At 71.1% G+C, this 57,671-nt stretch carries 41 protein-coding genes (2 of these 41 only partly in view); 21 read left to right on the top strand and 20 right to left on the bottom strand.

Annotation, left to right across the window (positions count from 1 at the left end):
• The 4 genes in view from LK09_RS01245 to LK09_RS01230 are tightly spaced (at most 8 nt apart) and all read left to right on the top strand, a layout consistent with a single transcriptional unit that may run on beyond the window.
• Positions 1 to 865, top strand: the 3' portion of a protein-coding gene (locus tag LK09_RS01245) for an MFS transporter (protein ID WP_039394548.1). The gene continues 476 nt to the left of window position 1, outside the view; 865 of the gene's 1,341 nt are visible here — the last part of the coding sequence; the start codon falls outside the window, past its left edge; it ends in the stop codon at positions 863 to 865.
• A 6-nt stretch (positions 866 to 871) separates the two neighbouring features.
• A complete protein-coding gene (locus LK09_RS01240) occupies positions 872 to 3,520 on the top strand; it encodes a glycoside hydrolase family 3 protein (protein WP_052226268.1) in 2,649 nt (882 codons plus the stop codon).
• Between the two features lie 8 nt (positions 3,521 to 3,528).
• A complete protein-coding gene (locus tag LK09_RS01235) occupies positions 3,529 to 5,778 on the top strand; it encodes an exo-beta-d-1,3/1,6-glucosidase (protein WP_039394545.1) in 2,250 nt (749 codons plus the stop codon).
• Positions 5,779 to 5,782: 4 nt separating this feature from the next.
• The gene (locus tag LK09_RS01230) at positions 5,783 to 6,400 is read left to right on the top strand and encodes a TetR/AcrR family transcriptional regulator (protein ID WP_039394542.1); all 618 of its coding nucleotides are present in this window, start codon (positions 5,783 to 5,785) and stop codon (positions 6,398 to 6,400) included.
• 7 nt (positions 6,401 to 6,407) lie between these two features.
• On the opposite strand, the gene LK09_RS01225 is transcribed toward LK09_RS01230, so the two are convergent.
• Complete coding sequence (locus LK09_RS01225) at positions 6,408 to 7,916, bottom strand: glycosyltransferase family 39 protein (RefSeq protein ID WP_039394540.1); 1,509 nt, start codon at positions 7,914 to 7,916, stop codon at positions 6,408 to 6,410.
• Between LK09_RS01225 and LK09_RS01220 the strand changes: the two genes are divergently transcribed.
• Positions 7,915 to 9,249: a flavin monoamine oxidase family protein gene (locus LK09_RS01220; RefSeq protein ID WP_039394536.1), complete on the top strand. Its 1,335-nt coding sequence runs from the start codon at positions 7,915 to 7,917 to the stop codon at positions 9,247 to 9,249. The genes LK09_RS01225 and LK09_RS01220 overlap by 2 nt on opposite strands.
• A 3-nt stretch (positions 9,250 to 9,252) precedes the next feature.
• On the opposite strand, the gene LK09_RS01215 is transcribed toward LK09_RS01220, so the two are convergent.
• The gene (locus LK09_RS01215; RefSeq protein WP_039394531.1) at positions 9,253 to 9,954 is read right to left on the bottom strand and encodes a potassium channel family protein; all 702 of its coding nucleotides are present in this window, start codon (positions 9,952 to 9,954) and stop codon (positions 9,253 to 9,255) included.
• Between the two features lie 63 nt (positions 9,955 to 10,017).
• Here LK09_RS01215 and LK09_RS01210 point away from each other — a divergent pair, with 63 nt between their 5' ends.
• From LK09_RS01210 to LK09_RS01200, 3 genes are all read left to right on the top strand, one after another.
• Complete coding sequence (locus LK09_RS01210; RefSeq protein ID WP_039394527.1) at positions 10,018 to 11,067, top strand: LacI family DNA-binding transcriptional regulator; 1,050 nt, start codon at positions 10,018 to 10,020, stop codon at positions 11,065 to 11,067.
• Between the two features lie 126 nt (positions 11,068 to 11,193).
• On the top strand, positions 11,194 to 13,716 hold the full coding sequence (locus LK09_RS01205; RefSeq protein WP_039394524.1) for a glycoside hydrolase family 32 protein: 2,523 nt from the start codon (positions 11,194 to 11,196) through the stop codon (positions 13,714 to 13,716).
• A gap of 11 nt (positions 13,717 to 13,727) precedes the next feature.
• Positions 13,728 to 14,207, top strand: coding sequence for a MarR family winged helix-turn-helix transcriptional regulator (locus LK09_RS01200; RefSeq protein ID WP_039394521.1), 480 nt, complete (start codon positions 13,728 to 13,730; stop codon positions 14,205 to 14,207).
• Between the two features lie 18 nt (positions 14,208 to 14,225).
• Here LK09_RS01200 and LK09_RS01195 read toward each other — a convergent pair whose 3' ends face one another.
• Genes LK09_RS01195 through LK09_RS01185 form a run of 3 tightly spaced genes read right to left on the bottom strand, consistent with a single transcriptional unit; the run spans position 14,226 to position 17,725 of the window.
• Positions 14,226 to 14,654: a pyrimidine dimer DNA glycosylase/endonuclease V gene (locus LK09_RS01195; protein WP_039394961.1), complete on the bottom strand. Its 429-nt coding sequence runs from the start codon at positions 14,652 to 14,654 to the stop codon at positions 14,226 to 14,228.
• The gene (locus LK09_RS01190) at positions 14,651 to 16,849 is read right to left on the bottom strand and encodes an MMPL family transporter (RefSeq protein WP_039394518.1); all 2,199 of its coding nucleotides are present in this window, start codon (positions 16,847 to 16,849) and stop codon (positions 14,651 to 14,653) included. The genes LK09_RS01195 and LK09_RS01190 overlap by 4 nt, the downstream gene beginning before the upstream one ends.
• 54 nt (positions 16,850 to 16,903) lie before the next feature.
• On the bottom strand, positions 16,904 to 17,725 hold the full coding sequence (locus tag LK09_RS01185) for an SDR family NAD(P)-dependent oxidoreductase (RefSeq protein ID WP_039394515.1): 822 nt from the start codon (positions 17,723 to 17,725) through the stop codon (positions 16,904 to 16,906).
• A gap of 85 nt (positions 17,726 to 17,810) precedes the next feature.
• On the opposite strand from LK09_RS01185, the gene LK09_RS01180 reads away from it, so the two are divergent.
• On the top strand, positions 17,811 to 18,845 hold the full coding sequence (locus tag LK09_RS01180) for a nitronate monooxygenase (RefSeq protein WP_039394512.1): 1,035 nt from the start codon (positions 17,811 to 17,813) through the stop codon (positions 18,843 to 18,845).
• 27 nt (positions 18,846 to 18,872) lie between these two features.
• Here the strand turns inward: LK09_RS01180 and LK09_RS01175 are convergent, their stop codons facing one another.
• Complete coding sequence (locus tag LK09_RS01175) at positions 18,873 to 19,349, bottom strand: SRPBCC domain-containing protein (protein ID WP_039394509.1); 477 nt, start codon at positions 19,347 to 19,349, stop codon at positions 18,873 to 18,875.
• A gap of 16 nt (positions 19,350 to 19,365) precedes the next feature.
• Here LK09_RS01175 and LK09_RS01170 point away from each other — a divergent pair, with 16 nt between their 5' ends.
• Positions 19,366 to 19,743 carry an ArsR/SmtB family transcription factor gene (locus LK09_RS01170; RefSeq protein ID WP_039394507.1) on the top strand — a complete coding sequence of 126 codons (378 nt, stop codon included), beginning with the start codon at positions 19,366 to 19,368 and terminating at the stop codon, positions 19,741 to 19,743.
• Positions 19,744 to 19,801: 58 nt separating this feature from the next.
• Here the strand turns inward: LK09_RS01170 and LK09_RS01165 are convergent, their stop codons facing one another.
• Positions 19,802 to 21,094, bottom strand: a complete 1,293-nt coding sequence (locus LK09_RS01165) for an HNH endonuclease signature motif containing protein (RefSeq protein ID WP_052226265.1) — start codon at positions 21,092 to 21,094, stop codon at positions 19,802 to 19,804.
• Positions 21,095 to 21,299: 205 nt separating this feature from the next.
• Between LK09_RS01165 and LK09_RS01160 the strand changes: the two genes are divergently transcribed.
• A complete protein-coding gene (locus LK09_RS01160) occupies positions 21,300 to 22,472 on the top strand; it encodes an APC family permease (RefSeq protein WP_156138608.1) in 1,173 nt (390 codons plus the stop codon).
• Here LK09_RS01160 and LK09_RS01155 read toward each other — a convergent pair.
• Entirely contained in the window at positions 22,447 to 22,872 is a 426-nt protein-coding gene (locus LK09_RS01155; protein ID WP_039394502.1) for an NUDIX hydrolase, read from the bottom strand. The genes LK09_RS01160 and LK09_RS01155 overlap by 26 nt on opposite strands.
• Positions 22,873 to 22,982: 110 nt before the next feature.
• Here LK09_RS01155 and LK09_RS01150 point away from each other — a divergent pair, with 110 nt between their 5' ends.
• Entirely contained in the window at positions 22,983 to 23,414 is a 432-nt protein-coding gene (locus LK09_RS01150) for a hypothetical protein (RefSeq protein ID WP_039394499.1), read from the top strand.
• A gap of 36 nt (positions 23,415 to 23,450) precedes the next feature.
• Entirely contained in the window at positions 23,451 to 24,401 is a 951-nt protein-coding gene (locus LK09_RS01145) for an L-lactate dehydrogenase (RefSeq protein WP_039394495.1), read from the top strand.
• Between the two features lie 477 nt (positions 24,402 to 24,878).
• On the opposite strand, the gene LK09_RS01140 is transcribed toward LK09_RS01145, so the two are convergent.
• Together LK09_RS01140 and LK09_RS01135 are read right to left on the bottom strand one after the other, a co-directional pair.
• On the bottom strand, positions 24,879 to 25,670 hold the full coding sequence (locus LK09_RS01140; protein WP_039394955.1) for an isocitrate lyase/PEP mutase family protein: 792 nt from the start codon (positions 25,668 to 25,670) through the stop codon (positions 24,879 to 24,881).
• 78 nt (positions 25,671 to 25,748) lie between these two features.
• Entirely contained in the window at positions 25,749 to 27,281 is a 1,533-nt protein-coding gene (locus LK09_RS01135; protein ID WP_039394493.1) for a coiled-coil domain-containing protein, read from the bottom strand.
• 276 nt (positions 27,282 to 27,557) lie between these two features.
• Here LK09_RS01135 and LK09_RS01130 point away from each other — a divergent pair, with 276 nt between their 5' ends.
• A complete protein-coding gene (locus tag LK09_RS01130; protein ID WP_052226262.1) occupies positions 27,558 to 28,643 on the top strand; it encodes a DUF998 domain-containing protein in 1,086 nt (361 codons plus the stop codon).
• 298 nt (positions 28,644 to 28,941) lie between these two features.
• Complete coding sequence (locus LK09_RS01125) at positions 28,942 to 30,141, top strand: Ig-like domain-containing protein (protein WP_039394490.1); 1,200 nt, start codon at positions 28,942 to 28,944, stop codon at positions 30,139 to 30,141.
• A gap of 144 nt (positions 30,142 to 30,285) precedes the next feature.
• Here LK09_RS01125 and LK09_RS01120 read toward each other — a convergent pair whose 3' ends face one another.
• Positions 30,286 to 33,492, bottom strand: a complete 3,207-nt coding sequence (locus tag LK09_RS01120) for an MDR family MFS transporter/patatin-like phospholipase family protein (RefSeq protein ID WP_052226261.1) — start codon at positions 33,490 to 33,492, stop codon at positions 30,286 to 30,288.
• A gap of 113 nt (positions 33,493 to 33,605) precedes the next feature.
• Between LK09_RS01120 and LK09_RS01115 the strand changes: the two genes are divergently transcribed.
• The gene (locus tag LK09_RS01115; protein WP_039394483.1) at positions 33,606 to 34,574 is read left to right on the top strand and encodes a hypothetical protein; all 969 of its coding nucleotides are present in this window, start codon (positions 33,606 to 33,608) and stop codon (positions 34,572 to 34,574) included.
• A 13-nt stretch (positions 34,575 to 34,587) separates the two neighbouring features.
• Here LK09_RS01115 and LK09_RS01110 read toward each other — a convergent pair whose 3' ends face one another.
• The gene (locus tag LK09_RS01110) at positions 34,588 to 38,379 is read right to left on the bottom strand and encodes an adenylate/guanylate cyclase domain-containing protein (protein ID WP_039394480.1); all 3,792 of its coding nucleotides are present in this window, start codon (positions 38,377 to 38,379) and stop codon (positions 34,588 to 34,590) included.
• Between the two features lie 73 nt (positions 38,380 to 38,452).
• On the opposite strand from LK09_RS01110, the gene LK09_RS01105 reads away from it, so the two are divergent.
• Positions 38,453 to 41,353, top strand: coding sequence for a helix-turn-helix transcriptional regulator (locus tag LK09_RS01105; RefSeq protein ID WP_039394477.1), 2,901 nt, complete (start codon positions 38,453 to 38,455; stop codon positions 41,351 to 41,353).
• Positions 41,354 to 41,568: 215 nt separating this feature from the next.
• On the opposite strand, the gene LK09_RS01100 is transcribed toward LK09_RS01105, so the two are convergent.
• A complete protein-coding gene (locus LK09_RS01100) occupies positions 41,569 to 42,279 on the bottom strand; it encodes an SDR family NAD(P)-dependent oxidoreductase (protein WP_039394472.1) in 711 nt (236 codons plus the stop codon).
• Between the two features lie 101 nt (positions 42,280 to 42,380).
• Between LK09_RS01100 and LK09_RS01095 the strand changes: the two genes are divergently transcribed.
• Positions 42,381 to 43,241, top strand: a complete 861-nt coding sequence (locus LK09_RS01095) for a helix-turn-helix transcriptional regulator (RefSeq protein ID WP_197060941.1) — start codon at positions 42,381 to 42,383, stop codon at positions 43,239 to 43,241.
• A gap of 27 nt (positions 43,242 to 43,268) precedes the next feature.
• Here LK09_RS01095 and LK09_RS20455 read toward each other — a convergent pair whose 3' ends face one another.
• Positions 43,269 to 44,036, bottom strand: a complete 768-nt coding sequence (locus LK09_RS20455) for a DUF4232 domain-containing protein (protein WP_197060940.1) — start codon at positions 44,034 to 44,036, stop codon at positions 43,269 to 43,271.
• A 76-nt stretch (positions 44,037 to 44,112) separates the two neighbouring features.
• Here LK09_RS20455 and LK09_RS01085 point away from each other — a divergent pair, with 76 nt between their 5' ends.
• A complete protein-coding gene (locus LK09_RS01085) occupies positions 44,113 to 44,925 on the top strand; it encodes a shikimate 5-dehydrogenase (protein ID WP_039394465.1) in 813 nt (270 codons plus the stop codon).
• Between the two features lie 107 nt (positions 44,926 to 45,032).
• On the opposite strand, the gene LK09_RS01080 is transcribed toward LK09_RS01085, so the two are convergent.
• Both LK09_RS01080 and LK09_RS20450 read right to left on the bottom strand, forming a co-directional pair.
• Complete coding sequence (locus LK09_RS01080; RefSeq protein WP_052226259.1) at positions 45,033 to 46,967, bottom strand: potassium transporter Kup; 1,935 nt, start codon at positions 46,965 to 46,967, stop codon at positions 45,033 to 45,035.
• A gap of 162 nt (positions 46,968 to 47,129) precedes the next feature.
• Positions 47,130 to 47,741 (bottom strand): TetR/AcrR family transcriptional regulator, encoded by a 612-nt coding sequence (locus tag LK09_RS20450; protein ID WP_197060939.1) that lies wholly within the window; start codon positions 47,739 to 47,741, stop codon positions 47,130 to 47,132.
• 70 nt (positions 47,742 to 47,811) lie between these two features.
• Between LK09_RS20450 and LK09_RS01070 the strand changes: the two genes are divergently transcribed.
• The gene (locus tag LK09_RS01070; RefSeq protein WP_039394461.1) at positions 47,812 to 49,200 is read left to right on the top strand and encodes an amidase; all 1,389 of its coding nucleotides are present in this window, start codon (positions 47,812 to 47,814) and stop codon (positions 49,198 to 49,200) included.
• Positions 49,201 to 49,302: 102 nt separating this feature from the next.
• Positions 49,303 to 50,745 (top strand): APC family permease, encoded by a 1,443-nt coding sequence (locus LK09_RS01065; protein ID WP_039394460.1) that lies wholly within the window; start codon positions 49,303 to 49,305, stop codon positions 50,743 to 50,745.
• Between the two features lie 56 nt (positions 50,746 to 50,801).
• On the opposite strand, the gene LK09_RS01060 is transcribed toward LK09_RS01065, so the two are convergent.
• The 4 genes from LK09_RS01060 to LK09_RS20445 form a co-directional block, all read right to left on the bottom strand.
• On the bottom strand, positions 50,802 to 52,202 hold the full coding sequence (locus LK09_RS01060; RefSeq protein WP_039394457.1) for a VaFE repeat-containing surface-anchored protein: 1,401 nt from the start codon (positions 52,200 to 52,202) through the stop codon (positions 50,802 to 50,804).
• A 412-nt stretch (positions 52,203 to 52,614) separates the two neighbouring features.
• Positions 52,615 to 55,716: a VaFE repeat-containing surface-anchored protein gene (locus LK09_RS01055; RefSeq protein ID WP_052226257.1), complete on the bottom strand. Its 3,102-nt coding sequence runs from the start codon at positions 55,714 to 55,716 to the stop codon at positions 52,615 to 52,617.
• Between the two features lie 305 nt (positions 55,717 to 56,021).
• Complete coding sequence (locus LK09_RS01050) at positions 56,022 to 56,933, bottom strand: LacI family DNA-binding transcriptional regulator (protein WP_052226256.1); 912 nt, start codon at positions 56,931 to 56,933, stop codon at positions 56,022 to 56,024.
• Between the two features lie 136 nt (positions 56,934 to 57,069).
• Positions 57,070 to 57,671, bottom strand: the 3' portion of a protein-coding gene (locus LK09_RS20445; protein WP_197060938.1) for a VaFE repeat-containing surface-anchored protein. Its footprint extends 2,254 nt past the window's final position; only the last 602 of its 2,856 coding nucleotides appear in the window; its start codon lies off the right edge, out of view; its stop codon occupies positions 57,070 to 57,072.

Raw genomic sequence — 57,671 nt, 5'->3', positions numbered from 1 at the left:
CGCCCCGTTCGTCGCGACGATCGCGGACCAGGTGCCGAAGGGCTCGCACGGATCGGTCACCGCCGGTCTCGGCATCGCGCAGCAGGTCGGCATCGTGCTCGGCATCTACGTCGCCGGGTGGTTCGCCCCGAACCTGTTCGTCGTCTTCGTGATCCCGTCCGTCCTCGCGATCGTCGCGATGCTGATCTTCGCCCTCGTGCTGCCCGACAAGGTGCTCCCCGAGAAGCCTGCGCGCATGAGCTTCGTCGAGGTCCTCCAGACCTTCTGGGTGAGCCCCGTCAAGAACCCGGACTACGCACTGGCCTGGTGGTCCCGGTTCCTCATCACGTTCGCCGCGTTCGGCTTCTCGACGTTCCGCTTCGCCTACATGCAGTTCCACCTCGGCGTCCCGGCGGCGGAGGTGCCCCTGCTCATCGCCAACACGACCCTGGTCTACACGGCCGCCCTCGTGCTGACCGCGTGGATCAGCGGGAAGATCTCCGACAAGATCGGCCGGCGCAAGATCTTCGTCTGGACCTCGACCGCGATCTACGCGGTGGGCACCCTGTCGCTCATCTTCATCACCAGCGTTCCGCAGTACTACGTGCTCGAACTCATCCTCGGTCTCGCCTACGGCATCTACGTCGGCGTCGACTACGCGCTCGTCATGGATGTCCTGCCGAACCCGGACGATTCGGGCAAGGACCTCGGCGTGTTCAACATCGCCAACGCGCTGCCGCAGACGTTCGCGCCGCTCATCGGCGGCCTCGTGCTGGCCGCCACCGGTGGCGCGAGCGGAGCGGACTACGGCGTCTGGTTCACCGTCTGCGCGGTCGCCTGCCTCATCGGCGCCATCGTGATCTTCCCGATCAAGAAGGTCAAGTAGGACGCCATGACCGACATCCGCACCACGGTCGCACAGGCGCCGTGGGATGCCTGCCCCGAGGTCGACGCGCGCGTCGAGGAGCTCGTCGCGCAGATGACCCTCGACGAGAAGATCGCCTTCGTCACCGGCGAGGTGAACTGGAACTACGGCTTCTACGCCCGTCCGCTGGAGCGGCTCGGCCTGCCCGCGATCCAGATGGCCGACGGGCCCGCCGGAGTGCGCATCAACAAGGGCGACGTGCACGACGGGACCGCGACCGCCCTGCCCGCACCGATCGCCCTCGCCGCCACCTGGGACACCGAGCGGGCCCGCGAGTACGGCTCGGTGATCGGCGTCGAGTGCCGGGCGACCGACCACAACGTCTCGCTCGGGCCGGCCGTGGACATCGCCCGGGTGCCGCTGGGCGGACGCACCTTCGAGTCCTACGGCGAGGACCCCCTGCTGGCCTCGCGGATGGGCGTCGCGTTCGTCCGCGGCGTGCAGGACCAGGGCGTGCAGGCCTGCGCCAAGCACTATGCGATCAACAACCAGGAGGACCACCGCTCCACCATCGACGCCGTCATCGACGAGCGCACGATGCACGAGCTGTACCTGCCGCCGTTCGAGGCGCTCATCCGCGAGGCGAAGGTCGCCTCGATGATGGCGTCGTTCAACCGCATCAACGGCGAGTTCGCGTGCGATGACCACACGCTGCTGACGACCGACCTGAGGGACCGCTTCGGGTTCCGCGGCTGGATCATGAGCGACTACGGCGCGAACCACTCCACCGCGGCATCCGCCAACGCGGGCCTGGACCAGGAACAGCCCGGCGAGGGATTCTGGGGCGCGCAGCTGTGGCACGCGGTGCAGGCGGGCGAGGTGTCCGAGACCACCCTCGACGAGAAGGTGCGCCGCATCCTGCGTCCCCTCATCGGGCTCGGCCAGATCGAGAACCCGGTCGGCGTCGCGGAGTTCCCGGCCTCCGAGCATCACGACCTCGCGCAGGCGATCGCCGAGGACGCCATGGTGCTGCTGCACAACAACGGCGTCCTGCCGCTGTCGGGCGTGCGCCGGGTGGCGCTCATCGGCCCCGACGTGGATGCCGTCGGTGCGCGCGGAGGCGGCAGCTCGATGGTGCGGGGGACGAGGGGTGTGAGCCCCGTCGACGGACTGCGCCGCGCGCTCGGCGACGACGTCGAGGTCGTGACGACGCCCGGCTCCGACCCGGTGACGCCGGGCGCCCTCCTGCCGGGACCGGATGCCGTGCCGTCCGGCTTCTTCGCGACGCCCGACGGCGAGCGCGGCCTGCGCGCCGAGTTCTTCGCGAACACGTCGTTCGACGGCGAGCCGCTGCTGGTGCGGACGGAGGGGCAGATCGAGCTCAACCTCGGGTTCCACAACTTCCCGGGTTTCAACGCCGGCTCCCCGAGCTACGAGACGCTGCCCACCGAGCTGAACGGGCAGAGCTCTGTGCGCTACACGGGCACCCTGACGGTCCCCGCGACCGGCACGTACCGGTTCTCGGTCACCGCGCTCGGGCGCTTCTCGTTCTCCCTCGACGGCGTGGTCGTCGCCGGCGGCCGCGGCGACGACACCTCCGTCGCCCTCGCCGCGGAGGCCTCCGAACCCGCGCCCGACGCCGGCGCGCAGCCCTACGACTGGGGGTCGGGAGGGGAGGCATCCGCCGCGGTCTCCACGATCGACCTGCGCCTCGAAGGCGGCCGGCCGTACGCCCTCGTGTTCGAGTACGCCGCCGATGACCCCGCCCAGGGGTTCCTGCTCGGCGCCCGGGTGCGTCTGGGCTGGATCCCACCGGAGGGCGTCGTCTCCCCGAACGCGGCCGAGGCCGCCGACCTCGCTCGGCGCGCGGACGTCGCCGTCGTCGTGGTGCGCACCTACGAGGCCGAGGCCGACGACCGCCCGCACCTGCGGCTGCCCAGCGGGCAGGACGACACGATCCGGGCGGTCCTCGCCACCGGCACGCCGACCGTGGTCGTGCTGATGACCGGCAGCCCGGTCGACACGATGCACTGGGGCGCGCGTCCCGCCGCCCTGCTGCAGGCCTGGTTCCCCGGGCAGGCGCAGGGCGACGCCCTGGCCCGGGTGCTCACCGGCGCCGCCGAGCCGGGCGGCCGGCTGCCGCTGACGTTCCCGGCATCCCTCGCGGACACCCCCGCGGCCTCGCCCGAGACCTACCCGGGCGTGGACGGTCGCGTGCACTACAGCGAGGGCGTGTTCGTCGGGTACCGCGGGCAGGATGCCCGGGCCCTCGTGCCGGCGTACCCGTTCGGACACGGACTGTCGTACACGACCTTCACGTACTCCGACCTCGAGATCGAGGATGCCGGGTCGGATGCCGCGGCGTGCACCGTCGCGGTGACGGTGCGCAATGTCGGCGGGCGTGCCGGCAGCGAGGTCGTGCAGGTCTACGCCGGCCCGATCGCAGCCCCCGTCCCGGTGCCGCCGCAGCAGCTCGCCGGCTTCGCGAAGGTGCACCTGGCGCCGCGCGAGTCGGTGCGGGTGCGGGTGGCCGTTTCGCGCCGTGCCGTGTCGTATTACGATGTGGGCACCCACGGCTGGGTGACCCCGGGCGGAGAGGTCGGCATCCACGTCGGCGCGTCGAGCCGTGACATCCGGCTGACGGCGACCGCCGACGTCAGCCCTCCCGCCCGCTGAGGAGAACTGTGACGCATCCGCTCCACCTCGACCCGTCGGCGTCGGTCGACGAACGCATCGCCGACCTCCTCGGTCGCATGACGACCGCGGAGAAGGTGGGGCAGATGCTCCAGCTCGACGCCCGCGACGACCTGGCCGACCAGGTGCTGCGGATGCACGCGGGATCGCTCCTGCACGCCTCGCCGGAACGGCTGCTGCAGGCCCACGACCTCACGGCGCAGACGCGGCTCGGCATCCCGCTCCTGGTCGGCGAGGACTGCATCCACGGGCACTCGTTCTGGGAGGGCGCGACGATCTACCCGACGCAGCTCGGCATGGCGGCGTCGTGGAACCCGGAGCTTGTCGAGCGGGTGGCGCGCGCCACCGCGGTCGAGGTCGCCGCGACCGGCGTCCACTGGACGTTCTCGCCCGTGCTGTGCATCGCGCGGGATCTCCGGTGGGGCCGGGTGGACGAGACGTTCGGCGAGGATCCCTTCCTCATCGGCGAGCTGGCCTCCGCGATGGTGCGCGGCTACCAGGGCGACGGGCTGGCGGACGAGACCGCGATCCTGGCGACGGCGAAGCACTTCGCCGGGTACTCCGAGACGCAGGGCGGGCGGGACGCCTCCGAGGCCGACATCTCGCGGCGCAAGCTCCGGGCCTGGTTCCTGCCGCCGTTCGAGCGCGTGGCCCGCGAGGGATGCCGCACCTTCATGCTCGGCTACCAGACCATCGACGGCGTGCCCATCACCACGAACCGGTGGCTCCTGGACGAGGTGCTGCGCGGCGAGTGGGGCTACACCGGAACCCTCGTCACCGACTGGGACAACGTCGGCCGGATGGTGTGGGAGCAGCGGCTGCAGCCGGACTATGCGCACGCCGCCGCGGCCGCGGTGAAGGCCGGAAACGACCTGATCATGACCACGCCGGGCTTCTTCGACGGGTGCCTGGAGGCGATCGAGCGCGGGATGCTGGCCGCATCGGACCTGGACCCTGCGGTGTCCCGCATCCTGCGCGTGAAGTTCGAGCTGGGGCTGTTCGAGAACCCGCGGCGGCCCGACCGGGACCGCATCGCATCGGTCATCGGCACCCCGGCGCACGCCGAGCTCAACCTGGAGACGGCGCGGCGCAGCGTCGTGCTGCTGCACAACGACGGCGTGCTGCCGCTCGGTGTCTCTCGCGGTGGCGAGCGCACGCGGATCGCCGTGGTGGGGCCCCTGGCCGACGACGCGCAGACGCAGCTCGGCGACTGGGCGGGCGGATCCGGCCAGGCGGGCTGGCTCGACGGTCAGCCGCGCGACATGATCACCACCGTGCTCGACGGGCTGCGCGCGCACACCCCGTCGGACTGGACGATCACCCATGCGCCGGGCGCCGGCATCCTGACCCTGGAACCCGACCCGGCGGGCGAGTTCTTCCCCGACGGGCAGCCCCGCCCGCCGATCGTCGTGCCCGCGCCGGCGGACGAGCAGCTCATCGCGGATGCCGTCGCCGACGCGAGGCGCGCCGACGTCGTGGTGGCCGTGGTCGGCGACCGCATCGAACTGGTCGGCGAGGGCCGGTCGACGGCGACCCTCGACCTCATCGGCGGGCAGATCGCGCTGCTGGAGGCGCTGGCCGCGACCGGCACCCCGCTCGTGGTGGTGCTGATGGCGTCGAAGCCGCTCGTGCTGCCGCCGGCGGTGCAGGATGCCGCAGCCCTCGTCTGGGTCGCGAACCCGGGCATGCAGGGCGGGCGGGCGATCGCCGAGGTGCTGCTCGGGATCGTGGAGCCGTCCGGTCGCCTGCCGATCTCGTTTCCGCGGCACGTCGGCCAGCAGCCGACGTACTACAACCAGATCCGCGGGCAGCACGGCGACCGGTACGCCGACCTCACCCAGGAGCCCGCGTTCGTGTTCGGCGAGGGCTACGCGTACTCGTGGGCGGAGTACTCCGACCTGCGGATCGCCGACGACCGCGTGCCCCGCGACGGCACCGTCCGGGCCTCCGTCACGGTGCGCAACGTCGGCGACCGTCCGATGCGCGAGACCGTGCAGGTGTACGTCAGCGACCGGGTCACGTCGGCCAGCTGGGCCGAGCAGGAACTGAAGGCGTTCCGGCAGGTCGACCTCGCCCCCGGCGAGGAGCAGCGGGTGGAGTTCGCACTTTCGGCAGGAGACCTTACGATTGTGGGTGCGGATGGCCACCGTGTCGTGGAGCCTGGGGAATTCGAGCTGCGCGTGGGTCGTTCCAGCCGTGCCCGCGATCTGATCGGGGCATCCTTCGTCATCACGGAATGAGCACATGGCACGAGCCGGCACCTACGCGAAAGGCGTCGCACGGCGTGAGGAGATCCTCACCAAAGCGCTCGAGGTCGTGGCCCAGTCCGGTCCGAGCGCGGCCTACGTGAAGGACATCGCGGATGCCGTGGGTCTCACCCCCGCGGGCCTGCTGCACTACTTCGACAGCAAGGACGAGCTCTTCGCCGAGATCCTGCGCCGCCGCAACGAAGTGGACGTCGAGAACTACTGGCCGCGGGCGTCCGAGGCCGAGCACCTGGAGAGCCTCCGCCGCGGCTACCTCGACATCATCGAGCACAACGCGACGGTGCCGGGCGTGGTGCAGCTGTACATGCGGGTCGCCGCCGACTCTCCCTCTCCCGACCATCCCGCGCACGCGTTCTTCCGCGAGCACGGGGAGGAGCTCCGCGCCGCCCTGATGCGCGGCATCGTGCGGCTCCAGGCCGAGGGCGAACTCGACCCGGGCACCGACCCGGAGATGCTGGCGCGCGTGCTGCAGGCGGTCGCGGACGGACTTCAGATGCAGTGGATGCTCGAACCCGACGTCGACATGGCCGCCGGCGTGGACACGCTGTTCTCGCTGCTGGTGCCCGCCCGGCGCGCGGGCGATCAGCGCTCGTAGAGGGCGATCAGCGCTCGTAGAGGGAGATCGCGCTGGAGTGCTCGCGGAGCGTGCGCGTGCGGTGGAAGCCGAGGTCGGCGAGCTCGCGGACGCCCCAGGCATCCACCCGGGCCCCCGTCGCGTACTCGACCAGCCACACCCGCCGCACCCCGTCGAAGCGTCCGATCGCGGCGGCGTGGTGCACCGAGTAGACCGTGTCTGTCCAGAGCGTGTTCTCGGCGTACGGCAGATGAAGCGCCAGGTTGGTGACGTTGCGGAAGGATGCCGGATCGGTGTCCATCGCGAGCTCCGGGCGCCGCGAGGGCTTCGCGGAATGGTCGAAGAGGATGCCGTCGCCGGGCCGGGCCTCGGCGGCGATCCTGGCGGAGATCTGGTTCCAGTCCGAGTGGTTCATCGCGTACGGGCTGCGCTGCGACGCCCAGACGGGCACGGCGAGCGCCACCACGACCGCCGTCGCCGTCACCGGCAGCCAGTTCCTGGCCACCCGTCCCCGGGCGCTCCACCGACTCGCGGTCCACCGGGCGAGCCGGCGGATGCCGTACGCCATGAGCAGGGCGGCCGCCGGCGCGGACATCGTCGCGTAGCGGGCCGTGAAGCCGGCCATGACGGGCGTCGCTGCGATCAGGATGCCCATCGGCAGCACCAGCCAGGCGACCGCGAACAGCTCGAAGTGCGGACCGAGCGGGCGGGCATCCGACCGCGCCCGGCGGAGGTCCCGCACCCAGCCGATCACCGCGACGGCGATCAGAACCCACGCCGCCAGCGCGAAGGAGACGTGCCCGAACCACATCGAGACGCCGACCTCGTGGAGCGTGATCGTGCGGGTGCTGAGAAAGGCGATCTGGTTGCGCTCGATGACGGCGAACACGATCACGGGGAGGGCGCACGCGACCGCGATCGCCGACGATTTCAGCCACGGCCGCCACTGGTCGCGCAGCGGCGGGGTGAGCCACAGCGCCACGCCCACCACGCCGAACATCAGGCCGAGATACAGGAACGTGTAGATCCCGGCGCACAGCACGATCCCGTACGCGATCCACCACCGCCGGGCGGATTCCGGATGCCGCAGGATCTCCGCGAAGATCACGGCGATCGCGGTGGCCAGCAGCGCATCGAACGCGTAGGCCCGCACCTCCTCGCCGGCGAAGGTCAGCTGCGGGATCACCGCCGTCACCACGCCCGCGCACGCCGCGAACCGCAGCGACCCGAACCGCGACGCCAGCCAGGTCACGCCGGCGACGGTCGCACCGATCGCGATCGCCGACGGGAACCGCTCGGCGAACGGCGTCGTGCCGAAGATCCGGATCCAGAAGTGCAGGGCGAAGTAGGACAGCCCATGCACCGCATCCACGTGGGCGAGCATCACGAACAGCGATCCGAGCGGGCGGCGCGCCGACAGGACGCTGGCCGCCTCGTCGCCCCACAGCGACGGGATCCACGACCCGATCACGCTCACCGCGGCGCCGAAGACTCCCAGCACGACTGCGAGACGTATCGCGCGAGAGGATGGTGCCATGACGGATGCTCCCCTCGACACGATCATCGTCGGCGCCGGCGTCGCCGGCCTTACGGCGGGGAGGATACTCCAGCGAAACGGCGTGCAGGTGACAGTGCTCGAAGCCCGGGGCCGCGTGGGCGGCCGCCTCCACTCCGACCGCACCGGCGCTTCGGTCACCGACCTCGGGGCGTCGTGGATCCACGGCATCGACGAGAACCCGCTCACCGACGCGGTGCGCGCTTTCGGGATGCGCGAGGTCGAGTTCACCGTCGGCAGCTACCAGCCCGGCGGTCGCCCGATCGCCTACTACGGGCCGGATGCCGCCCGCCTCACCGCCGCGGAGGCGCAGGCGTTCGCCGACGACGTCCACGCGTTCGACGGGCAGCTGGCGAGGACGATCTCCGAGTCCGCCCGCGGCGCGTCGTATCTGCAGGCGGTGGACACGGCGCTGACCGCCCTCGCGTGGGAGCCGCACCGTGCGGCGCGGGTCCGCGAGTTCCTGCTGCACCGGTCCGAGGAGCAGTACGGCGTGCACGCGCGTCTGCTCGACGCGCACGGACTCGACGACGACCAGGTCGACGGCGACGAGGTGGTGTTCCCGGACGGCTACGACGCGCTCGCGACGCACCTCGCCGAGGGTCTCGACGTGCGCCTGCGCCACGAGGTGTCACGCGTGGAGTGGTCGGATGCCGGCGCCTCGGTCGTCACGGGCGACAACACCCTGTCGGCATCCCGCGTGGTCGTCACCGTGCCGGTCGGGGTGCTGCGATCCGACGCGTTCACGATCGATCCGCCGCTGCCCGCGCCGGTCGCGGACGCCCTCGCCGGCCTCGAGATGAACGCCTTCGAGAAGGTGTTCCTGCGGTTCGACGAGAAGTTCTGGGACGACGACGTCTACGCGATCCGGCGCCAGGGCGACAGCGCCCTGTGGTGGCACTCCTGGTACGACCTCACGGCGCTGCACGGCATCCCGACGCTGCTGACGTTCGCCGCGGGACCGGCCGCGATCGAGACACGCACGTGGGACGACGCGGCGATCGCGGCATCCGTGCTCGCCGCGCTCAGCGAGATCTACGGAGATCGCGTTCCGGCGCCGGCCTCGGTGACGGTCACCCGCTGGCAGGATGACCCGTATACGCGCGGCTCGTACGCCTACATGAAGCCCGGGGCGTCCACCGCCGACCACGACCTGATCGCGACGCCCATCGCGGGCGGGGTGCTGCAGCTCGCCGGCGAGGCGACCTGGACCGAGGATCCGGCCACCGTGACCGCGGCCCTGCGGTCCGGACACCGCGCGGCCGAGCGGGTGCTGGGGCGGGAGGTGCCGTTCAGCGACATCTGGGCGGCGTGACCCTCAGCGCCCGAGTGCGTCGGTGAGCGCCTCGATCTTCGCCTCGAGCGCCTGGATGTGCGCGACGGTGGCGGCATCCTGCGACTCGTCGCGCTCCGCGACGCGCTCGACGATCCACGACGCCAGGGTCGCCGTGATGAGACCGATGAGCGACACCCCGCCGATCATCAGCCCGACGGCGATGAAGCGTCCCTCCAACGTGATGGGGGTGAAGTCGCCATAGCCGACGGTGGTGACCGTCTCGAACGCCCACCACAGGGCGTCGCCGAACGTGGTGATGTGCGCGCCGGGCGCGGGTCTCTCCACGTCGAGCACGGCGAGCGACGCGACGAACACCAGCAGCGACGCCGCGCAGGCGACGTACAGCAGCAGGCGTCCGCGGATCGCGTTGCCGGCGGTGCGCTGCAGGATCGCGAGGATCGTCACCAGCCGCAGCACCCGCAGCGGGCGCAGCATCGGCAGGACGACGATCGCCAGGTCGAACAGGTGCGTCCAGAACCAGCGGCCGCGCTGGGGCGCGAGGACGAGGTTGACGATGTAGTCGAGCACGAACACCGACCAGGTGACGGCGATGAGGGTTTCGCAGGCCGCGAGGGCGGGCCCGTGCAGGTCGGCGATGACCTCCCACGCGTAGGCGAGGAGGAAGAGGACGGAGGCCGCGATGAGCGGCCATTCGGTGAGGCGCTGCCAGCGTTCCTGTGTCATGGCGCCGATCGTAGTGTCGCGGCTGACCACCGTAGGCTGAAGCACGGAACTTCAGGAGGCGATGTGGGCGACCAGCAGCAGGATGCCGCACCCCGCCGCCCGACGATGCGGGATGTCGCCCAGGCGGCGGGAGTGTCCGCGACCGCGGTATCGCTGGTGCTCAACGACCGTGAGGGCGCCCGCATCGCGCCCGAGACGCGGGCGCGCATCGTGGCGACCGCGCGCGAGCTCGGCTTCCGCCCCAACCTCACCGCGCGCCAGCTGCGCCTGCAGCAGACGCAGTCGATCGGGATGCTCACCGACGGGATCGCCGCGTCGCCGTTCGCGGGCCAGATCATCCGCGCGGTGCAGGATGCCGCCTGGAAGTCGGGCCGGCTGCTGCTGCTCGTGAACACCGACGGCGATCCCGATCTGGAGCGCTCCGCCGCCCGCGAGCTGCTCGACCGCCGCGTCGACGGCCTGCTTTTCGCGTCGATGATCACGCGAGAGCTCGACCCGCTTCCCGAGCTGGCGTCGGTGCCGTCCGTGCTGGTCAACTGCTTCCCCGCCCCCGACGCCGCGCAGATCCCGGCGGTGTATCCCGCCGAGCGGTACGGCGGCGCCCTGGCCGCGCAGCGGTTGATCGACGCCGGCCATCACGACATCGTCGCGCTCACCGGCGACGACGACTGGCCCGCGCGCGAGCGAACGGCGGCGTTCCGTGACCGGATGCGGGATGCCGGCCTCCCCGTCGGCGCGCACACCGTGGTCCCGGGCCGGTACACGACTGCGTCCGGGTACGAGCGAGCACGCGGCATCCTGCAGGCGCCGGACCGTCCCACGGCGCTGCTGTGCGGCAACGATCGCATCGCGCTCGGCGCGCTGCTGGCGGCCCAGTCGCTCGGGCTCACCGTGCCCGGGGATGTGTCGCTCGTCGGCTACGACGACCAGGAAGAGCTGGCGGACGAGGTCCGCCCGCGCCTGACGACGGTGAGCCTGCCGTTCTACGAACTCGGCCGGCGCGCGACCGAGACGCTGCTGGGCCTGATCGCGGGCGACGAGGCGCCCGCCCGCGCCGAGGTGCGGGGCGAACTCGTCGAGCGCGACTCCGTGGCCGCTCCGCGGCATCCCTGACCGGGTTCGCACCGATCCGCTCTTGCGCTCGGGCGCGAACCCCAGCAGACTGTGCGTTGCGTGATGCTAAATCGAATTATCACGCCCCGGGCGACGGTCGCCCGGACGCGAACGAGGAGGTTCCCGATGGTCCATTCACGATGGCGACGCAGAACGGTGACGGTGGTCTCGGCCCTCGCCGCCGCCGCCCTGAGCATCCCGGCCCTGAGCACTCCGACCCTGAGCGCTGCAGCGGCGACTCCCGCCACCGGCTCGACCGGGTCGACGGGGTACGACGAGCCCTTCCGGCCGCAGTTCCACTACAGCCTGCCGTCCGGCTGGATCGGCGACCCCAACGGCCTCGTCTTCGACGACGGGAAGTACTACCTGTTCAGCTTCGGCACCTGGCAGGGCGCGACCAGCACCGACCTCGTGCACTGGACGGACATCCCGGTCACGGGCCCCGCGCACGACGCGGGCAGCAGCACGTTCTTCTCGGGCAGCGCGGTGGTCGACACGAACAACACGAGCGGGTTCGGCACCCGGAAGAACCCGCCGATGGTCGCGATGTACACGAGTGTGCAGGACGGCACGAACATCGAGAAGCAGTCGATCGCGTACAGCACCGACAAGGGGCGCACCTGGACCCGCTACGCCGGCAACCCGGTGCTCGACGCCTCCTCGGTGAACTTCCGCGACCCGAAGGTCTTCTGGTACGCCCCGACGCAGAGCTGGCGGATGGTCATCACCCTCTCCGACCAGCACAAGGTCGCGGTGTACTCCTCGCCCGATCTGAAGAGCTGGACCCACCTCAGCGACTTCGGCGCGGCAGGATCCACCAGCGGCGTCTGGGAGATGCCCGACCTCTACGAGATGCCGGTCGACGGCGACGCCCGCAAGACCAAGTGGGTGCTGAGCGTGAGCGTCGGCAGCACCGGCGTGCAGTACTTCGTCGGCGACTTCGACGGCACGACCTTCACCTCGGACGACCCGTCCACCTACACCCCGCCCGCCGGCGACGCGCTGGACGCGTTCGAGTCCGGCAGCTACGGCGACTGGACGACCACGGGGACCGCGTTCGGGGATGGCCCCGCGACGGGCGCCCTGCCCGACCAGCAGGAGGTCACCGGCTTCGACGGCACCCGGCTCGTCGACAGCTTCCACGGCGGCGACGGGTCCACCGGTACCCTCACCTCCCCCGCGTTCACGATCGACAAGCAGCACCTGAACTTCCAGGTCGGCGGCGGAAACCACCCACGCATCGACGGAGCCGTGCCGGCGGGCACGCTGCCGGCACACACCGTGTTCGCCGACTTCTCCGGCGACACGTACGGCGACGGCTGGACGGCGACCGGCGCGTTCGCGAACTCCGGGCCGTCGACCGAGCAGCTGCCCGGGCAGCTCGGCCCCAAGGCCCTGGACACCTGGGCTCCGGACGGGGACGCCGGGCAGGGCACCATCAGCTCGCCGCAGTTCACGATCGACAGCACGTACATCGACCTGCAGATCGCCGGCGGGGAGCATCCCTGGGGGCAGGCGAACCCGACCGCGGTGAACCTCGTCATCGACGGCGCTGTCGTCGCGACCGCCACCGGCACAGGCAGCCCCACCCTCACGTGGACCAGCTGGGATGTCTCCCGCTATCACGGGCAGACCGCGCAGATCCAGGTCGTCGACCAGAACGACGGCACCCTGGGGTGGGGGCACCTGATGGTCGGCGACATCCTCTTCGCGGATGCCCCGGTGCAGCCGTGGGACGTGCAGACCAGCGTGAACCTGCTCGTCGACGGACAGGTGGTCCGCTCCGCCACGGGCTCCGGCAGCGAAGCCCTGGACTGGACGTCGTGGAACCTCGCCGACCTCCAAGGACGCCAGGCCCGCATCCAGATCGTCGATGCGAACACCGGCGGCTGGGGGCACATCCTCGCCGACGATTTCCGCCTCAGCGACCAGCCTGCGCTGAGCACGAACCAGCGCGCGCACTGGATCGACTTCGGGTCGGACTTCTACGCCTTCAACACCTGGAACGGCACCAAGCAGAACGAACGGATCGGCGTCGCCTGGATGAGCAACTGGGATTACGCGGGTCAGGTGCCGACGAGCCCCTGGCAGGGGGCGGAGACCCTCCCGCGCACCATGAAGCTGGCGACGCTCGACGGCCGCGCACAGCTGGTGCAGCAGCCCGTCGCCGCCCTGTCGTCGCTGCGCACCGGTCCGCCGGTGAAGCTCGCCGGGGTCACGGCATCCGACGCGGCCGTCCCGCTGAACGTCGCCGGGACGACGCTCGACCTCACGACCCGCCTCACCGCCGGCTCGGCGAAGACGTTCGGGCTGGACGTGCGGACGGGCAGCGGCCAGTACACGCGGATCGGCTACGACGCCGTGAACGGGCAGGTCTTCGTCGACCGGACGCATTCCGGTGACGTCGGCTTCAGCTCCGCGTTCCCGGGCGTCACGTCGGCGCCGCTCGCGCTCGACCACGGCGCGGTCACCCTCCGCATCCTCGTCGACCGCGACTCGGTCGAGGTGTACGCCGGCGACGGCCGGGTCACCCTCACCGACCAGGTGTTCCCGGATGCGACGAGCGGCGGGGTGCGGCTCTTCGCGACCGGCGGCACCGCGACGCTGCAGAGCCTGAACGGCTGGCACCTGAAGTCCAGCTGGCGGTAGATGATGGAGGGATGACCCCCGAGGATGCCGCTGCGAGCACCGCGTCGTCGCGAGACGACGCGGTGCTCGCGCTGCTGCGCGCCGTGCGCGACTTCGGCGACGCCCACGACCGCATGAACGGTGCGCTCAAGCACGGCATGGACATGAACATCACCGACCTCGCGGCGCTGCGGCTGCTCATCATGCGCGAGGAGCGGGGCGTCGCCGTGACGCCGGCGGACATGTCCCGGCACCTGCGCATCTCGACCGCGTCGACCACCAAGCTCCTGGACCGCCTGAGCGCGGCCGGGCACGTGGTCCGGGTGCCGCATCCCACCGACCGCCGCGCCCTCGTGGTGGAGCTGACCGATCACGCCCGGTCCGAGTTCTTCCGCCTGTTCGGGCAGCGGCTGGCCGCGATGCGCGAGGCGTTCGCGCCGTTCAGCGACGACGAGCTGCGCGCCGCGGCCCGGGTGCTGGATGCCACGGCCGGAGCGATCGACACCGAGTAGGCGCCGGACCCGGCATCCTCATCCGCGCTCCCACGACGCCACGGGTCCCGCGACGACGTGGAACAGCGGATGCGGCCGCGGGACGGCTTCCGCCCAGCGGCGCGCGTCGTCCGGGCTGCGTGCGGCGAGCTTGCGACCCAGGTGCGCCCACTCGTGGGCGAGCTGCCCGTCGGTGACCGCGATCACCGGGTGCGGCGCGGCCGGCGACACGACGCGGGTGCGGTCGAACCGGTACCCGCGCCGGTCGGCCTCGTCGGCGAGACCGGTGAGGTATGCGCCGACCGCGGCGACCGGGTCCGGTTCGGCCCGGAAGCGCTCCAGCTGCGGGTGGTGCCGGTATCCGGCCGTGGCGCCGGTGAGCACGGCCTGGGCCAGCAGGCTCTCCCGCCAGCAGGCGACGAGGCCGGCGCGGTCGAGACTGCCCGGATGCAGCGACCAGAGCCTCACCGGGCGGCGCTCCGGCTCAGCCGGGACGGCCACCAGATCGCGCGACCGATGTCGTACGACAGGGCGGGCACGAGCAGCGAGCGCACCAGGAAGGTGTCCAGCAGCACGCCGAAGGCGACGATGAACGCGATCTGCACGAGGAACAGGATAGGGATGACGGCGAGCGCCGCGAACGTCGACGCCAGCACGATGCCCGCCGACGTGATGACCCCGCCGGTGATGACGAGGCCGCGCAGGATGCCGTCGCGGGTGCCGTGCTCCCGGGACTCCTCGCGGACGCGCGTCATGAGGAAGATGTTGTAGTCGACCCCGAGGGCGACGAGGAACACGAAGGCGAACAGCGGCACGGCCGGGTCGGCGCCCGGGAACCGGAACCCGTGGTCGAACACGAGCGCGGAGACGCCCAGCGCACTCGCGAACGAGAGCAGCGTCGTGAGCACGAGCAGGAGGGGCGCGACGATCGCCCGCAGCAGCAGCATGAGGATCAGCAGGATCACCAGCAGCACGATCGGGATGATGAGCGTGCGGTCGTGGATGGAGGCGGCATCCGTGTCGATCGCCGTCGCGGTCACGCCGCCGACCTTCGCGCCGGTGGAGGCCAGATCGGAGCGGATGCTGCGCACGGTGTCGGCGGCGGCCGCCGAGTCGGCCGGGTCGGTGAGCGTCGCCTGCAGCAGGACGCGTCCGCCCACGACGGTGAGCGCCGGCGCCGGGGTTCCGGGCGGCCCGAACGCCTCGGGGCCGTTCGTGCCGATGCCGACCGCGCCGCTCGGGCTGTCCTTCGAGGTTCCCGACACGCTGCCGATGCCGTCGGCGTTCAGCAGTGAGTCGGCGGCATCCTGCATCCGGCTCTCGTCGACGAGGACGAAGACGGGACTGCCGGAGCCGGCCGGGAAATGATCGCCGAGCACGGTCTGCCCCGCGCGAGCGTCGGAGTGCCCGAGCACCAGGTCGGACTGCGCGACGCCGTCGGCCTGCAGCTGGGTGGCCCCGGCGGCGGCCGCGAGCAGCACGACGGTCGCCGCGATCCAGGTGAGGCGGGGGCGGCTCCGGATGCCGGCGGCGACGCGCGGCCAGGGGCCGCGGCGATGGAGGATCTCGTCCGGGGCGGCATCCGGCTCGAAGGGCGGGCGGCGCGGCCAGAACACCGCGCGGCCGAACGCGAACAGGAGTGCCGGCAGCAGCGTGAGGGCGGCCAGCATGGCGAACACGATGCCGATCGCGGCGACCGGGCCCAGAGTGCTGTTCGACTTCAGGTCGCTGAACAGCAGGCAGAGGAGCCCGGCGATGACGGTGCCGCCGGCCGCCAGAATCGGTTCGAACGCGCCGACCCAGGCACGTCTGACGGCCGTCCAGCGGTCGCGGGTGGAACGAAGCTCCTCCCGGAAGCGGGCGACGAGCAGCAGCGAGTAGTCGGTCGCGGCGCCGATCACCAGGATGAACAGGATGCCCTGCGTCTGCCCGCTCAGCAGCAGCACGCCGTCCTTGGCGAGCCACCACACGACGAGCAGTGCGACGCACAGGGCGAACATGCTGGTCAGCAGCACGACGACCGGGAGCAGCAGCGAGCGGTAGACGGCGACGAGGATGATGAACACCGCGAGGAGCGCGGCGCCCAGCAGCAGACCGTCGATGCCGGAGAACGCTTTGACGAGGTCGGCCGTGAAGCCCGCGGGGCCGGTGACGAACACCTGGATGCCGGCCGGCACGTTCGCGCGCAGACCGTCGCCGACCTCCGCCACGATCGTGCCGACCTCCCCCGCGGCATCGATCGGGAGGAAGACCTCGGCCGCTCGCCCGTCTTTCGAGACGAGCACCGGGGATGCCGAATCGACGACGCCGTGGATCTTCGCCGCCTGGTCGACCGCGTCGCCGAGTGCCGTGCGGGTCGCGGCGTCGATGGTGCCGGAGGAGCGGAACACGACCACGGCGGGGATCGCATCGGACCCGAGGAATTTCGGGAGGCTGTTCTGCACCTTGGTCGCATCGGCCGACGACGGGAGGTAGGCGGTCGGCTCGTTGGAGGAGACCTCGTCGACCTTGCCGAACAGCGGGCCGCCGAGTCCCGCGGCGACGAACCACCCGAGGATGAGCGCGGCGGACAGGATCACCCGCAGCACGCGTCCGCGCCGGGGCGGCGGCGTGCTGCGGGTGCGAACCGGTGCGGCGACGTCGGTGGTGTCGTTGGTGCTCATCGTCGCTCCCGGAGAGAAGATCGCTAGAAAAGCTAGCGATCTGACGCTAGCACGTCACGACGTCCAGGGGCGCGTGAAGGCGCTCACCCGCGAGCCGTCGAGGTCTGCGAGCGAAACGCCGACGAAGGAGGACGCCGCCTCGGACGTCTGCCAGCGGAAACGGAACTCGGAGGCCGTCGCGGCATCCGCGATCGTCTGGGCGGCGCTCTCCGGCGTCTGGGCGTTCGCGAACGCGCCCGCCGTGCGCGCCTGATAGGCCTGCAGCAGCGGCTGATACGCCCCCGCGTCGGTCGGCCGGGAGACGTTCGCGACGAAGTCGCTGGCGACGGCCGCCGGCTCGATGACCGACACGTGCACGCCGAAGTGCTCGGCGGTCGCGGCGAGGGACTGCATGAATCCTTCGACGGCGAATTTCGCGCCGCAGTAGGCGTCCGCGAACGGCTGCCCGACCACCCCGCCGACGCTCGTCACGGTGACGATGTGGCCGCGACCGCGCTCGCGCATCGCCGGCAGCACCAGCTTGGTCAGGTGCACCGGCGCGAGATAGTTGACGTCCAGCTGCGCGTGGATCTGCTCCATCGACAGCTGCTCGGCCGAGCCGACGCTCCCCCGGCCGGCGTTGTTGACGAGCACGTCGATTCCGCCGTGCTCGGCGACGATCTCTTCGACGACCCGTGCCGCGCCGGCATGGTCGACGACGTCGAGGGTGCGGATGTCGAGCTGCACGCCGGCCTCGGCGGCGGCATCCCGCAACCGGTCGGCGCGGCCGGTGTCGCGCATCGTGGCGACCACGTTCAGGCCGCGGCGGGCGAGCTCCACCGCGGCGTGCATTCCCATGCCGGAGGACGTTCCGGTGACGAGTGCGAGATCAGTCATGCGCCACACGTTAGCCTCCGTGGCCCGGCTGCGCCTACCGTGGAGGGAAGGCGAAAGGTCCTGTTCGCCGAGGGAGGAACCGCCGATGCGTGCACTGCCGGATTCGCTGGGTGTGCGTCTGCCGATCGTCGCCGCGCCGATGGCCGGCGGGCCGACGACGGTGGCGCTCGCGGCATCCGTCGCCGCGGCGGGCGGCCTGCCGTTCCTCGCCGCGGGATACAAGACGCCGGATGCCGTCGCCGACGAGATCCGGCGGCTCGAGGCGGTCGGTTCCCCGTTCGGAGTGAACGTGTTCGTGCCGTCCGGGCCGGATGCCGACGGTGCCGCCTTCCGCGCGTACGCCGCCGAGCTCCAGCCCGAGGCCGATGCCCACGGAGTGCCCCTGAATCCGGTGCCGGTCGCCGACGACGACTTCTGGCACGAGAAGCTCGACATGCTGACGCGGCATCCCGTCCCGGTGGTGTCGTTCACGTTCGGCCTGCCCCGTGCCGCAGAGATCGCCGCGCTGCGCCGGGCGGGATCCGTCGTGCTGGCGAGCGTCACGACGCCGTCCGAGGCCGTGGCGGCCCGCGAGGCGGGTGCCGACGGGCTGGTCGTGCAGGGTCCGGATGCCGGCGGGCACAGCGCGACCTTCGACGCGGAGCGGGCGCTCGACGAGATCGGTACGGCCGAGCTGGTCGGCCGGGTGCGCGCCGCGATCGATCTTCCCGTGATCGCCGCCGGCGGCGTGGACGGGCCCGCCGCGGTGGCGACGCTCCTGGCCGCCGGCGCCGAGGCCGTCGCCGTCGGGACGCTGCTGCTGCGCACCGACGAGGCGGGGACGTCGGCGACCCATCGCGCTGCGCTCGCCGACCCCCGCTTCGACCGGACGGTCATCACCCACGCCTTCACCGGTCGCCCCGCTCGGGGGCTGCACAACGGCTTCATCGCCCGGCACGAGGCCACCGCGCCGTTCGGCTACCCGGCGATCCACCATCTGACCCGGGACCTGCGGCGCGCGGCGGCCCAGGCCGGAGACCCGGACCGTGTGCACCTGTGGGCGGGCACCGGCTACCGCAGCGCACCGACCGGACCCGCGGGGGACGTGATCCGCTGGCTGGCGACCGATCTCGACCGCTGACGGGCTCCACCGCCCGGCGGGCGCCCGTCACTTGTAGAAGCCGTCGCGGAGGTTGATGCCGTGCTCGACCCACATCTTGAGGGCCGCGAGCATCCCGGTCCACCCTTCGCAGTTGCCGAACGCCGCCTTGGCGCCGTCGCCGCTCGCCAGCCAGGCGCCCTCGGTGATGGTGACGAGGGTGCGCGCTCCGTCGTCGATCGGCTCGAACTCGAAAGTGGTGACGGTGGTGGCGTCGCCGGACGCCGCACTGCGCGCACCCCATCGGACGACGATGCGGTGCGGGGCCTCGGCTTCGACGACCGTCACCGGGAATCGCCCCGGGAAGTCCGCGAAGTCCCAGGTGACGTCTTCGCCCGGCTCCAGCCGACCGCGCGCGCCTCCCGTCGCGAAGTAGTGCGACAGCTGCTCGGGATCGGCGACGGCTTCGTAGACTTCCGCGATCGGACGCGCGACGCGGCCCGACACCGAGAAGGAGAGTTGATTGAGTTCCGCTGACTCGTTCATGTTGTAGTTTTATAACATGTCAGATGTGGAGCGCAAGCCCCCCGACGCCGTGGAGCAGGGTCGCGCGGACCCCGATGACCGGGTGTTCAAGGCGCTCGCGGCGCCGGTGCGCCGGCGCATGCTCGACGCCCTGAAGGAGCAGCCCCTGACCACGGGGGCGCTGTGCGCGCGGTTCCCCGAGATCGACCGGACCACCGCGCTGCAGCATCTGCGGGTACTCGAGGCCGCGGAACTCGTGTCGGGCCGCAAGGTGGGCCGCGAGCGCGTGCTCACCCTGTCGCCCGTGCCGATCAAGCGCATCCACGACCGCTGGATCGGCGACTACGCCCGCGCCGCCGTCGACCTTCTCGCACGGCTGGATGCCCGGGGCGCGGAGGAGGTCGGACGCGAGTGAGGGCGCCATCCCGGTCCCGCACAAGGCCGCTCCCGTTCCGCGCGGGCGCGCATGGCGTTCAGAAGGGCGCAGATGTGGTGGTGAACGTGGGGAGGGTGCGTTCGGGTGGGACGGTGTAGACCCGCCCGAGCGGGCTGGTCCATTGCACGGACCCGTCGGGTTGCTGCCGGGTGCACCATGCGGTGCCGTGTTTGACGATGTGGTGGCCTTTGCAGAACGGATTCAGGTTGGTGAGCCTGGTTTCGCCACCCTTGGCCCAGTCCAGGCCGTGGTCGATGTCGCACCGGTCGGCGGGCACGTTGCAGCCGGGGGCGAGGCAGCGTCCGGCGCGCCATTTCACGAGCTGTCGGAGCTGTTTGGGTGGCCGATATTTCTTGCGGCCGACGGAGAGGATGATCCCGGTCTCGGGGTGGGTGAGCACCCGCATCCAGTCCCTGGACCCGCCGGCCAGCCGCCGGGCGACCTCGATCGGGACGGGGCCGACGCCTTCGACGTGGGCGGGTTCGGCCGCGGCGGCGTGCTCGTCGTCCAGGAGGGAGAGGGCCGGGACGGTGACGACCACCTCGGCGCGAATCCCGCGAGCCGCTTTCGGATGCGCCGGGGCGACGCCTTCGATGAGCAGGTCTCCGAGCACGTCCGCACGCACCTGATCCAGGGTCCGTTCGTCGCGCCCCGCGTCTTTCTCGGAGGACTGGTCGGGGTCGGGCTGGGCGTGCAGGATTGTCTTGCCGATGCGAGTGAGGCGTTCGAACCCGGCCTTCAACTCCACCGCCGGACCGTACAGGCCCAGCCACGCCATCCCGTCCGCACCGGCCTCGTACTGCACGCGCCGGTGCTGCAGGGCGGTGTCGTGCCGCTCGGTCAGCGTGGGCTGCTGGACCTTCTCGATGAGCGCCCGGAGCGTCCGACGGAACACACCCACCGGCTCGGTCTCCGCCAGCGCCACGGCCGGGTCGATCAGGGCGTCCCGCAGTTCGGGGTCGACACCGTCGAGCAGGGTCACCAGGATCTCGGAGTGCTTCACCGACATCCGACCGGCCTCCAGTGACGAGAACGCGACCGGGTACCGGTGCACCAGCGCCTCACCACGGGCCATCAGCATCCCCGCCGTATGCTCCGTCACCCCCATCGCCGCGGCCAGCTCCAACCGCACCGAGCGGTCCACCAGGTCGCGGTTCGTGAGCCCGTCAGCGGCGGCCCGCGCGTACGACTCCCGCCGCAGCAGGTCGATCTGCTGCACCCGCCGGGAATCGATCACGGACATCATCACGTGCATCTCGAGGATCTCGTTCAGCGGCTCCGGCACCCAGGACTCGGGCTCCCGTTCCACATCCCGCGACCCGTCGTCCATGCTCAACACTCTAGTATCTTTGTTCTATCTTGGCAAACCGACCCAATGTTGATTGTCGAACCTCAAGACCAGATGCGCTCCGCAGGATATGGGACGCGGCCGGCCCGTCACCCGGGCCTGAGACAATGCCCGGGTGACCACCTCCGGAGACGCCCTCGCCCGTCGGCTCGGTCTCGGCGACGCGGTCGTCATCGGGCTCGGCTCGATGATCGGCGCGGGAATCTTCGCGTCCTTCGCCCCGGCCGCCGCCGCTGCCGGGGCGGGCCTGCTCGTCGGCCTCGTGATCGCCGGATTCATCGCGTTCTGCAACGCCACCTCGTCGGCGCAGCTCGCCGCCCAGTACCCCACCTCCGGCGGCACGTACGTGTACGGGCGCGAGCGGCTCGGCGACTGGCCGGGATTCTTCGCCGGCTGGTCGTTCGTGATCGGCAAGACGGCGAGCTCCGCGGCCATGGCCATCACGTTCGCCACATACGCCGTCCCCGAGCCGTGGGTGAAACCGGTCGCAATCCTCGCCGTCGCCGCCCTCACGGTCGTGAACACGCTCGGCGTCACCCGCACAGCGCTGCTCACCCGCATCCTCGTCGTCCTGTCGCTCGCAGCGCTCACCGTCGCCATCGTCGTCGGGTTCACCCACGCGGCACCGACGGCGGGACACCCGGGCAGTCCGGTCACCGCCTACGGCGTCCTGCAGTCGGCGGGATTCCTGTTCTTCGCGTTCGCCGGGTACGCCCGCATCGCGACGATGGGAGAAGAGGTCATCGACCCGGCCCGCACCATCCCCCGCGCGATCACGACCGCATTGACGATCGCCCTCGTCGTCTACGCCCTCGTCGCGTTGTCGGCGCTGCACGCGCTCGGACCGGCGGGTCTTGCGGCATCCTCCGCCCCGCTCAGCACGGTGGCCGGCACCGCGGATGCCGCGTGGCCCGCCGTCGTCGTGCGGATCGGCGCCGCCACCGCCGCCCTCGGAGCCCTGCTCGCGATGATCGCCGGCATCGGCCGGACGAGTCTCGCGATGGCCCGGAACGAGGACCTCCCCGGGTGGTTCGCGGCGGTGCATCCGCGATTCCGCGTGCCGTACCGCGCCGAGCTTGTCCTGGGGCTCGTCGTGTGCGTCCTCGTCGCCGTCACCGACCTGCGCGGCGCGATCGGCTTCTCGAGCTTCGGCGTGCTGCTGTATTACTTCGTCGCGAACCTGTCGGCGTGGACCCAGGACCGGGTGCACCGACGCTATCCGCGCGTCCTCGCGATCACCGGGGCAGTCGGATGCCTCGTGCTCGTCGTCACCCTGCCGGTCGTCGCGATCTTCACGGGGGTCGCGGTGCTGCTGGTCGGTCTCGGCTACCGGCTCATCCGGCTGCGGGTGCGGCGCTGACTCCGGCGCGCAGCGCGGGGAACACGGCATCCCGCAGCAGCGGGGCGATCCCGTCGTGCTCTTCGTCGAGCGACATCCAGGCGAGTTCGGCGATCTCCGCCTGCGGGGCGCCGAGGTCGATGGCGATGTACGGATGCTCGAACACGTCGGCCACGACGCGATGCCCGGGCTCGTTCGCGGCATCCGCGGTGAACGAGCCGAGGGACCGCAGGGCACCGGCATCCAGCACGACGCCGAGTTCTTCGGCACACTCGCGCACGGCGGCGGTCGCGGCATCCTCGCCCGGCTCGGGCTTGCCGCCCGGGAACATGAACCGCGACGTGCCGCGCTTGCGCACGGTGAGCACGCGGCCGTCCGGGTCGCGGAACACGACGGCGCTGACGCGGATGGTCTCGGTCACGGGCGATCCTCCCGCGGGACACCGACACGGCGGCGCCCGCCCGTCCATCGTCGCACCCCGCAGCGCCGACGCACCGATAAGGTGACGGGACCGACCGACTGGGGATTCCGATGGCATGGGGCAAGACCGAAGAGCAGAAGCAGGCCGAACGCCTGCAGCAGGAAGCCGCCGCGCGCGACGCGGCCGCGCAGCAGAAGGCGCGCGATGAGGCGGCGCGGCAGAAGGCCTTCCTGGCCAGTCCGCTCGGCCGGGCGCATACGGCGTTCGATCGCGGCGACGGCTTCTTCCAGTTCCAGGCCGTGACGTCGCAGCTGACGGGCGAGCCGTCGGGGTTCGGATCGTCGGGGAACGCGGTCCGGTCCCACGACGACCACGTGCAGCTGCTCGCCCAGGTCGAAGCCGTGGGCTGGCGCCTCGAGAACGTCGGCTACACGTTCGTCCCCACCGGGTCGACCTCAACCGCCCGGATGCTGTCGACGGGTGAAGGAACCGTGAACGAGGGTTACGTCTCGGCGGTCTATCTCTTCCGCCGTGCGACCTGAGGGTCCGCCGAAGCCCGCACCTGCCAGACTGACGGCATGAGTGTGATCGAGAACTCGAAACTCACCGTCGTCGGCGCCGGGAGCGTCGGATCCAGCACCGCCTACGCCGCGCTCATCCGCGGGTCCGCGCGCCACGTCGCCCTGTACGACGTCGCCACCGAGAAGGTCGAGGCAGAGGTGCTCGACCTCGCGCACGGCACCCAGTTCACCGGCACCAGCGACATCTCCGGCGGCAGCGACCTCGGCGTCGTCGAGGGCTCGCACGTGGTCGTGATCACCGCCGGAGCCAAGCAGAAGCCGGGGCAGACCCGCATCGAACTCGCCGGCACCAACGCCGGCATCATGCGCACCCTCATGCCGCAGCTGCTCGAAGTCGCCCCGAACGCGATCTACGTGATCGTCACCAATCCGTGCGACGTGCTCACGGTGCTGGCGCAGGAGTCGACCGACCTGCCGCCGGAGCGGATCTTCGCGTCCGGCACGGTGCTCGACACGTCGCGGCTGCGGTGGCTGCTCGCCGCGCGCGCCGGAGTGTCGACGTCGAGCGTGCATGCGCACATCGTCGGCGAGCACGGCGACACCGAGTTCCCGCTCTGGTCGCGGGCCACGATCGGCACCGTGCCGATCCTCGACTGGCGGCCCGAGACCGGCGGACCGCTCACGGCCGACGAGCTCGACCGGGTGGCGGTGGACGTGCGGGATGCCGCATACAAGGTGATCCAGGGCAAGGGCGCCACCAACTACGCGATCGGCGTCTCGAGCGCCCGCATCGTCGAGGCGATCCTGAACGACGAGCACGCCGTGATGCCCGTCTCGACCGTGCTGCAGGACTTCCACGGCATCAGCGGCGTGGCACTCTCGGTGCCGTCGGTGGTGAGCGCCGCCGGCGCCGTGCCGATCGCCGAGACCGCGTTCGACCCGGGCGAGCTGGCGCTGCTGCGGCGGTCCGCCGACGCGCTGCGCGGGGTCGCCGCCTCACTGCGCTGAGCCTGCCCTCGGCCGGTCCGCGGGCTTCGCGAGGGATGCCTCGCTGCGGTGCCAGGATGACGACATCGCCGGGCGGCAGGATCGACATGGATGCGGCTGTGATGAGGTCGATGCTGGTCGCCACCACGCGTCTCCCATGCGTCTCGGCCGGGCGCCCGCGGCGGGGTCCACCACGCCTGGGCGGGGGTGTGGCGCGCGACTCCAGCAGCCGCGCACCACACACCCGCAACATCGAGCCGCTTCACCCGAGAGGGCTCGATGTTTCGGAGCTGATGCAGGATCGCTGCACTCCGAGGGGAGCTGGGACCGGAGCGGGCTTCAGCCCGGGGAGGTGGTCACCCGCCACCGAGAACACCAGCGACACGAATCTAGGCCGCCCGCGGCGCCGCACACCCCGGTTCTCCGACGATTGAGTACCGAAACGACCTTTTTGAGTGGTGGCAGCCCAGAACCGTGGGACGGGCCGGCAACCGCCGGTCAGCCGAACCGGTGCTGCAGGTCGCCGTAGCTGAGGGCACCGTCCAGGAACCCGAGGGTGCCGCGCTCGAGGAGTTCGCGGCCGGCGGCATCCACCGCGCTGAACGCGGCGCGGGCGATGCTGCCCCCGACGCTCACCCGGGTCACGCCGAGCGAGAACAGGGCCGGTGCGTCGATGCGGTTCGACGTGAGCCCGGCGACGACGTTCAGCGGGGCGGGGATCTCGGCGGCCAGGCGACGGATCGTGTCGGCGTCGTTCACGCCGGGCACGAAGATGCAGTCCGCCCCGGCATCCACATAGCGCTGCGCCCGCGCGACCGTCTCGGCGAACCGATCGCCCGCGAACGGGACGAAGAACGCGTCGGTGCGCGCATTCAGCACGAAACTCCCGCGCGGGGCCGCCGCGCGCGCCGCGGCGACGTTGTCGGCGGCGCGGTCGACCTCGAACAGCTCCCCCGCGGCGGCATCCTCGAGGTTTCCGCCCACGGCGCCGACCTGCGCCGCCGCTGCGACGGTGCGGCCGGGGTCGCCGTATCCGGACTCGAGGTCGGCACTGACCGGAACCCCGGCGGTGCGCACGATCTCGCCGACCCGTTCGAGCATGGTGTCGAACGGCATCGCACCGCCGTCGGGCACGCCGTACGACCACGCGATCCCCGCGCTCGTGGTCGCCACGGCAGGAAACCCGACCTGGGCGAGCAGCCGCGCGGAACCGGCATCCCACACGTTCGGCAGCACGAACCCGGAGCCCTCGTGCAACGCCAGGAACTCCGCGGCACGCTCTGCAGACATGACGACCTCCCGATCGGAAACCACTTCTCGTGGTCTATCCGATCGGGAGGTCGTCGTCAACGGGCGCGCGCCCGCGGATCAGTTGGAGTGCTCGTGCTCCGCGGCGTCGTCCTCCACGTCGTCCGAGCCGTCCGCGTCGGCACCGTCCTCGTCGAGGTCGACGGCGTCGACGATCTCTGCGGCGTGCTCGAGCACCTGGGCGGCGCCGTCCTCGGGCTCCGCGTCGGCCTTCTCGATCGGGGCGGCGGCACCGACGTCGCTCGTGTCGAGCGGCATCTCGGGCCGGATGAGCTCCTTGACCTCGGCCATGAAGCTCGTCAGCTGGTGCTGCTGCCAGCGCAGCTGACGGGTGCGGTCCTCGGCGTCGCGCAGCGCCTGCTGGGTGTGCGCGGTGACGGTGTCGATGATGTGCTGCGCCTTGTCACGGGCACGGTCCAGGTGTTCGCGGGCACGCACGCGGGCCTCCGCCTCGACCTGCTGCGCCTGGGCGCGCATGAGCTTCTCGAAGTCGTCGGCCTTGGTGGAGACACGCTGCGCGTGCTCGAGGGATGCCTGCACCTGCTCGTTGGCGTCCTGCGTGATGCGCTCGGCGTGGGCCACGGCCTGGTTGTGCAGCACGAGGAACTCCTGCTGCGCGTCGTCCTGGCGGCGGGTCAGCGACTCCTCGAACTCGAGCGCGCGCTGGCGCAGCTCGCGCACCGCCTGCTCGGCCTCGGCACGGTCGAGGGTCGTCTCGCGCGAGACCATCGAACGCAGCGCCGCCGCGCCCTTCTCGGCCTCGGACCGGATGGCCGCGGCCTCCTGCTCGGCGTGGGCGACCTTCTCGGCGGCGTGCTGCGACTCGCGCTGCAGCTGGGCCTCGTGCGCGGTCAGCTCGGTGTCGATGCGCAGACGCACCTGCTCGGCCTCGTGCTGCGCCTGCGACACGATCGCGGCGGCCTCGGCCTGCGCCTCCTTGCGACGGTTCACGATCTCTTCGCGCGCGGCCTCGAGCAGACGGTCGCCCTGCACGGTGGCGTTGCGGATCAGCACGCCGGCCTGCTCCTCCGCGACCCGGAGCACCTCTTCGAAGTGGCCGCGGTTCGCGGTGTCGTCGGCGGCGCCGACCAGCTCGTCGGTCAGGGTCTGCACGCGCTGCTCGGCCTTCGCGGCCCGGGCATTCGCGGCGGTCAGCTCGTCCTGCAGACGCTGCAGCTCTTCGCCCGCGTCGGTGGACTGGAGCTCTGCCTGGGCCTTCTCGGCCTGCTGGCGCGCGGACGCGGATGCCTCCTGCTCGGCCTCGAGCTGCTTGGTCACGTCGCGGTTCTGCGCGTTCGCCGCGGCGAGGTCGGCCTCGAGTCGCTCCACCGTCTTGCGGTTCTGCGCGATGGCGGTGCGGGCGGCGCGGCGGTAGCGCTCCTCGAGGGTGGATGCCTCCTCCGCCTTCGCCTGCAGACGCGCGGTCAGGCCGGCGATCGCGGAGTCGACCTCGTCCTTGTCGTAGCCGCGGAAGGCGGTGGTGAACTGCGGCGGCTGGGCCGCACCCGCGGAGCCCACGAGGGCGTCGAACGGGGATGCGCCCGCGGCGTCGGTGCGGCGGGTCGAGTCGAACGGATCGGTTGAATCGGGCATGCGGAAGGCTCTCGCGTCGAGGGTTGTGCGGGATGCCGCGGATGGCGGCGGCAGGGAAAGCTCGACGCGCGACGACCCGCGACCGGATGGGGGGTTCCGGAGCTGGGGATGCGAGCCGCCGCGCGCGGAGCATCTGGGGATTGATGGAAGAATACCGCGCCGCAGACCACCCCGAATACCACATCGGCATCCCTCGGGCGAATTCATCAGATCGTGCCGCCGAAACGTGACGCGCCGATGACCCGCGATGCTCGACAGCGGTCGTAATCTGACCTCGTGAGCACCGTGAACGTCCCTCCGCTGCCGGAGACGGCACCCCCGAGCCCCGGCCGCCGCGCCGAGTCGGAGGCGGTCTACGCGGCCCTCGCCGCCGGTGTCGTCGGCGCGGTCTACGGGCTGCTCGTCGGACTCTTCGCCCCCGACCTGCACCTCGGCGGCAACGCCGACTCGTTCGGTGTGTGGGCGGCGTGCGGGGCGACGGTCGTGGCGATCGTGGCGTCGACGATCGAGTACTGGCGCTCCCGCAACCGCCCGGGCCAGGAGTGGCGCCGGTCCCTGCCGTCGTGGAAGTTCACCGTGAACACGATCTCGGTGGTCGTCGTGCACGCGGGGCTCGCGTTCGTGGCGGTGTACGCCCTGTACCGGGTGCTCGCCGCCGGATTCATCGGGCTGCCGATCGTGACGTTCTGGGCGGTCGTGCTGATGGCGGTGACGCTCGGCATGACGACGTGGATCGTCTACCTGTCGGTGTCGACGATGACCACCCAGCGCATGTCCTCGCTGCTGCTCGCGTTCATCGCGATCGGCACGCTCACCGCGATGGTCACGACGCCCGACCCGAAGTGGTGGACGATTCACTTCAGCCACCTGGGCACGTTCGAGGACGACCTGTCGAGCTGGGTGTTCAACGGCACCCTGATCTTCGGCGGTCTGCTGGTGACGACGTTCGCGGTGTACATCGCCAACGACATGCGCGAACTCGCCGACGCGGGCGTGCTGCAGAACCCGCGCGGGCCCCGCGTGGTGCCCACGCTCTTCGTCGTCATGGGCATCATGCTCGCGTTCGTCGGCATCTTCCCCGTGGACGTGAACCTCGCCGTGCACAACCTGTCGGCATCCGGCATGGCCGTGATGTACCTCGTGCTGCTGATCGGCGGTCCGAGCCTGCTGCGCGGGATGCCGCGCACCTACTTCGTCGCCTCGTGGACGTTCCTGGCGGCGACCGTCGCCTCGGTGATCCTCTTCATCCCGGCGATCGGATTCTTCTCGCTGACCGCGTTCGAGATCCTCGTCTTCGCGCTGATCTTCGGGTGGATCGCGGTGTTCATCCGGTTCCTGGGAGTCGCCGGACGGCAGGACTGACCTCCGGCGAAGGCCGCTGCACGGTTTTTGCCGACCACTACTCAAAATCCCCCGAAAAGGCTGCGCACGAGTCCGAAACGCTACTCAAAAACGGCGATCGACCACTCAAAACGGCCGCTTTCGCGGAGCGGGACCGACCGTGTCGCCCAGCATGGGATGGTCTGACCGGCGGCGCACCCATCCCTTGTCCACGCGTCGTCGACTTCACCGGTGAGTCAGCCCCGGATTGGTGATCGTCGTGTTCGAGCAAGTACGCCGTAACGGCAGGCGTGGTCTGGCGTGCCTCGCAGTCGCAGGTGTGGCCGTCGCCGGCGTCGCGACGACCGGCGCCCTCGTGCCCGCGGGTTCGGCATCCGCAGCCACGATCGTCACGGCGGATGCCGGCGCCGCCGACGCCGCGACCTCGACGATCGCCGCGAACTCGTCGTCCATCGTCGCCGACGGCACGTCGACCTCGACCGTCACGGTGACCGTTCGCGACGCGTCCGGCACCCCGGTCGCGGCGGGCGGCGATCTCGTGGCGATGAAGGCGACGCACGGCACGCTCTCGTCGGTCACGGACCACGGCGACGGCACCTACACAGCCGTGCTCACCGCCGGCACCGTCGCCCAGCCGACGTCGATCTCCTTCACCGTGAACGGCGTCGCCGGCGGATCGAAGGCATCCGTCGAGTTCGTCCCCGGGCCCCCCGTCCTGGCGAACGCGCAGATCTTCGCCTTCCCGGACACCGCGCAGGCAGACGGCACGGAGGCGGTCGTCGTGGTCGTGAACGTCCGCGATGCGAACGGCAACCGCGTCGACGTCGGCGACGACCTCGCCTTCACGACCACGCTCGGTCGCCAGGTGGACCTGACGCACAACAAGAAGGGCACCTACCAGGCGGACTTCGTCTCCACCGTGGCCGGTGTGGGAACCGTGGGATTCACCGTCGCCGGCAAGGCGTCACCCGTGACGACGCAGGTGACGTTCCTCGGCGGAGCAGCCGACGCGGCCGGGTCGACCATCATGTCATCCGCCGACGCCATCCCGGCCGACGGCACGAGCACCGCCGACATCACCGTGGCGGTGAAGGATGCGCACGGCAATGCCGTCCGCGCCGGCGGTGACGACGTCACGATGCAGACCACGGCCGGTACCCTGTCGGCGGTGACCGACCACGGCGACGGCACCTACACGGCCACCCTCAGCGCGCCGAGCACCGCGGGTTCGGCCACGGTCGGCTTCACGGTGAACGGCACCTCGAGTGCGGCGACCGCGACCGTCGATTTCACGCCCGTTCCGGATGCCGGCGGCGGCACCACGAACGGCGGCGCCGGCACCACGAGCACCTCCGGCACGGTGAAGGCCGCGGCCGTCGGTGCGCGGGTGAACACCGGCGGAACGACCGCGGCCACCGGATCGATGGCGGGCACCGCCGGCTTCCTCGCCCTCACCGCCCTGGGAGCCGGAATGCTCGGGATGCTGGTCGCACGACGCAAGCCGCGCCGCAGCGAGTGAGCCGGCGCCCGGACCCAGCGCCGGGCGACGGCGCCCCGGCGGCCCGGCCGAGAACAGGCAGATGGCTGAAAACAGGAGGATCCCGGTCAGAACAGCCTGTTGCCGGCCATCCTGCTGTTCTCGGCCCGAGGATCGCGGCCGCAGCTAGCCGGCGTGCGACCCCACCAGGTCGCCGCCGGTGTACTCGAGCAGGGTGCGCGCAGCGGCGCGGCCCGAGGCGACGAGCTGGTCGTACTGGTGGAACTCCAGGAACCCGACGCCCATCGAGTGCGGCGTGATCACCCACGCGCCCTGCCGCTGGGCCCCGGCGGCATCCCCGCCGTTGATCATGAACGTGCGCATCATCGTCTCCCCCAGCGGAGGGATGCGCGGCGGCTTCGGCGGCTCGCCGGGGGCGGCACGGCGGCCGCTGCTGCCGGCCGAGATGTTCACGGCGAGCACCGGACCCTCCGCGCGCTCGGTCATCGTGCCGACCGGCAGGTTGTCGAGCACGCCGCCGTCGACCAGCAGTCGTCCCTCGCTGACGATGGGAGTGAAGACGACCGGGATGCGCGCCGTCGTGCGGATCGCGTCGGTGAGCGAGCCCGCCCGGTGCACCACCGCGGTGCGGCTGACGAGGTCGGTGCTCACGCAGCGGAACCCGCGCGGGAGCTCCTCGATCCGCCAGTCGCCGTAGCTGCGCTCGGCCGATCGCTGCGCCCGCCTGCCGCGCAGCAGCGACGTGCGCGGAAGCCCGTAGTCGCCAAACATGTCCTGGCGCACGAACTCCCGGTAGACGACGTCCCCCACCTCGGCGGCGCTCACGCCGGTGGCGTAGACGCCGCCGATCACCGCGCCCATGCTGGTGCCGGCGACGCGGTCGATGCGGATGCCGGCTTCCTCGAGCTCCAGAAGCACGCCGATCTGGGTGAGAGCGCGGGCGCCTCCGCCGCCGCACACGATCGCCAGCGACCGCCCGGCGAGGCGGTCGACGAGTCCGCGGATGCCGGCCGGAACGAACCCGACGGCATCCAGATCGCCGAAGGTCAGCTCGGTGACCCGCCACGGGTCCACGGCATCCAGCCACTCCTGCCGGGCCGCACGCGCGGACCCGGGGGCCGCGGTGCCGACCAGGACGAGCTCAGGACGGCTCGCCATGGTCGGCCGCGTGCTGTTCGGGGAATCCCCAGTGACCCCGACCAGCACCACCGCGTCGGCCTCCCGCGCACAGCGGGAGACCCATCCGTCGTCGCCAGGAGGTGCGACGAGGACGACCAGTTCATTGACGGATTCGGCACGATCGATCTGCTCCGGCGTGTGCGCACCGCGCAGCGCATCGACCCGCAGGTGCTCCGCGAGGCCCCGGTGCAGCAGCTCGGCGACCGCATCGACGGGTGCCCCCGGGCCGGCCGGGATGACCGCGACCAGCCGGGGCCGGGCCGGCGACCGTGTCTCGGCGGGGCTGGCATCGGCCAGCTGGTGCGCGAGGGCCGTCACCAGGGCCGACAGGGCGGCCGGGTCCTGCCCGATCTCGTCGTCCAGGAGGACGCGCGGCACCTCCAGCACCCGGCAGTCCCGCCGGGCGCGGATGGATGCCGACCGCACGCCGCCGGTGAGGAGCGCCAGTTCGCCGACGACCGCCCCCGGGCCGAGCTCGCGCACGACCCGGTCGTCGATCACCACCTCGGCGCGGCCGGCGAGAAGCACGAACATCGAAGACGCCTCGTCGCCCTGCCGCAGGATCCACTCGCCGGCGGGAACGGTCCGGTGCGGGGCGGAGCGCTCGATGCGCTCCCGCACCGGGGCCGGGAGCCGCGCGAACAGCGAGTCCTCCACCGGTGGCGGCGTGCGCCCGAGCATCACCGACCGGTCGGATGCCGGTTCGCGCAGCCGTGACGCGTCGATCGGCTCGGCGAGCGCGTCCTCGGAGTTCTCCCGCACGCGCCCGAGAAAGAGGGTGATGACCCCGCCCAGCAGGAACGCCACGATGCACAGGGTCCAGCCGGCGCGCAGGTCGTCGACGATGGTGAGCGCGGTCGGCGTCCCGAGGATCACCACGAGCAGCGCCACGCCGATCGTGCCGCCCACCTGCCGGGCGCTGGAGATCACCGCGGACGCGGTCGCGTATCGGCCGCCGGGCTGTGTGGCCAGGGTGGATGCCGCCAGCAGCGGCAGCGTCGCACCGACGCCGACGCCGCTGATGATCTGACCGGGCAGCCACTGCCCCCAGAAGTCGGGTTCGACACCGACCATCTGCACGTACCAGACGTAGCCGAGGGCCCAGATCACGAACCCGGCGGCGATGATCCACCGGTAGCCGAACCGGGCGGCGACCGGCTCCAGCACGCCCGCCGTGATCGCCGCGACGACGGCGCCCGGAACGAGCGCGAGCCCGGCATCCAGAATCGAGTACTGCCAGACGTACTGCAGCCACAGCACGTTCGTGAGCATGTAGGCGAAGAAGCCGACGCCGGCCACCAGCGTCGCGATGTTGGCCACGAGGAACGGCCGGTTTCGCATCATGGCGAGGTCGAGCACGGGCACCGGATGCTTCATGGAGCTCAGCACGAACGCGGCGAACAGCACCACGGCCCCGGCGACGACCAGCCACAGCGTGGCGCTCGTCCCGCCCCAGTCCGGCGCCTTGATGATCGCGAGGGTGGTCAGCCCCAGGGCGCAGGCCAACAGGATCGCGCCGCGCAGGTCGGGCATGCGCTTGCGGCCGGGCGCGCGGCTGTTGACCAGCAGGCTGCGGCCGAGCCACCAGGCGAGCACCCCGAGCGGCAGGTTGATCCAGAACGCCCACCGCCAGCCGCCGGCCTCGACGAGCGCACCCCCGATGGGCGGCCCGAGTCCGGCCGCGACAGCAGCGGCCGCGGCCCACAGGCCGACCGCGCGGGCGCGCTTGCCGGGCGCCGATCCGTCGATGACGACCGCGAGGGATGCCGGCACCAGCATCGCCGCGCCGAGGGCCTGCACGACGCGGGCGGCGACGAGCACCCCGATCGTCGGAGCGGCCGCGCACACCGCGGACGCGAGGGTGAACAGGGCGATGCCCCACAGGTAGAGGCGGCGCCGGCCGACCACGTCGCTGAGCCGACCGAACACGATCATGAACGAGGCGAAGACGATGTTGTAGGCGTTGAGCACCCACGAGATCGTGCCGATGTCGTCGTGCGGGAAGTCGGCGCGGATGCTCGGGAACGCGATGTTGACGATCGTCGCGTCGAGGAACGCCAGCAGGGCCCCGAAGGATGCCACCAGCAGCACCGTCCGCCCGGAGATGCGACTGTGCCGCACGACGGGCCGGGGCGTCGGGGCGGGGTCACCGGGCGCGGGCACGCCGTGATCCACCCGAGACTCGATCGCCATCCCCTCAGGATGGGCGAGGGGGTGCGGCGAAACCTCAGTGATCTCACGGATCTTTTCCGCCCACCCGCGCGCGAGAGTGGGGGTACGCTGCCGCTTTCGTGAGGAGTCCGCGCATGTCTCACCACCCGATCCGGGCCGCTCGTCGGCTCGTCGCTGCTGTCATCCTGGGGCTGATCGCGCTCATCGCGCCGATGGCACTGGCGAGTTCCGCATCCGCGGCTCCACCGAGCACGAGCGGGCCGACCTCGATCACCGCGGTCGCCGCCACCGATCCGGCCCTCGCCGCGCAGCTGCCGAACGTGCCGGGCTCGGTCCCGCAGATCCTCGCCGCCGTGGGCACGCCGTTCCAGGTGACGGTCACGCTGTTCAACGGGTCTACCCCGGCGACCTACAACACCGACACCGCGGTGACGCTCACCTCGTCCGGAGGCACGGGCTCCCTGAGCACGACGACGGCGACCATCCCGGCCGGCCAGTCGTCGGTGACGATCTCGACGTCGTACTCGGCCGCGACGAACGGCCTCGTCGTGACGGCGACCACGACGAACAAGAAGTCGGTGCTCACCGCGAGCACGGTGTCGTTCCCGGTGAACCTCAGCCTGAACCTCCTGCCCGGCAACTCGCCGCTGCTGCCGAACGGCACCGCGGGCGCCGACGGCAACGGCTGCGCGGTCGTGGATGCCGCACATCCGATGTGCGCCATCGTGCAGCTGCCGAGCGGAGCGACCGGCAACGTCGTGTTCTCGATCGGGGTGTGCCCGGCGAAGGCGTCGTGCATCGCCGGCGGGCTCGTGAACCAGGTCATCGCCGACATGCCCGCCGCGACCCGGACGAGCCCGGCCCGCCTGACGATCGTGTGCGACAAGACCCTGTGCGGATCGGGCGGGGTGAACAAGTACCTGGCGATGTGGTCGCAGGATGCCACCTCCCCGCTCGCGGCGGCGCCCGCCTGCCCCAGCAAGGGCATCATCGGCCCCGACCAGACGTTCTGCACCGACTACGTCTCCAGCACGCGCGGCAACTCCGCCGACCTGAGCCTGGTGGTGCTGTTCCTGAAGGACCTGCGCGGGTCGATCAAGTAGACCCGGTCGACCGTCAGGCGACGACGCCGAGCGCGGCGAGCGCCCTGCGGGACTCCTCCCGCAGGGTCTCGTCGCCGGTGGCCTCGGCGAGGGCGAGCCGCAGCAATGCGGGTTCGTACCCGCCGTGCGCGCCCATCGTGTGGGTCAGCCCCTCCCGGGCGGCCGCGGCGGCGAGCTCGGGACTCCCCTGCCGCACGAGCGCCTGAGCGCGGATCCGGTGCAGGCGCGCGAGGGTCTCGGAGGCCTTCGCCGCGGCGGCGGCGATCGCCCGGTCGAGCAGGGCGAGAGCCTGGTCCGGGTCGCCGGCATCCGCCAGGGCCTCGGCATGGGCGGCATCCAGCAGCGCCACCTCGCTGGCCAGATCGAGGCCCGCCAGCACGGCGCGCGCCTCGGCGAACAGCGCCCCGGCGCGGGTCGGATCGCCCGTTCCGGATGCCGCGCGCGCCTGCTCGCGCAGCGCCAGCCCCACCAGTTCTTCGTCATCGACGCGCCGGGCCAGGTGCAGCGCCGCGGTCACCACCGGCAGCGCCTCGTCGTGGCGGCCCTGCGCGACGAGCACCTCGGCCCGGTTGTAGAGGGCGTTGGCCTCGTTCGCGTCGTCGCCGAGGCGGTGGAAGCTCTCGGCCGCTCGCGCGAACGCGTCGATGGCCCCGTTCCAGTCGCCGTCATTGTAGGTGTCGATCGCCAGGTTGTTGAGGGTGTGCGCCTGACCGCTGAGGTCGTCGAGCTGCTCGTACAGGCCGAGCGCGAGCTGCCCGTAGGGGCGCTCTTCGGGCATGGTCGAGGCCGCGTACGACAGGTGCAGCGCGTTGTAGGCGTCGGCGAGCACCTCGAGGTCGGCGGATGCCTCGGCGAACTCGACGCTGGCATGCCCCCAGCGCACGGCCTCGTCACCCCGGTTCTGCAGGTGCAGGCAGAATCCGTACCGGTTGGCGATGCGGGCCCGGACCGTGTCGGCCTGATTCCCCTCGATCCCGTCGAGCACCCGCATCGCCCGGGTCAGTTCGGCCAGGGTCGCCCGGTACCGGCCGAGCCGCAGCGTGATGCGCGCCTCCTTGTGCATCACGTCGGCGCTGCGCACGACGTCGCCGTGCAGGTCGCGGCGTGCGCGGCGGAGCGCGGCGAGGGCGCCGTTCGCGTCGCCGGCCATGTCGAGGCATTCGCCGAGCGAGACGGATGCCGCCGAGCGCTCCCCCGGGGTCACTTCCGGCAGATGGGTGGCACTGTCGAGGGCGCGCGCGAAGAAGGTGGCGGCCTGCGCGTAGGCGTACTTGGCGCGTGCCTCCGCGGCCGCCTGAAGTGACGCGGACCAGGCCTTCTCGTGGAGGCCGGCGGCGTGGAAGTGCAGGCTCAGGAGGTCGGGCCCGGCGGTGCGGTCGCCGAGCGACTCCAGGGTCGTCGCGACGCGCTCGTGCATCTGGCGGCGCTGCCGGAACGGCAGTCCCGCGTACGCGACGTCGCGCACCATCGCGTGCCGGAACTCGAGGATGCCCCCGTCCGCCGGACGCACGAACTCGTTGAGCCGGGAGGCGATCTCGTCGACGGCGAGCGGGGAGGCGGCATCCGCGTCCGCGTGGAGCCGCGCCAGGATGTCGGCCTCGAACCGGGCCCCGAGCACCGCGGCGAGCCGCAGCAGGGTGCGGTCGGCGAGGGTGAGGCGGTCGATGTCGACCAGCAGCAGGGCCTCGACCGACCCGGGCAGGTCGTCCTCGCCCTCGGCGGCGTGCACGTTCGCCGCCAGCGACGCGAGGAACAGCGGGTTGCCGGCCGCGCGTTCGGCCATCGCCTCGAGCGTGTGCCGGCTCGGCCGGGATGCCCCGGCGGCCGACTCCAGCAGTTCCAGCGCTCGCTCCGGCGGCATCCCGCCGAGCGTGATCCGGGTGTCGCGCTCGCCCTCCAGGCCCGGCACGTACCCGACCGGGATGTAGCGCCTCGTCACGATGACCAGCCACGGCTGTCGCTGCACCTCGTCCTCGAATCGGTGCAGCAGGGCGCCGGATGCCTCGTCCATGAGATGGGCGTCCTCGAACACGAGCACCGCCGGTTCGGTGAGCAGAGCCCCGAGCAGGGCGATCGTGACCTCTTCGATGCGGCCGCGGCGGAAGCGTTCCTCCAACTCGTCCACCTCGCGGGTGGAGGGCAGGTCGAGGTCCAGGGGGACGCCGAGCAGGGGCAGCCACGGCTCGAGCTCGGCGGCACGGGTGCGGACGGCGTCCTCCAGCCGCGTCGCGGCGGCATCCGGGGTGTCGTGCGGGCCGATGCCGAGCACCTGACGCAGAAGTATGCCGATGGCGGCATACGGCGTGGCCGTCTCGTAGCTGCTCACCGCGGTGGTGAGCTGCGGCATCCCCGCGGGCACCGCGAGCTCGGCCACGAGGCGCGACTTGCCGATGCCCGGCTCGCCGACGAGGTCGATGACGGTCCCGCGCCCGTCGACGGCCTCGGTGAGGGCGTGGCGCAGCCTCGTCAGTTCCTCCTCGCGGCCGACGAACCGGGTCTCGGTCCAGGCTGCACCGGTGCCGGCGGACACGTCGCGCACGATCACCGCGTGCACGGGATCCCGCTTGCCCTTCACGAGGAAGGGCGCCAGGGCCTCGGTGTCGACGGCGATGCGCGCCTCGTCCACGACACGGGCGGTCGCCACCGCCTGCCCGGGCTGCGCGCGACCGAGGAGCCGCGCGGCGAGGTTCACGGCATCGCCCTTGATCGAATACGTGCGACGCACCGCGGGTCCGAGCTCGCCCGCGAACACGTGTCCCGTGTTCACGCCGACCCGGATGCCGAGGCGCCCCGCGTGCGCCGCGATGTCGTGCGCCGCCCGCAGCATGCGCTCGGCGTCGCGTCCGGCGCTGCGCGGTGCCCCCGCCGTGAGCATGATCTTGCCGCCGTCCGCGGCGAGGTCCGACTCGAAGAAGGTCACGCCCCGCTGCAGGCAGGCCCGCTGCACGGCGACGACCATGTCCTGCACCGCGTCGGCAGCGGCCTCGTCGTCACCCTCCGCGATGAGCGCATCGGTGCCGGAGAACTGCACGAACCCGACGCTGATCGGGCGGTGCTCGGGCTCCCCGCGACCGGCGAGCAGCCGCTCGCGGATGACGGGCGGCAGCGTGTCGGCCACGGGCACCGCCGGTGCGGCGTCGTCGGGCGGCGCGGCATCCGGCTGCGGGGACGAGCGCAGCAGCCGCGCGGGCGAACCGTCGACCTCGATCGTCCCGCCGCGCACGCGCGCCGGCAGCAGGGCCGCGGTCTCGGCGCTCAGCAGGATCTGGCCCGCGCTGCACGCCTGCTCGATGAGCGCCAGCCGGCTCACGTCGGGGCCGGCAACGATCAGCTCGCGATGGCTCAGGGGGTCGCCGACGAAGAACAGGTCGAAGCGTCCGCTGTGGATGCCGATCGACATGCGCAGCGGCGCCGGCACCGGCAGGGCACGGCTGCGCACGAGTTCGCGCAATGCCGAGCGCATGCCGTGCGAGGCATGTGCCGCGCGCGCTGCGTGCTCGTCGCCGCGGTACAGCAGCAGCACAGCGTCCCCGCCCCACTTGAGCAGGTCCGCGCCGTCGGCGAACGCGGGCGCGAGCAGGGTGCCGAACGTGTGGTCGAGGGTGTCGCTGAGAAGCTCCGCACCCACCCGGCCGCGCCGGGCGAGGCGCTCGGTCAGCTTGGTGAACCCGGAGATGTCGGCGAACACCATCGTGCCCGGCACACGCCGGTGCCGGCGCTGAGGCTCGGCGGCCAGCCACTCGGCGACGACGCGCGGGACGAACGGCCGGAGATCGACCCCCGCGTGCTGCGGATCACGGGACACAAGGACAACTGTGCCTTAAACTCGGCACCAGGGCGTCTGAGTGTCTGCATGGGGGCAGGTGAAGGGCGGTGGCATGCGCACATCCGGCGCTCGCACTGCGCCCGTTTCCGGCGCTCACGCCGTCGCCGAATCCGGCGCTCGCGCCGTGCCCGCATCCGGCTCGGTCTTCGTGGGTCGCGACGCCGAACTCGCGCGTCTGACCGACGCCCTCGACGCCGATGAGCTCTCGACCGGTCGCTTCGTGGTCGTCCTCGGCGAGGGCGGCATCGGCAAGACGTCGCTCATCGAGGCTGCGCTGCAGCGTCTGTCGGGGCGGCCGGTGCTGCGCGGTGCCGCCGACGCCATGGACGGACGCCGCACCTACGGCCTGCTGCTCGACGCGTTCGCGCCCCGCCTCACCGAAGACGACCGTCGCCTCGCCGCGGGGGCGAACGAGCACGCGGTCGGCGAGCGCCTGCTGGCGGTGATCGACGAGGTCGCGGCCACCCCGCTCGTGCTCGTGCTCGAAGACCTGCAGTGGGCCGATCCGGCATCCCTCGCTCTGCTCGCACGGCTCGCCCGGACGCTCGAGCAGCTGCCGCTGGTGGTGGTCGGGTCGATGCGCACCCAGGCGCGCCACGAGACCCCGCCCGCCCTCGACAATCTGCTGAGCGTTCTGAGCGAGCGCGGACTGCTGCAGCCGATGGAGCTGACCGCGCTGCCGCAGAGCGCGTGCGTCACGATCGCGGAACGCCTCACCGGCGGACACGTCGACGGGGCCCTGGCCCGCTATGTGGCCGCCTCCGGGGGCAATCCGCTGTTCCTCACCGAGATGCTGCGGTCGCTGCTGCGCGACGGGGCGGTGACGATCGACGCGGGCGGGGAGGCCGTGCTGGATGCCCCGGTCGGCCCGTCGCCGTCGCTCGCGATGGTGATGATGCGCCACCTCAGCCACCTGTCCGCCCCGACCCGCGAGCTGCTCACGTCGGCGGCGCTTCTCGGAACCCGCTTTCCGATGACGCAGCTGCGGGTCGTCGCCGGCCAGCCGATGAGCGCGCTCGTGCCGCTGCTGCGGGAGTCCTTCGCCGCCGGGTTCCTCGAGGAGGCCGACCACGACCTCCTGGGCTTCCGCCACGAACTGATCCAGGAGGTGCTGCTGCAGGACCTTCCGGCGCCGGTGCGCGCCGAACTGCAGCGCGAGGTCGCGGTCCGGCTGGATGCCGCCGGCGCGCCGGCATCCGTCGTGGCAGGACACCTGCTGCAGGCGCGGACCTCCCCCGAAGACCTCCCGTGGATGCTGCAGCTCGCCCAGCGCACCTCGGTCGGCGCCCCCGCCACGGCGACCGAGCTGTGGGAACGGGTCGTGCACGCCACCGAACCGCACGATGCGCTCCACGTGCGGGCGGTCGCGGGCCTGGCGCGGGCCGCGCTCAGCGCCGGGCACGCCGCCGAGTCGACCGCCCTCGCCGAGCGCGCGCTGCAGCAGGACGTTCCCGCCGACGTGCTGCCCGCCCTCACCTCCACGTACACGCACGCGCTGATGCAGGAGCACCGCAACGCGGCATCCCGCGCCGAATCGGAGCGGTACGCGGCCTCCGACCTCCTCGATCCCGCCGACCGCGCCGCACACCTCGCCTTCGCCGGCTGGCCGCAGTTCATGCTCGGCGACGTCGAGGGGGCCAAGCGCCTGGCGCGCGAAGGCGCCGCGCTCGCGGTCGAGGTCGGCAACCCCGGCGCCGAGGTGCTGGCGCTGGCCGTGCACGGGCAGATCGCCGACTTCCAGGGCGACCTCGACGAGGCGATCGCGCTGCTCAGCCGGGCCGCCGCCCTCGCCGACCGGCACCTCTCGTTCGCCTCGGTGGAGGCCTTCCCGCACGCGCAGCTCGCCCTCGCGCTGACCGACGCGCAGCGCGACGCCGACGCGGCGGGGCTCCTGCACCACGGGCTGCAGCTGTCCGAGCAGTTCGGCTACCGCACCGGCGTGCTGGCCGCGCACGCCTTCGGCGCCCAGGTGCTCAGCCACACCGCGAGCTTCTCGGACATCGCCGCGGAACTGGATGCCCATCACACCCTCGTGGGGTCGATGGACGTGCGCATGAGCGGCCCGGTGCTGGGCCTGCGCGCCTGGCTCGTCGCTCATCAGCGGGGCCCGGAGGCGGCGCTCGAGTGGGCGCGGCGGCTTTCTCCGATTCCCGAGAGGGCGGCCTGGGCGGGTCGCGGCCGGGGGTGGATCTGGCTCGGACTCAGCCAGCGCGAGCGGGCCCGCGGCGACGAGGTCGCCGCACTGGAGGTGCTGTGGGACGGGTGGCAGGAGCTGCGGGCCACCGACATGCTCATGGACTGTGCGGAGCTGGGCCTCGACCTCGCCGAGCTCGTGCGCACGGTCATCGACGCGCATCCGTCGCACAGTTCGGTCGCGCGATCCCGTGCGGACGAGATCGTCCGGGTGCTGACCGGCCTCGCAGACCGAAACCCCGCCGTCACGCACCTCCGGGCGACCGCCCTGGCCGTGCACGGCCGGGTGTCCGGCGACGCGGGCGCCCTCGTCGAGGCCGCCGGGCTGCTGGCGGGAACGTCGCGCCGATTCGACCACGCCCGGGTCGCCGAGTTCGCCGCGGTCGCCCTCCCCGCTCGCGACGACGCCCGGCGGATGCTGGCGGAGGCATCCCTGCACGGCTACACCGAGGTCGGGGCGGATCACGACCTGGTGCGCGCCCGCGCCGCGTTCCGGCATGCCGGCATCCCGGGCCTCACGCGGCCCCGCGCGCGGCCCGCGTTCGGCTGGGAGTCGCTCACGCGCACCGAGGAGCGCATCGCCGGGTTCGTCGCGACCGGCGCCACCAACCCGGAGATCGCCGGGGATCTGTCCGTGTCGCGACGCACGGTCGAGACCCACGTGTCAAACATCCTCACCAAGCTGGGTCTGCGCTCGCGCACCGAGCTCGCCGTCTTCGTCGCCCGCCGGCTCGAGGAGGCCGGACAGCACGGCCAGTAGGTCGATCCAGCCGACGAACGGGCGCGCGTCGTCGTCGTCACCCACCCGGCCCACGGGCGGGTCGGTGCTGTCCACCCAGATCTCGATGCGCACGAAGCCAGCGTCACACCCGCGGCGCCGCGGCGGATCCGTGAGATCACGGATCTTCGGGCGTCACCGGCCCCTCACCAGCCCTCTCCCCTCACCAGCCCTCTCCCCTCACCAGCCCTCTCCCCTCACCAGCCGAGCTCGCCGGCATCCTCCTGGAACGTTCCGGTCGGTCCGTCGGGGCCGATCATCGCGAGCTTCGCGACGATCTTCGCGCTCTCCGCGGCGGGCCGTCCGGGGTGGCTGCCCGGATCGCCGCCGCCCAGTTCGGTCGCGGTGATGCCCGGCTCGACGGCGTTGAACTTCACCTCGGGATGCGCGTTCGCGTACTGCACGGTCAGCATCGAGACGGCGGCCTTGCTCGATCCGTAGACCAGCGAGACGAAGTGCGAGGCCGGGCGGGTCGGCTCGTGGGTGGCCCAGAACGAGCCGAGCGCGCTCGACACGTTCACCACCACCGGGTTGTCCGAGCGGGCCAGGAGCGGCAGCGCCGCCTCGGTCACCCGGACGATTCCGACGACGTTGGTGTCGTAGACCTCGCGCACGCTCGGTCCGTCGAGCGCCTCGCTCATTCCTTCGCCGCGCTTGGCGATGCCGGCGTTGTTGACGAGCACGTCGAGCCCCGTGCCCGACTCGGCGATCGTCGCGAGGGCGGCGGCGACGGAGGCATCCTGCGTCACATCGAGCTGCACGAAGCGGGCGCCGAGTTCGTCGGCGGCCGCCTGCCCGCGGTCTATGTCGCGCGCCCCGAGCCAGACGGTGTGACCGGCGGCGACGAGGGCCCGGGCGGTTTCCTTGCCGAGGCCCTTGTTCGCCCCGGTGATGAGTGTCGTTGTCATGGCACCATCCTTCGACGGCGCGACCAGGTCAGGCAGTCGTCCGGTTTTCGTAGGACCACCGGTACCAGGACAGGATGGCGGACCGCGCGCAGACTGGAGGGGTGGAAGTCTGGGAGTTCGGCAGAGCGGTGCGTCGCTGGCGCGACCGCGTCGCACCCGAGACGGTGGGGCTCACGCAGGGCGGCCGGCGACGGGCGGCGGGACTGCGGCGCGAAGAGCTCGCCGGCCTCGCCGGGATCTCCGTCGACTATCTGACGCGCCTCGAACAGGGCCGGGCGACGGCGCCCTCCGAGCAGGTGGTCGAGTCGCTGGCGCGGGCCCTGCGCCTGTCGGATGCCGAACGCGACCGCCTCTTCGAGCTCGCCGGTCGCAGCGCGCCGGGTTCCGGCATCGTCTCGCGGCGGGTGGCGCCGAGCGTACAGCGGCTCCTCGACCGGTTCGAGGGGATCCCGGTCGTCGTGTACGACGCGGCGTGGAACCTGGTCATCGCCAACGCGCCCTACGACGCACTGATGGGCCCGACCGCGGATCTGCGCGGCAACGAGCGCAACGGCGTCTGGCGCAACGTCGTCGGGCCGGCATCCCGCGCCCGGCAGACGCCCGCGGAGCACGAGGAGCAGGTCGCGCGCCTCATCGCCGATCTGCGGATGACGGCGGCCCGGTACCCGCACGACGACCGGCTGCGCCGGCTGGTGACCGATCTGCAGGCGGCGAGCCCGCGCTTCGCGGTGCTGTGGGAGACGGTCTCCGACTCCCCCGCGGCCGAGCAGTCCCGGCACAAAGTCATCGACCACCCGACCGTCGGCCCGATCACGGTCGACTGCGACACCCTCGTCGTGGCCCAGGACGACCTGCGGATCATGGTGTACACCGCCGAGCCGGGGTCCGAGGATGCCGAGCGGCTGCAGCTCGCCATCGTCCTCGGCACGCAGTCGCTCACCGCCGAGCCCCGCCGCGGGTGACGACCCTGCGGCGGGGCTCGGACGGTTTCACAGGTACAGGCCCGGGGTCACGAAGAACGCGTCGAGGCTGTGCACGTCGTGCAGCCACTCGGCGTGCTGGGTCGGGGTCTGCATGGCATCCGGCAGCGTGATGAGCTGGTGCAGCTCGGCGATCTGCGGCGTCCACTGCGTGGCGCTCCCGGCGTGCAGGGCGTTGATCGCCTGCTGCCAGTAGTACCCCATGTATGCCGAGATGGCGTGCCCGCCCCGGATCCACTCCAGCTGCGCCCGGGGGTAGCCGAGGTAGTGCGGCGAGCCGGCGACGGTCGGCTGCACGCGGAGTTCGCAGATGCTGACCTGCACCGGCAGGTGCGTCACGGCGGTGGTGCCCTCCGGCGTCACCGCGATCGAGTGCGACCAGGTGCACGGACCGCTCGTGACCGGGTTGAAGTTCATCCACGACATCTGCGACGAGGCGAACCCCTGCGGCGCGAGCGTGACGGTGGGGACGGGGTACCCGGTGGCGTGGCCGGCGTGCCCGATGACGCCGCCGGTGCCGTTCAAGGCGGCCACGGACGGGTAGCCGTGCATGGTGCACGGGACGGAACCGGTGTTGCGGAAGATCACGGCGGCGTAGCTGTGCCCGGCAGCGCCCTGCGTGAACGTCGCGGTGACGGCGAGCGAACCGCCGGTACAGGCGGTGTACGCCTCGGCGGGTGCGGCGATCGCGACGCCGCCGACGGCCATCAGGCCCGCGACGACGAGGGCGGCCAGCCGGGATCGCCGGCTCGGCCGCGTTGGTGAAGACGTGGACATGTTCGGACCCCTCTCTCGGATCTCGCAGGGAGGAGGCGGGGTCGCGCCCGGGTGATACCGGGTGGTGGAATGGGGCATGCCGATCTTGAACAAGGACATGACCCTGTGCATCTCGCTGGCCGGACGCCCGTCGAATCTCGGCACCCGGTTCCACAACTTCCTGTACGAGGAACTCGGCCTGAACTTCATCTACAAGGCGTTCACGACCACCGACATCGAGGCCGCGATCGCGGGGGTGCGCGGTCTCGGCATCCGCGGATGCTCGGTGTCGATGCCGTTCAAGGAGGCCGTCATCCCGCTCGTGGACGCCATCGAACCGTCGGCCGCCGCGATCGAGTCCGTGAACACGATCGTCAACGACGACGGCACGCTGACTGCGTCGAACACCGACTATGAGGCGGTCGCCGAACTCCTCGTCGAGCACGCGGTGGACCCGGCATCCTCCGTGCTCGTGCGCGGCTCGGGCGGCATGGCCAAGGCCGTGGTGGCGGCGTTCCGCGGCGCCGGATTCGACGACGTCACCGTGCTCGCCCGCAACGAGCAGGCGGGAAGCGCGCTGGCCGACAAGTACGGTTACCGGTTCACCGCCGACGACCCCGCTCCCGGCCATGCCGTGATCGTGAACGTCACCCCGCTCGGCATGAGCGGGCAGGATGCCGACGCGCTCGCGTTCACCCCCGCGCACATCGCCGCAGCCCGCACGGTGTTCGACGTCGTCGCGTTCCCCGCCGAGACCCCGCTCATCCGCGCCGCGCGGGATGCCGGCACCCCCGTCATCACGGGGGCCGACGTGATCGCCCTGCAGGCCGCGCGCCAGTTCGCCCGCTACACCGGGATCACACCCACCCGCGACCAGGTCGAGCGGGCCTCCGCCTTCTCCCGCGCGTAGCCCCGCCCGCGGCGTCGCGAGCGGAGGGGATGCGACGACCGGAGGAGGCATCCGGCGCCGAGCCTCCTCCCTTCGCGTCATCCACTCCGCCGAGGACGGGCGACGGGTCACAGCTCGATCTGGGACCCCATCACGATCACGCGGTCACGCGGCAGCCGGAAGTGGTTGCTCGCGTCGCTGGTGATGTGCGACGACGCGAGGAACAGCCGTTTGCGCCACTGCGCCATGCCCGGAAGCCGCCCCTCCCGCAGCTCGATCTTCGACAGGAAGTAGGTGGCGTCATCCAGGTCGAGGGTTCCCTCGGACTGGTCGGCGGGAAGGGTCGCCAGGGTGGCCGGGACGTCGGGGGTCTCGGTGTATCCGAAGCGCATCCTGACCAGGACGATGCCGTCGGTCGGATCACCCAGGTCGTCGACGACGAAGCGCCTCTCCTCCGGAAGCCGGGGCACCGTGTCGATCTCGACCGACAGCACCACGACCCGCTCGTGCCGCACGTGGTTGCGCTCGACGTTGGCGCGCAGCGCCAGCGGCGTCGTCGCGCTGCCCGGGTTGAGGAAGATCGCCGTGCCCGGAACCGTGGCCACCAGCGTCGACTTGCTGCGCAGCTTGTCGATGAACGCGTTCAGCGACCCTTCGGCCTGGGTGCGGCGCTCGGTGATCAGTTCGCGTCCGCGCTGCCAGGTGGTCATGACGATGAACGCGGCGAGGCCGATCGCGAGCGGCAGCCACGCGCCGTGGATGAACTTGGTCAGGTTGACGGCGACGAAGAGCAAGTCGATCGAGACCAGAGCGATGCCGCCGGCCCACAGCAGCCACGGCGGGACGTTCCGCCAGCGGCGGCGGGCGAGGTAGAAGAACAGGATCGTGGTCGTCGTGATCGCTCCGGTCACCGCCATCCCGTACGCGAAGGCCAGCGCCGCCGAGCTGCGGAACGCGAACACCAGGGTGACCACCGACACCATCAGCAGCCAGTTGATCCACGGGACATAGATCTGGCCATGGGTGGACGACGAGGTGTGCGCGACGCGCAGGCGCGGCAGGTAGCCGAGTCCGGATGCCTGACTGGCCACCGAGAAGGCACCCGAGATGACCGCCTGGGAGGCGATCACCGTCGCCGCCGTTGCGAGCACGACCATGGCGATCTGTCCCCATCCGGGGGCGAGGAGGAAGAACGGCGCCGAGATGTTCTTCGGATCCTGCAGGACGAGCGCCCCCTGGCCCAGGTAGCTGAGGGCGCACGCCGGGAAGACGAGCACCAGCCAGGCGAACGAGATCGGACGCCTTCCGAAGTGGCCCATGTCGGCGTACAGCGCCTCGGCGCCGGTGACCGACAGCACGACCGCGGCGAGGGCGAAGAACGCGATCTGGAAGTGGCCGACCATGAAACCGATCGCGTACGTCGGCAGCAGTGCGAGCAGGATGCCGGGATCGTGGGTGATCCCGCCGATGCCCAGCACCGCGACCACGGCGAACCAGACCACCATCACGGGGCCGAACAGGCGGCCCACGACCGCGCTCCCGAACCGCTGCACCAGGAAGAGCACCAGCAGGATCGCCGCCGTGATCGGGACCACCCATTCGGCGAGCCCCGGGTTGATGACCTTGAGGCCCTCGACGGCGGAGAGTACGGAGATCGCCGGGGTGATCATGCTGTCGCCGAGGAACAGGGCCGCGCCGAGCACGGCCAGGCCCGAGAGCAGCACCACGATGCGGGTGCGACTGCTGGGAGCCCAGCGCCGCAGCAGGGTGAGCAGGGCCATGATGCCGCCCTCGCCGTCGTTGTCCATGCGCATTGCGAGCAGCACGTACGTGACGGTGACGATGAGGATGATCGACCAGACGATGAGCGACACGACGCCGTACAGGTTCTCGGTGGTGAGGGGCACGGGGTGCGGGTCGCTCGGGTTGAAGACCGTCTGCAGCGTGTAGATGGGACTGGTGCCGATGTCGCCGAACACGACTCCGAGCGCCCCGACGATGAGCGCGAGCCGCAGCGGGCTGCGCGTGGGCGTGGGAGCGGTCGTCGCGATCGTGTCGGTCACAGACGAATCGTAGGGCCCGGTCCTGGGCGGTAAGGCCCGTCCTAACGACTTCCTTACGGTCGGATCGGCGCTCAGCGCCGAAGGCTCGGACGGGATCAGCGCCCTTGTTCCGGGAGGCGGTGGTCCCGTCGGTCTCGGTCGCGTCGGACGCGGCCCGCTGAGTCAGGCGTGCCGCACGAGCGTCGCGTCAAGGCCGGCGATGAGGGCGTCGAGGCCCTCGTCGAACATGTCGAGGTGGCGCATCGACGCGATGCCGGCATCCTGCCCGTCGTCGCCGCGCCCGTCGGCGCCCTGCGCGGCGCGGGCGCGGCTGCGGGCCCACACCACGAGGAAGCCGGATGCGTAGGCGTCGACGATCCCGAGGATCTGCCGCGCCTGCTCGGCGTCGAGCCCGGCGTGCTCGAGGCCGGTGAGCACGTTCGCGAGGTGCGGCGCGACCGGCGAGGTGTCGTACGGTGCGAGCGCGAGCAGCTCGAACGCGGCGGGAGACCGCACCGCCAGGTCGCGGTACGACCCGAGCGTGCGCCGCACGGCGCTGTCCCACGTCTCCGCGGGGACCTCGTGCAGGTCGAGCTGTTCGATCAGCCGGTCGACGATGGCGTCGACGAGGTCGTCGCGGCTCCGCACATGCGTGTAGAGGCTCATCGGCGCACAGCCGAGCTCGGCCGCGAGGCGGCGCATCGTGAGGGCGCCGAGACCGTCGCGCTCGATGAGCCCGATCGCCGCGTCGGTCACGTCGCGGCGGCTGAGCACGGGGACTTGACGGGACGGCATGGATGCAACATTATCGTCCGTACAGTGTACGGCACCGTACGATGTACGGCCACGAGAGAGGCATCCCTCCATGGATCTGTTCCGCCTGACCGCCACCGAGGCATCCGCGATGTACCGCCGCGGCGAGGTCTCCCCCGTCGACGTCCTCGAGTCGGCGATCGCGCGGACCGAGGCGACCGAGCCGCGCATCAACGCGGTCACCGAGCAGTGGGTGGACGAGGCCCGGGCGGCGGCCGCGGCATCGGAGGCGCGCCTCGCCCGCGGCGAGCGGATCGGCGCCCTGGAGGGCATCCCGCTCATGCTGAAGGACGAGCAGCCCGTCGCCGGACGCCTGCTCGAAGACGGCAGCCTGCTCGACAAGGGCTCCATCGCCACCGAGACGCATCCCATCGTCGAGCGCATCCAGGCCGCGGGCGCGGTCGTCCACGGACGCACCACGACGCCCGAGTACTGCTGCGCCCCGGTGACGCACTCGAAGCTCTGGGGCATCACCCGCAACCCGTGGAACACCGACTTCACCCCCGGCGGATCCTCGGGCGGTTCGGGTGCCGTGCTGGCGGCCGGCTCGACGATTCTCGCGACCGGCAGCGACATCGGCGGATCGATCCGCATCCCGTCGTCGTTCTGCGGCGTCATCGGGTTCAAGCCCCCGTTCGCCCGCGTCCCCGGTCTCGCTCCCTTCAACTCCGACACCTACTGCGCGGACGGGCCGATGGGCCGCAGCGTCGCCGACGTCGCCCTGCTGCAGAACGTCATCTCGGGCCCGTGGGTGGGGGATGCCGCATCCCTGCGGGAGGTCGTCACCGTCTCGGGCGAGGCCGGCCCCCTCACCGGCATGCGGATCGCGGTCTGCCTCGACCTCGGCGGGTACGAGGTCGATCCGGTGGTGGAGGCGAACACCTGCGCCGTGGCGGAAGCGCTCGTCGCGGCCGGCGCGAAAGTCGACTTCGTCGAGCTGCCGTGGGGCCCCGACCGGGTGCTGAAGACCGCGTGGCCGCACTTCGGCGCAGTCATGGGCCCGTTCATCGAGAGCGTTCTCGAAGGCGACCCGGCCCGCGCCGAGCAGCTGATGCCGTACACCCGGGCGTTCGCGGAGTCGGCCGGCGGAGACTACGTCGAGGGACTCGTCGCCGAGACCGCCTTCTATCGGCCGTTCGCCGAGCTCATGACCGGATACGACGCCCTCGTCTGCCCGACGATCGCCACCACGGGCCTCGCCGCCGACGAACCGAGCACCGACAGCGCGGCGATCTTCTCCCAGCTCATGACCCTGCCGTTCAACGTCATCGGCCGCGTGCCGGTGCTCGCCGTCCCGTCCGGTCTGGCACCGAACGGCGTTCCCACCGGCGTCCAGATCGTCGGGCGCACCTTCGACGACGCCACCGTGTTCCGCGTGGGCGCCGCCCTCGAGCAGGAGCTCGGACTGTGGACCGACCCGGCCTGGTGGCCCGCCGTCTGATCGCCGATCCGGATGCCGCGCCCGCGCAGCCGGCGCGGCATCCACCCCCTCCCGCAGCATCGGCTGCGTCCGTCATCACCGTCGCTGACACCAAGGAGCCCCATGACCGCGACATCCTCCTCCCCCTCCCCCGCCACGACCGGGTCCAGCCCCGGCCTCGCCCGCGGCAAGCTCGGCACCTTCGACATCTTCTTCTTCGTCGTCGCCGCCGCGGCACCGCTCGCGGTCATGGCGGGAGCGGCGCCGCTCGCCTTCCGCCTGGGCGGCATCGGCACGCCCGGCGCGTATGTGTTCAGCGGGGTCGTCTACGTGCTGTGCGCGGCCGGCTTCACCGCGTTCGCCCGCTACGTGCGCAACGCCGGGGCGTTCTACGCGTTCATCGGCCGCGGCCTCGGCGCGCGTGCGGGCGGAGCCGCGGCGATGGTCGCGCTGCTGTCGTACGCCCTGATCTGCGCGGGTTTCTACGGATTCCTCGGGTTCTACGCGGCATCCACGCTCAATCAGCTGTTCGGCATCCACCTGCACTGGTCGGTGTACGCGCTGGCGGGTCTGGCCGTGGTCGGATTCCTCGGCTTCCGCCAGATCGACATCGGCGCCCGCGTGCTCGCCGTGCTGATGTCTCTGGAGGTGGTGATCCTCCTCGCGCTCGCGATCGCGGTGCTGGTCACCGAGGGCACCGCGCACTTCACCGTGGCACCCTTCCTTCCGGGCAACGTCTTCAACCTGGCGAGCGGCGGGATGTTCGTGCTCGCGCTCGGCGCGTTCATCGGGTTCGAGGGCACCGCCATCTACGCCGAGGAAGCCCGCGACCCCGCCCGCACCGTACCGCGGGCGACCTACCTCGCGGTGGGATTCCTGGCCCTGTTCTACGGATTCATCGCGTGGATCGCCGTCGACGCGCTCGGGGTCGACGGGCTGCTCAAGTACTCCCTGTCGGATGCCTTCCAGGGCCTGTACTTCATGCTCGCCGACTCGTACCTCGGAAAGTGGGCGAGCACGGTGATGGGGCTGCTCATCGTGACGAGCATCCTCGCCGCGACCATCGCGTTCCACAACGCGACCTCGCGCTACCTGTTCGCCCTCGGTCGTGACGGGCTGCTGCCGGCGCGCCTCGGGGTCACGCACCCGCGCTTCCGGTCTCCGGCCCTGGCCAGCATCGTCACCACGGTCGTCTCGCTGGTGCTCATCGTGATCACCGTGCTGCTGCACGGCGACCCGTACCTGCAGCTGCTCCTGTGGACCAACGGCATCGGGATCATCGGGGTCGTCGCCCTGCAGGCGCTCTGCATGGTGAGCGTCGTCCGGTTCTTCTCCCGTGACCGGCGCGGGCACGGGGTGTTCCGCGTGATCGTGGCACCACTGCTCGGTCTCGTCGGGCTGGTGGTCGGGCTCGTGCTGATGCTGATGAACCTGGACCTTCTCACCGGCCGCACCGACTGGGTCAACTGGGCACTGATGGCCCCGCTGGTGGTGGCCGCGGTGTTCGGCGCGGTCTGGGCCGGCCGCCGCCGGGCGGCATCCATCGCGGCATCCGCGTCCGAGTGAGCACGAGATGGCCCCGGGTCTGCGGACCGGGGCCATCTCGTTCGTGTGGCGTGGGATCAGCTGGTCGTCTTGCGACGGATCCGGATGCCGCCTGCGCCGAGCAGAGCGATCATCCCGGCCGCGAGCGCGCCGCCCATCCAGCCGCCGGTGCTGCCGCCGTTGTCGACGGTGCCTCCGGTGTTCACGCTCGGCCCGTACGTCGACGGGGTCGGCGTCGGCGTCGGTGTCGGGGTGGGTGCAGGCGGGGTGGGCTTGTCGACGTGCACGGTCTGGGACGTCGCGGTGATGTCCTCATGCGCGGCCACGACGACGTTCGCGTCCAAGACCTTCTCGAACACGACCAGGTCGTCTCCGGCGAACCCCTCCGGCAGGGTGAAGTCGACCTCCACCGAACCATCGGCTGTGGTCGGGGTGAGCGTCTTGGACGCCGTGATCCCGGTCGACTTACCGGTGGCCTTGTCCATCAGCACACCGGTGACCGTGTACTCGGTGCCCGGTGTCAGACCGGTGTACGAGACGACATCCTTCACGACACCGCCGGTGGAGGGCAGCCCGTGATTACCATCGGCCTTGTCCGTCGCCGTCGTGGAAATCTCAGGCGGGGCCGGAGCGAGGTCGACATCGATCGTCGCGCTGCGTTCCACCGGTGTCGCTGCGCCCATCGAGAGCTCCTGGTCTTGCGGTTCGGTCGTGTCGACCCAGATGTGACCGTCTTGGTGCACGTAGGTGCCGGACGCCGTGACCGTGACGTTCTGCGGCTCGGCCGACGTGACCCAGAACCGGTCTCCGTCGAGCACTGTCGTCAGAGGGCTGCCGGCGCTGTCCACGATGGTTCCGCCCGCGGACGCAGAAAGGGACACGACGCTCACCTGATCCGTGGTCACGACGAACGGGCCGGCCTTCTGACCGGGCGTCGACACGAAACCGGGACCCTTGGTGAGGCTGATGGAGCCGCCGTCCGCGCTGTTGGGCGAGATCGGCGTCGCGTGGTCGACGAGCCAGGTGTAGAGCCGGCCCGTCGGGGTGGCGAGTTCTGCGGGCTCCGGGACGATGCCGTTCGTGAAGTACCAGATGGCGTGCTGCGTGCCTGCACTCAGAACGGACGCGGGCTGCACGGGGATGCCGGTCTCAGCAGAGACCTCAGCGGGAGTCAGGGACGGATACGAGTGCGCGAGGATCCACAGCACGTCACCGCGCACGGACGGATCCGTGTTCCACCGTGTCGTGGCACCGGTGTAGGAGTTCCAGTCGGTTTCGCGGTAGGTGTTGCCGACGTCGGGACCCTTCTTCCACCGATCAAGGCAGTACGCGTAAGAGCCGTCGCTCAGCTGGTAGAAGTTCTCCTGCGGCGACTCCCAGATCAGGGTCGCCGTGTCGCCGACGGCGGCGCTCGCCGCGACGGCACCACCGAAAGCGGACCCCGCGATGGCCGCGACGGTCGCCGCCGCCGCGATCATTCGTCGCAGGCGCTTCTGCCCGATCCCCCGGCGGGATCTCCTCGTGGGAGCTTCGGAGGTCGGATGCAGACGCGGATCGTGCGGTGGCCTGTTCTCGCTCATTTAGGCGGGCGTCCTCTCGGGTTGTTTCGACTTGACCTCAGCGGGGCCTGCTGCCCCGCGCTGAGTTCCAAGCCTCCGTCCGAGTCCGACCGCAAAAGCGCCGAAGTCCCAGAATTGAGTACCGAACCGCCCCATTATGAGTAATCCTGCCGCGTCCGCCCGCACACAATGTGCCCATTTGCTCAGACGTCGGCCTGCAGATTGAGTAGTGAGCCATAGGCGAGGATGCCGATGGCCCCCGGTCCTGGGGCGACTCGTTGAGGGAGCCGGTCCCAGGCCCGGGGGCCATCAGGGAGAAGCGGTCAGAGAATCAGTCGGTCGTCTTGCGACGGATCCCGATGCCTGCTGCTCCGACCAGGGCGATGATGCCGGCCGCGAGCGCGCCGCCCATCCAGCCGCCGGTGCTGCCACCATTGTCGACAGTGCCGCCGGTGTTCACGCTCGGCCCGTACGTCGGCGCCTTCGGGGTCGGCGTGATCGGGGCGAACGGCTTGTCGACGTGCACGGTCTGGGACTTCGCGTTGATGTCCTCGTGCGTGGCGACGACACCCCGGGCGTCCAGGACCTTCTCGAACGCGACCAGGTCGTCACCGGCGAACCCGGTGGGCAGATTGAAGTCGATCTCCACACTGCCGTCAGCCGCGGCCGGCGTGAACTTCTTGGACGCGGTGATACCCGTCGACTTACCGGCGGCCTTGTCCATCAGAACACCATTGACCGTGTACTCCGTACCCGGAACCAAGCCCGTGTACTTCACGATGTCGGAGACCACACCACCGTTGGAGGGCAGTTCCTTGTCCCCATCCGCCTTGTCCGTCGCCGTGGTGGTGACGGCCGGCTTCTCGTCGACTGATACGGTCTGAGACTTCGCGTTGATGTCCTCGTGCTTCGCGACGACGCCGCTGCTGTCGGCGATCTTCTCGAACGCGACCAGGTCATGCCCGGCGAACTTCGCCGGAACCGTGAAGTCGATCTCCACACTGCCGTTCGCGGTCGTGGGGGTGAAGGTCTTCGACCCGGTGATCCCGGTGGACTTGCCGGTGGCCTTGTCCATCAGCTCACCCGACATCGTGTACTCGACACCCGGAACCAGGTTCGTGTACTTCACGATGTCGGAGACCACACCACCACGGAACGAGAGCTCCTGGTCCCCATCGGACTTGTCCGTCGCCGTCGTCGACACCGCAGGGGTGTTGTCGACGTGCACGGTCTGAGACTTCGCGTTGATGTCCTCGTGCTTCGCGACGACGCCGCTGCTGTCGGCGACCTTCTCGAACGCGACCAGGTCATGCCCGGCGAACTTCGCCGGAACCGTGAAGTCGATCTCCACACTGCCGTTCGCGGTCGTGGGGGTGAAGGTCTTCGACCCGGTGATCCCGGTGGACTTGCCGGTGGCCTTGTCCATCAGCTCACCCGACATCGTGTACTCGACACCCGGAACCAGGTTCGTGTACTTCACGATGTCGGAGACCACACCACCACGGAACGAGAGCTCCTGGTCCCCATCGGACTTGTCCGTCGCCGTCGTCGACACCGCAGGGGTGTTTCCCACGGTCACCGTCTGTGCGGCGGAGTTGATGTCCGCGTGCTTCGCGACCTCGCCCTTCGCATCGATCAGCGACTCGAACGCGACCAGCGACCTGCCGGCCTCCCCCGCGGGAACCGTGAAGTCGATCTCCACCGAACCGTCCGCGGACGTGGGGGTGAAGGTCTTGGAACCCTTGATGCCGGTGCCCGTGCCGGTGGCCTTGTCCATCAGCTCACCCGACATCGTGTACTGGATGCCCGGGGTCAGACCCTTGTACGAAACGACATCCTTCACGACACCACCACGGAACGGCAGCACCTTGTCACCGTCGGACTTGTCTGTGGCCGTCGTCGCAATGGTCGGGGCCTGGTCGACGACCACCGTCTGCGCTGCCGAGTTGATGTCTTCGTGCTTCGCAACCGCGCCGTTCGCATCGGTCAGATCCTCGAACGCCACCAGCGACTTGCCGGCATCCCCCGCGGGAACCGTGAAGTCGATCTCCACCGAACCGTTCGCACTGGTCGGCGTGAAGGTCTTGGAGGCCTTGATCCCTGTGCCCGTACCGGTGGCCTTGTCCATCAGCTCACCCGACATCGTGTACTGCGTCCCGGGGGTCAGGTTCTTGTACGCGACGACATCTTTGACGACGCCGCCGCGGAACTCGAGTTCCTTGTCACCGTCGGCCTTGTCCGTCGCGGTCGTCGAGATCGCCGGCGCCGGCGCCGGCGTGTCCACGGTCACGGTCTGTGCAGCCGAGTTGATGTCCTCATGCTTCGCCACAGCACCGTTCGCATCGGTCAGATCCTCGAACGCCACCAGCGACCTGCCGGCATCCCCCGCGGGAACCGTGAAGTCGGTCTCCACCGAACCGTTCGCGGACGTGGGGGTGAAGGTCTTGGAGGCCTTGATGCCGGTGCCCTTACCGGTTGCCTTGTCCATCAGCTCACCCGACATCGTGTACTCGACACCCGGCGTCAGGCCGGTGTACGAAACGACATCCTTCACGACGCCACCCGAGGCCGGGAGCACCTTGTCACCGTCGGCTTTGTCCGTCGCCGTGGTCGAGATCGACGGGGTCGGACCGTTGTCCTGAACCGACACGGAGATCTGGTCCGAGGCCTTGACCGGCAGGCCGCCGACCATCTCCTGGTTGTTCTTCGAGAGGTCCTTGAAGATGTGGCCCAGACTCCAGCCATCGCCCGACGCTGTTGCGGTGTACGAACCGGCTTGGGAGACCTTCAGATAGAACGACCCGTTGTCTGCGACATCCGTGATCGCCTGGCCCTGCGCGTTGACGACCTGAGCGCCGGATGAACCGGTCACCGCGGCGTCCGGCATCCCTTCGGTGTCGACCACGAACGGGCCGACGAGACCGGAATCGACGGACGCGAAGTTGGCGCCCTTCGTGATATGGACGGTCGGCGCCGGGTACGACGTGATCGGCACGGCGTTCCGGACGAGCCAGTCGGACATGGGGTCGCCACTGCTTCCGATGCCGGTCGTCACCTGCCAGATCGCGTCCTGCGTCTCGAAGCCGGCGAGGGGTTCTCCCTGGCTGTCCGGAATCGTGACCCCGGCTTCCTTCTCCATCTGCTCCTTCGAGAGCACGGGGTATCCGTGCGCGAGGATCCAGAGGACCTTTCCACGCACCGTCGCACTCTGGTAGACCGGGTCCGTTGCTCCGGCGGTCTCCGTGAGGACGGTGCCCTTCGAGTTCGGCGTCACCTGATAGTCGATGCAGTAGGCGAAGCCCCCGCCGCTGAGTTGAACCATCGACAAAGTGGCGCCGTTGAGGTCGGTGAAGGTGTCGCCGACGGCCGCATTCGCAGCGGCACCGCCGAAGGCGGCCCCGGCGATCGCGACGACGGTGGCCGCGGCGATCACGGAGCGACGAGCGTTCCTGTGACGCGCGCGAACCGTGCAGACGTCTTCGGATCGCTCGGAGTGGCGCGTGGGTCGCGCCCGTCCTGTTCTAGTCATACGCGTTCTGTCCTTGCAGTTGAACTGATCGAGCCGGGGCCGACGGGTGGCGTCCGGACCCGATCGTCAATGCTTCGACGCGGAGCGGCGTTCGAGCCAGAGAAGAGCAGAATTGAGTAGCGAAATCGCCGAATTGAGTACCGTTCGGCGAGAACCGTGCACGGCCGCAATTTCTTGCGCGCCGATCAGTTCGGATGCCTCGCCAGGGCTCAGGATCCGGACGCCGGCGGCGCGACGCTGTGCCGCGGCACGATCCGCGGCGGGAACCGGCGCACCACCGACGCACCGTCCTCCCCGGCAATGCGTCGCAGCAGTTGCTCGGCGGCAATGCGGCCGAGGCCCCGCCCGTGCTGGTCGACGGAGCTGAGTTGCACGACGTCGGACCTGGCGAGCGCGGTGTCGTCGTAGCCGATCACCGAGACGTCCTCGGGGGCCGACAGCCCCGCGTTCGACAGCGCTGCGAGCACGCCCAGCGCGGCCAGGTCGTTGTTCGCGAACACCGCAGTAGGACGCGGGGATGCCGACCGGAGGATCTGCTCCATCGCGCGTCGTCCGCCGTGCTCAGTCATGTTCTCTTCGACGATCAGCGGCTCCAGGCCGAGGCGCGTCATCGCGTCGAGGTATCCCGCCCGGCGACTTCCGTACGGCAGGGTCGAGCGGCTCGCGACATGCGCGATGCGGGTGTGGCCGAGCTCGTTCAGGAACTCCACCGCGAGGCTCCCGCCGAGCTGATCGTCGGCGAGCACGGAGTCGACGCCGGGAGCGGAGAGCTCCCGGGTGATGACGACCGCCGGGGTACCGCGCAACAGGGTCTCGAGGGCTTCGGGGGTGCCGGTGTAGCCGGCGAGCAGGATGCCGTCCACTCGAAGATCGACGAATGACCCGATCGCCTGTGCCTCGCGTTCGGGGTCGACGTCGGTGCCGGCATCCGACTCGGCGGCGCCGACCGCCACCATGAGCTGCTCGCCGCTGCCGGCGACGCCCTCGGCGATGCCGGCGTAGATGTCGGCGAAGACAGGATTGTGCAGCCCCAGCAGGAACACCCCGATCGTGTGCGTCCGGCCGCGAGCGAGCCGCGCGGCCGGGCGGGCCACCGATCGAGGACGCGCTGTGCTGTCCATCCCGTCATCGTAAGCCTCCGCGGGGTCGGCGGTCGGTCCGGAGGCCGTAATCCTGCGCGCGGGAGGTGAAGGCGCCGAAGACAGGGTGATGGCCCCCGGTCTGGGGAGACGGGGGGCCATCAGGGCGAGCAGGTGATCAGTTGGTCGTCTTGCGACGGGTCCAGATGCCTGCTGCTCCGATCGCGGCGAGGATGCCGGCTGCGATCGAACCGAACAGCCAGCCCTCACCGGTGTTGCTGGTGTTGTCCACCGTGCCGCCCGTGTTCACGGCCGGACCGTTGGCCGGCGTGTTCGGGGTGTTCGGCGTGATCGGAGTGGACGGGGTGTGGTCGACGTGCACGGTCTGGGACTTCGCGTTGATGTCCTGGTGCTTCGCGACCTCGCCCTTCGCATCGAAGAGGGCTTCGAACGCGACCAGGTCGTCACCGGCGAACCCAGCAGGCACGTTGAAGTCGATCTCGATCACGCCGTCGGCGGTCTTCGGGGTGAACTTCTTGGATGCCTTGATGCCGGTGGCCTTGCCGGTGGCCTTGTTCATGAGCTCACCCTTGACCGTGTACTCCTGCCCAGGGACCAGACCGGTGTACTTCACCAGGTCGCCGACCACACCACCGGTGGAGGGCAGTTCCTTGTCCCCATCAGCTTTGTCGGTCGCGTTCGTGTTCACCGTCGGGGTGGCGTTCACGTGCACCGTCTCGGCAGCATCGTTCACGTTCTCGTGCTTGGCGACGATCCCGT

Source organism: Microbacterium mangrovi (genome assembly GCF_000802305.1).
Taxonomy (GTDB): Bacteria; Actinomycetota; Actinomycetes; order Actinomycetales; family Microbacteriaceae; genus Microbacterium; species Microbacterium mangrovi.
This window is presented reverse-complemented; position numbering and strand designations above follow the sequence as displayed.

Excerpts from the sequence above, each read along its gene's own strand:
- LK09_RS01240 (WP_052226268.1), top strand. The coding sequence starts at position 872 with ATGACCGACATCCGCACCACGGTCGCACAGGCGCCGTGGGATGCCTGC.
- LK09_RS01230 (WP_039394542.1), top strand. The coding sequence starts at position 5,783 with ATGGCACGAGCCGGCACCTACGCGAAAGGCGTCGCACGGCGTGAGGAG.
- LK09_RS01220 (WP_039394536.1), top strand. The coding sequence starts at position 7,915 with ATGACGGATGCTCCCCTCGACACGATCATCGTCGGCGCCGGCGTCGCC.
- LK09_RS01225 (WP_039394540.1), bottom strand. The coding sequence starts at position 7,916 with ATGGCACCATCCTCTCGCGCGATACGTCTCGCAGTCGTGCTGGGAGTC.
- LK09_RS01215 (WP_039394531.1), bottom strand. The coding sequence starts at position 9,954 with ATGACACAGGAACGCTGGCAGCGCCTCACCGAATGGCCGCTCATCGCG.
- LK09_RS01205 (WP_039394524.1), top strand. The coding sequence starts at position 11,194 with ATGGTCCATTCACGATGGCGACGCAGAACGGTGACGGTGGTCTCGGCC.
- LK09_RS01200 (WP_039394521.1), top strand. The coding sequence starts at position 13,728 with ATGACCCCCGAGGATGCCGCTGCGAGCACCGCGTCGTCGCGAGACGAC.
- LK09_RS01190 (WP_039394518.1), bottom strand. The coding sequence starts at position 16,849 with ATGAGCACCAACGACACCACCGACGTCGCCGCACCGGTTCGCACCCGC.
- LK09_RS01185 (WP_039394515.1), bottom strand. The coding sequence starts at position 17,725 with ATGACTGATCTCGCACTCGTCACCGGAACGTCCTCCGGCATGGGAATG.
- LK09_RS01180 (WP_039394512.1), top strand. The coding sequence starts at position 17,811 with ATGCGTGCACTGCCGGATTCGCTGGGTGTGCGTCTGCCGATCGTCGCC.
- LK09_RS01175 (WP_039394509.1), bottom strand. The coding sequence starts at position 19,349 with ATGAACGAGTCAGCGGAACTCAATCAACTCTCCTTCTCGGTGTCGGGC.
- LK09_RS01170 (WP_039394507.1), top strand. The coding sequence starts at position 19,366 with ATGTCAGATGTGGAGCGCAAGCCCCCCGACGCCGTGGAGCAGGGTCGC.
- LK09_RS01165 (WP_052226265.1), bottom strand. The coding sequence starts at position 21,094 with ATGGACGACGGGTCGCGGGATGTGGAACGGGAGCCCGAGTCCTGGGTG.
- LK09_RS01160 (WP_156138608.1), top strand. The coding sequence starts at position 21,300 with ATGATCGGCGCGGGAATCTTCGCGTCCTTCGCCCCGGCCGCCGCCGCT.
- LK09_RS01150 (WP_039394499.1), top strand. The coding sequence starts at position 22,983 with ATGGCATGGGGCAAGACCGAAGAGCAGAAGCAGGCCGAACGCCTGCAG.
- LK09_RS01145 (WP_039394495.1), top strand. The coding sequence starts at position 23,451 with ATGAGTGTGATCGAGAACTCGAAACTCACCGTCGTCGGCGCCGGGAGC.
- LK09_RS01140 (WP_039394955.1), bottom strand. The coding sequence starts at position 25,670 with ATGTCTGCAGAGCGTGCCGCGGAGTTCCTGGCGTTGCACGAGGGCTCC.
- LK09_RS01135 (WP_039394493.1), bottom strand. The coding sequence starts at position 27,281 with ATGCCCGATTCAACCGATCCGTTCGACTCGACCCGCCGCACCGACGCC.
- LK09_RS01120 (WP_052226261.1), bottom strand. The coding sequence starts at position 33,492 with ATGGCGATCGAGTCTCGGGTGGATCACGGCGTGCCCGCGCCCGGTGAC.
- LK09_RS01115 (WP_039394483.1), top strand. The coding sequence starts at position 33,606 with ATGTCTCACCACCCGATCCGGGCCGCTCGTCGGCTCGTCGCTGCTGTC.
- LK09_RS01105 (WP_039394477.1), top strand. The coding sequence starts at position 38,453 with ATGCGCACATCCGGCGCTCGCACTGCGCCCGTTTCCGGCGCTCACGCC.
- LK09_RS01100 (WP_039394472.1), bottom strand. The coding sequence starts at position 42,279 with ATGACAACGACACTCATCACCGGGGCGAACAAGGGCCTCGGCAAGGAA.
- LK09_RS20455 (WP_197060940.1), bottom strand. The coding sequence starts at position 44,036 with ATGTCCACGTCTTCACCAACGCGGCCGAGCCGGCGATCCCGGCTGGCC.
- LK09_RS01085 (WP_039394465.1), top strand. The coding sequence starts at position 44,113 with ATGCCGATCTTGAACAAGGACATGACCCTGTGCATCTCGCTGGCCGGA.
- LK09_RS20450 (WP_197060939.1), bottom strand. The coding sequence starts at position 47,741 with ATGCCGTCCCGTCAAGTCCCCGTGCTCAGCCGCCGCGACGTGACCGAC.
- LK09_RS01070 (WP_039394461.1), top strand. The coding sequence starts at position 47,812 with ATGGATCTGTTCCGCCTGACCGCCACCGAGGCATCCGCGATGTACCGC.
- LK09_RS01065 (WP_039394460.1), top strand. The coding sequence starts at position 49,303 with ATGACCGCGACATCCTCCTCCCCCTCCCCCGCCACGACCGGGTCCAGC.
- LK09_RS01060 (WP_039394457.1), bottom strand. The coding sequence starts at position 52,202 with ATGATCGCGGCGGCGGCGACCGTCGCGGCCATCGCGGGGTCCGCTTTC.
- LK09_RS01050 (WP_052226256.1), bottom strand. The coding sequence starts at position 56,933 with ATGGACAGCACAGCGCGTCCTCGATCGGTGGCCCGCCCGGCCGCGCGG.